The sequence below is a fragment of the Acinetobacter sp. Z1 genome (genome assembly GCF_024296945.1).
Classification (GTDB): Bacteria; Pseudomonadota; Gammaproteobacteria; order Pseudomonadales; family Moraxellaceae; genus Acinetobacter; species Acinetobacter beijerinckii.
This window is the reverse complement of record NZ_CP101115.1, coordinates 2,364,525-2,421,728: the sequence shown is the minus strand read 5'-3', so window position 1 is coordinate 2,421,728 and position 57,204 is coordinate 2,364,525. Positions and strand designations below refer to the sequence as shown.

At 37.8% G+C, this 57,204-nt stretch carries 62 protein-coding genes and 4 tRNA genes (2 of these 66 running past the window's edge); 36 read left to right on the top strand and 30 right to left on the bottom strand.

Annotated features, from left to right (window positions below):
* The 5 genes from purH to NGC85_RS11350 form a co-directional block, all read right to left on the bottom strand.
* Positions 1–438 carry the 5' portion of a bifunctional phosphoribosylaminoimidazolecarboxamide formyltransferase/IMP cyclohydrolase gene (gene purH, locus NGC85_RS11370; protein ID WP_254731236.1) on the bottom strand. It extends 1,137 nt beyond the left edge of the window, so the window shows 438 of its 1,575 coding nt (coding positions 1–438); it begins with the start codon at positions 436–438; its stop codon lies off the left edge, out of view.
* An 80-nt stretch (positions 439–518) separates the two neighbouring features.
* On the bottom strand, positions 519–788 hold the full coding sequence (fis, locus tag NGC85_RS11365) for a DNA-binding transcriptional regulator Fis (RefSeq protein WP_001086304.1): 270 nt from the start codon (positions 786–788) through the stop codon (positions 519–521).
* A gap of 375 nt (positions 789–1,163) precedes the next feature.
* Entirely contained in the window at positions 1,164–2,027 is an 864-nt protein-coding gene (locus tag NGC85_RS11360; protein WP_254731233.1) for a DUF3426 domain-containing protein, read from the bottom strand.
* A gap of 14 nt (positions 2,028–2,041) precedes the next feature.
* Positions 2,042–2,947, bottom strand: coding sequence for a 50S ribosomal protein L11 methyltransferase (prmA, locus tag NGC85_RS11355; RefSeq protein WP_005062543.1), 906 nt, complete (start codon positions 2,945–2,947; stop codon positions 2,042–2,044).
* Between the two features lie 181 nt (positions 2,948–3,128).
* Positions 3,129–3,497 carry a hypothetical protein gene (locus NGC85_RS11350; RefSeq protein ID WP_254731230.1) on the bottom strand — a complete coding sequence of 123 codons (369 nt, stop codon included), beginning with the start codon at positions 3,495–3,497 and terminating at the stop codon, positions 3,129–3,131.
* A 253-nt stretch (positions 3,498–3,750) separates the two neighbouring features.
* On the opposite strand from NGC85_RS11350, the gene mnmG reads away from it, so the two are divergent.
* Positions 3,751–5,631, top strand: a complete 1,881-nt coding sequence (gene mnmG, locus NGC85_RS11345) for a tRNA uridine-5-carboxymethylaminomethyl(34) synthesis enzyme MnmG (RefSeq protein ID WP_254731227.1) — start codon at positions 3,751–3,753, stop codon at positions 5,629–5,631.
* 397 nt (positions 5,632–6,028) lie between these two features.
* Here the strand turns inward: mnmG and NGC85_RS11340 are convergent, their stop codons facing one another.
* The 3 genes from NGC85_RS11340 to NGC85_RS11330 form a co-directional block, all read right to left on the bottom strand.
* Positions 6,029–7,483, bottom strand: coding sequence for a hypothetical protein (locus NGC85_RS11340; RefSeq protein WP_254731224.1), 1,455 nt, complete (start codon positions 7,481–7,483; stop codon positions 6,029–6,031).
* Between the two features lie 135 nt (positions 7,484–7,618).
* Positions 7,619–8,242, bottom strand: coding sequence for a hypothetical protein (locus NGC85_RS11335; protein ID WP_254731221.1), 624 nt, complete (start codon positions 8,240–8,242; stop codon positions 7,619–7,621).
* A 95-nt stretch (positions 8,243–8,337) separates the two neighbouring features.
* Complete coding sequence (locus tag NGC85_RS11330) at positions 8,338–9,339, bottom strand: AraC family transcriptional regulator (RefSeq protein ID WP_254731218.1); 1,002 nt, start codon at positions 9,337–9,339, stop codon at positions 8,338–8,340.
* Positions 9,340–9,651: 312 nt separating this feature from the next.
* Here NGC85_RS11330 and NGC85_RS11325 point away from each other — a divergent pair, with 312 nt between their 5' ends.
* The 6 genes from NGC85_RS11325 (at position 9,652) to NGC85_RS11300 (ending at position 14,345) form a co-directional block, all read left to right on the top strand.
* Positions 9,652–10,305 carry a hypothetical protein gene (locus tag NGC85_RS11325; protein WP_254731215.1) on the top strand — a complete coding sequence of 218 codons (654 nt, stop codon included), beginning with the start codon at positions 9,652–9,654 and terminating at the stop codon, positions 10,303–10,305.
* Positions 10,306–10,321: 16 nt separating this feature from the next.
* Entirely contained in the window at positions 10,322–11,287 is a 966-nt protein-coding gene (locus tag NGC85_RS11320; RefSeq protein WP_254731212.1) for a D-glycerate dehydrogenase, read from the top strand.
* Positions 11,288–11,398: 111 nt separating this feature from the next.
* On the top strand, positions 11,399–11,986 hold the full coding sequence (locus NGC85_RS11315) for a 1-acyl-sn-glycerol-3-phosphate acyltransferase (RefSeq protein WP_254731209.1): 588 nt from the start codon (positions 11,399–11,401) through the stop codon (positions 11,984–11,986).
* Between the two features lie 123 nt (positions 11,987–12,109).
* Positions 12,110–13,552, top strand: a complete 1,443-nt coding sequence (locus NGC85_RS11310; RefSeq protein WP_254731206.1) for a M48 family metalloprotease — start codon at positions 12,110–12,112, stop codon at positions 13,550–13,552.
* 27 nt (positions 13,553–13,579) lie between these two features.
* A complete protein-coding gene (locus tag NGC85_RS11305; RefSeq protein ID WP_254731202.1) occupies positions 13,580–13,945 on the top strand; it encodes a GFA family protein in 366 nt (121 codons plus the stop codon).
* A gap of 40 nt (positions 13,946–13,985) precedes the next feature.
* Positions 13,986–14,345, top strand: a complete 360-nt coding sequence (locus tag NGC85_RS11300) for a hypothetical protein (RefSeq protein ID WP_005054799.1) — start codon at positions 13,986–13,988, stop codon at positions 14,343–14,345.
* 77 nt (positions 14,346–14,422) lie between these two features.
* Here NGC85_RS11300 and NGC85_RS11295 read toward each other — a convergent pair whose 3' ends face one another.
* Positions 14,423–14,869, bottom strand: coding sequence for a GatB/YqeY domain-containing protein (locus tag NGC85_RS11295; RefSeq protein ID WP_004808327.1), 447 nt, complete (start codon positions 14,867–14,869; stop codon positions 14,423–14,425).
* A gap of 29 nt (positions 14,870–14,898) precedes the next feature.
* Positions 14,899–15,114 carry a 30S ribosomal protein S21 gene (rpsU, locus tag NGC85_RS11290; RefSeq protein WP_004652785.1) on the bottom strand — a complete coding sequence of 72 codons (216 nt, stop codon included), beginning with the start codon at positions 15,112–15,114 and terminating at the stop codon, positions 14,899–14,901.
* A gap of 145 nt (positions 15,115–15,259) precedes the next feature.
* Here rpsU and tsaD point away from each other — a divergent pair, with 145 nt between their 5' ends.
* From tsaD to NGC85_RS11270, 4 genes are read left to right on the top strand one after another with little or no spacing between them, the layout of a single operon-like run.
* Positions 15,260–16,267, top strand: a complete 1,008-nt coding sequence (tsaD, locus tag NGC85_RS11285) for a tRNA (adenosine(37)-N6)-threonylcarbamoyltransferase complex transferase subunit TsaD (RefSeq protein ID WP_254731199.1) — start codon at positions 15,260–15,262, stop codon at positions 16,265–16,267.
* Position 16,268: 1 nt separating this feature from the next.
* Positions 16,269–16,724 (top strand): AAA family ATPase, encoded by a 456-nt coding sequence (locus NGC85_RS11280; RefSeq protein WP_254731196.1) that lies wholly within the window; start codon positions 16,269–16,271, stop codon positions 16,722–16,724.
* Positions 16,721–17,476: a tRNA(His) guanylyltransferase Thg1 family protein gene (locus NGC85_RS11275; protein WP_005054792.1), complete on the top strand. Its 756-nt coding sequence runs from the start codon at positions 16,721–16,723 to the stop codon at positions 17,474–17,476. The genes NGC85_RS11280 and NGC85_RS11275 overlap by 4 nt, the downstream gene beginning before the upstream one ends.
* Positions 17,477–17,517: 41 nt before the next feature.
* Complete coding sequence (locus NGC85_RS11270) at positions 17,518–18,021, top strand: hypothetical protein (RefSeq protein ID WP_254731193.1); 504 nt, start codon at positions 17,518–17,520, stop codon at positions 18,019–18,021.
* A gap of 111 nt (positions 18,022–18,132) precedes the next feature.
* On the opposite strand, the gene NGC85_RS11265 is transcribed toward NGC85_RS11270, so the two are convergent.
* The 3 genes from NGC85_RS11265 to NGC85_RS11255 form a co-directional block, all read right to left on the bottom strand.
* On the bottom strand, positions 18,133–19,041 hold the full coding sequence (locus NGC85_RS11265; RefSeq protein WP_254731189.1) for a DMT family transporter: 909 nt from the start codon (positions 19,039–19,041) through the stop codon (positions 18,133–18,135).
* Between the two features lie 2 nt (positions 19,042–19,043).
* Positions 19,044–19,616 (bottom strand): TetR/AcrR family transcriptional regulator, encoded by a 573-nt coding sequence (locus tag NGC85_RS11260; RefSeq protein WP_254731186.1) that lies wholly within the window; start codon positions 19,614–19,616, stop codon positions 19,044–19,046.
* A 186-nt stretch (positions 19,617–19,802) separates the two neighbouring features.
* Complete coding sequence (locus NGC85_RS11255; RefSeq protein WP_254731184.1) at positions 19,803–20,297, bottom strand: HPP family protein; 495 nt, start codon at positions 20,295–20,297, stop codon at positions 19,803–19,805.
* A gap of 91 nt (positions 20,298–20,388) precedes the next feature.
* Here NGC85_RS11255 and NGC85_RS11250 point away from each other — a divergent pair, with 91 nt between their 5' ends.
* Positions 20,389–20,949: a TetR/AcrR family transcriptional regulator gene (locus tag NGC85_RS11250; RefSeq protein ID WP_254731181.1), complete on the top strand. Its 561-nt coding sequence runs from the start codon at positions 20,389–20,391 to the stop codon at positions 20,947–20,949.
* Between the two features lie 67 nt (positions 20,950–21,016).
* Here NGC85_RS11250 and NGC85_RS11245 read toward each other — a convergent pair whose 3' ends face one another.
* Both NGC85_RS11245 and NGC85_RS11240 read right to left on the bottom strand, forming a co-directional pair.
* A complete protein-coding gene (locus NGC85_RS11245) occupies positions 21,017–22,117 on the bottom strand; it encodes a DUF6670 family protein (protein WP_254731178.1) in 1,101 nt (366 codons plus the stop codon).
* A gap of 102 nt (positions 22,118–22,219) precedes the next feature.
* Positions 22,220–23,107, bottom strand: a complete 888-nt coding sequence (locus tag NGC85_RS11240) for an ATP-binding protein (protein ID WP_254731175.1) — start codon at positions 23,105–23,107, stop codon at positions 22,220–22,222.
* Positions 23,108–23,283: 176 nt separating this feature from the next.
* Between NGC85_RS11240 and NGC85_RS11235 the strand changes: the two genes are divergently transcribed.
* From NGC85_RS11235 to NGC85_RS11210, 6 genes are all read left to right on the top strand, one after another.
* The gene (locus NGC85_RS11235) at positions 23,284–24,792 is read left to right on the top strand and encodes a DUF3336 domain-containing protein (RefSeq protein WP_005054780.1); all 1,509 of its coding nucleotides are present in this window, start codon (positions 23,284–23,286) and stop codon (positions 24,790–24,792) included.
* Positions 24,767–25,591 (top strand): protein kinase, encoded by an 825-nt coding sequence (locus NGC85_RS11230; RefSeq protein ID WP_254731172.1) that lies wholly within the window; start codon positions 24,767–24,769, stop codon positions 25,589–25,591. Before NGC85_RS11235 ends, NGC85_RS11230 begins: the two co-directional genes overlap by 26 nt.
* Positions 25,592–25,697: 106 nt before the next feature.
* Positions 25,698–25,782: transfer RNA gene (locus NGC85_RS11225), tRNA-Leu, on the top strand.
* A gap of 68 nt (positions 25,783–25,850) precedes the next feature.
* Positions 25,851–25,924, top strand: a tRNA-Trp gene (locus tag NGC85_RS11220).
* Between the two features lie 152 nt (positions 25,925–26,076).
* Positions 26,077–26,161, top strand: a tRNA-Leu gene (locus tag NGC85_RS11215).
* Between the two features lie 63 nt (positions 26,162–26,224).
* Positions 26,225–26,298: transfer RNA gene (locus tag NGC85_RS11210), tRNA-Trp, on the top strand.
* A gap of 112 nt (positions 26,299–26,410) precedes the next feature.
* Here NGC85_RS11210 and NGC85_RS11205 read toward each other — a convergent pair.
* The 4 genes from NGC85_RS11205 to NGC85_RS11190 form a co-directional block, all read right to left on the bottom strand.
* A complete protein-coding gene (locus NGC85_RS11205) occupies positions 26,411–26,653 on the bottom strand; it encodes a DNA-binding transcriptional regulator (protein ID WP_005054778.1) in 243 nt (80 codons plus the stop codon).
* Positions 26,654–26,787: 134 nt separating this feature from the next.
* Complete coding sequence (gene cydB, locus NGC85_RS11200; RefSeq protein ID WP_254731169.1) at positions 26,788–27,792, bottom strand: cytochrome d ubiquinol oxidase subunit II; 1,005 nt, start codon at positions 27,790–27,792, stop codon at positions 26,788–26,790.
* Entirely contained in the window at positions 27,789–29,222 is a 1,434-nt protein-coding gene (locus NGC85_RS11195) for a cytochrome ubiquinol oxidase subunit I (RefSeq protein ID WP_005054776.1), read from the bottom strand. Before NGC85_RS11195 ends, cydB begins: the two co-directional genes overlap by 4 nt.
* 145 nt (positions 29,223–29,367) lie before the next feature.
* Entirely contained in the window at positions 29,368–29,844 is a 477-nt protein-coding gene (locus tag NGC85_RS11190; RefSeq protein ID WP_254731166.1) for a DUF2946 domain-containing protein, read from the bottom strand.
* Between the two features lie 452 nt (positions 29,845–30,296).
* On the opposite strand from NGC85_RS11190, the gene NGC85_RS11185 reads away from it, so the two are divergent.
* From NGC85_RS11185 to NGC85_RS11175, 3 genes are all read left to right on the top strand, one after another.
* The gene (locus NGC85_RS11185) at positions 30,297–30,674 is read left to right on the top strand and encodes a DUF2946 domain-containing protein (protein WP_254731163.1); all 378 of its coding nucleotides are present in this window, start codon (positions 30,297–30,299) and stop codon (positions 30,672–30,674) included.
* Between the two features lie 65 nt (positions 30,675–30,739).
* Positions 30,740–32,842 carry a TonB-dependent siderophore receptor gene (locus tag NGC85_RS11180; RefSeq protein WP_254731160.1) on the top strand — a complete coding sequence of 701 codons (2,103 nt, stop codon included), beginning with the start codon at positions 30,740–30,742 and terminating at the stop codon, positions 32,840–32,842.
* A 32-nt stretch (positions 32,843–32,874) separates the two neighbouring features.
* Positions 32,875–33,339: a copper resistance protein NlpE N-terminal domain-containing protein gene (locus NGC85_RS11175; protein ID WP_368407616.1), complete on the top strand. Its 465-nt coding sequence runs from the start codon at positions 32,875–32,877 to the stop codon at positions 33,337–33,339.
* 41 nt (positions 33,340–33,380) lie between these two features.
* Here NGC85_RS11175 and NGC85_RS11170 read toward each other — a convergent pair whose 3' ends face one another.
* The 10 genes from NGC85_RS11170 to folE2 form a co-directional block, all read right to left on the bottom strand.
* Positions 33,381–34,724, bottom strand: coding sequence for a PepSY domain-containing protein (locus tag NGC85_RS11170; RefSeq protein ID WP_254731154.1), 1,344 nt, complete (start codon positions 34,722–34,724; stop codon positions 33,381–33,383).
* Positions 34,725–34,857: 133 nt separating this feature from the next.
* Complete coding sequence (locus NGC85_RS11165; protein WP_254731151.1) at positions 34,858–35,706, bottom strand: hypothetical protein; 849 nt, start codon at positions 35,704–35,706, stop codon at positions 34,858–34,860.
* Between the two features lie 30 nt (positions 35,707–35,736).
* On the bottom strand, positions 35,737–37,854 hold the full coding sequence (locus NGC85_RS11160) for a TonB-dependent receptor (RefSeq protein ID WP_254731149.1): 2,118 nt from the start codon (positions 37,852–37,854) through the stop codon (positions 35,737–35,739).
* A gap of 98 nt (positions 37,855–37,952) precedes the next feature.
* Entirely contained in the window at positions 37,953–39,074 is a 1,122-nt protein-coding gene (locus NGC85_RS11155) for a lipopolysaccharide assembly protein LapB (RefSeq protein WP_005062491.1), read from the bottom strand.
* Between the two features lie 55 nt (positions 39,075–39,129).
* Positions 39,130–39,369, bottom strand: coding sequence for a hypothetical protein (locus tag NGC85_RS11150; RefSeq protein ID WP_254731147.1), 240 nt, complete (start codon positions 39,367–39,369; stop codon positions 39,130–39,132).
* A 15-nt stretch (positions 39,370–39,384) separates the two neighbouring features.
* On the bottom strand, positions 39,385–40,878 hold the full coding sequence (locus NGC85_RS11145; protein WP_169111205.1) for a DUF4331 domain-containing protein: 1,494 nt from the start codon (positions 40,876–40,878) through the stop codon (positions 39,385–39,387).
* Between the two features lie 319 nt (positions 40,879–41,197).
* The gene (locus tag NGC85_RS11140; protein ID WP_254731144.1) at positions 41,198–42,553 is read right to left on the bottom strand and encodes a dihydroorotase; all 1,356 of its coding nucleotides are present in this window, start codon (positions 42,551–42,553) and stop codon (positions 41,198–41,200) included.
* Positions 42,543–43,103 (bottom strand): carbonate dehydratase, encoded by a 561-nt coding sequence (locus NGC85_RS11135; protein WP_134251966.1) that lies wholly within the window; start codon positions 43,101–43,103, stop codon positions 42,543–42,545. Before NGC85_RS11135 ends, NGC85_RS11140 begins: the two co-directional genes overlap by 11 nt.
* 21 nt (positions 43,104–43,124) lie before the next feature.
* On the bottom strand, positions 43,125–43,544 hold the full coding sequence (hisI, locus tag NGC85_RS11130) for a phosphoribosyl-AMP cyclohydrolase (protein ID WP_254731141.1): 420 nt from the start codon (positions 43,542–43,544) through the stop codon (positions 43,125–43,127).
* Positions 43,538–44,440: a GTP cyclohydrolase FolE2 gene (gene folE2 / locus NGC85_RS11125; RefSeq protein ID WP_254731138.1), complete on the bottom strand. Its 903-nt coding sequence runs from the start codon at positions 44,438–44,440 to the stop codon at positions 43,538–43,540. The genes hisI and folE2 overlap by 7 nt, the downstream gene beginning before the upstream one ends.
* Before the next feature lie 110 nt (positions 44,441–44,550).
* Between folE2 and NGC85_RS11120 the strand changes: the two genes are divergently transcribed.
* Genes NGC85_RS11120 through zigA form a run of 3 tightly spaced genes read left to right on the top strand, consistent with a single transcriptional unit; the run spans position 44,551 to position 46,908 of the window.
* Positions 44,551–45,264 carry a D-Ala-D-Ala carboxypeptidase family metallohydrolase gene (locus NGC85_RS11120; protein ID WP_254731135.1) on the top strand — a complete coding sequence of 238 codons (714 nt, stop codon included), beginning with the start codon at positions 44,551–44,553 and terminating at the stop codon, positions 45,262–45,264.
* A 6-nt stretch (positions 45,265–45,270) separates the two neighbouring features.
* On the top strand, positions 45,271–45,669 hold the full coding sequence (locus NGC85_RS11115; protein ID WP_254731131.1) for a transcriptional repressor: 399 nt from the start codon (positions 45,271–45,273) through the stop codon (positions 45,667–45,669).
* Between the two features lie 15 nt (positions 45,670–45,684).
* Complete coding sequence (zigA, locus tag NGC85_RS11110) at positions 45,685–46,908, top strand: zinc metallochaperone GTPase ZigA (RefSeq protein ID WP_254731128.1); 1,224 nt, start codon at positions 45,685–45,687, stop codon at positions 46,906–46,908.
* A 68-nt stretch (positions 46,909–46,976) separates the two neighbouring features.
* Here the strand turns inward: zigA and NGC85_RS11105 are convergent, their stop codons facing one another.
* On the bottom strand, positions 46,977–47,789 hold the full coding sequence (locus tag NGC85_RS11105; protein ID WP_254731125.1) for an IclR family transcriptional regulator: 813 nt from the start codon (positions 47,787–47,789) through the stop codon (positions 46,977–46,979).
* Positions 47,790–48,055: 266 nt separating this feature from the next.
* On the opposite strand from NGC85_RS11105, the gene NGC85_RS11100 reads away from it, so the two are divergent.
* The 12 genes in view from NGC85_RS11100 to NGC85_RS11045 are tightly spaced (at most 41 nt apart) and all read left to right on the top strand, a layout consistent with a single transcriptional unit that may run on beyond the window.
* Positions 48,056–48,361, top strand: a complete 306-nt coding sequence (locus NGC85_RS11100) for a non-heme iron oxygenase ferredoxin subunit (RefSeq protein WP_005062468.1) — start codon at positions 48,056–48,058, stop codon at positions 48,359–48,361.
* A 25-nt stretch (positions 48,362–48,386) separates the two neighbouring features.
* Positions 48,387–48,686 (top strand): recombinase-like helix-turn-helix domain-containing protein, encoded by a 300-nt coding sequence (locus tag NGC85_RS11095; RefSeq protein WP_005054741.1) that lies wholly within the window; start codon positions 48,387–48,389, stop codon positions 48,684–48,686.
* Positions 48,687–48,703: 17 nt separating this feature from the next.
* Complete coding sequence (locus NGC85_RS11090) at positions 48,704–49,774, top strand: aromatic ring-hydroxylating dioxygenase subunit alpha (protein ID WP_254731122.1); 1,071 nt, start codon at positions 48,704–48,706, stop codon at positions 49,772–49,774.
* Positions 49,767–50,531, top strand: a complete 765-nt coding sequence (locus NGC85_RS11085) for an SDR family oxidoreductase (protein ID WP_199955223.1) — start codon at positions 49,767–49,769, stop codon at positions 50,529–50,531. Before NGC85_RS11090 ends, NGC85_RS11085 begins: the two co-directional genes overlap by 8 nt.
* A 12-nt stretch (positions 50,532–50,543) precedes the next feature.
* Positions 50,544–51,476, top strand: coding sequence for a VOC family protein (locus NGC85_RS11080; protein WP_099948400.1), 933 nt, complete (start codon positions 50,544–50,546; stop codon positions 51,474–51,476).
* A gap of 26 nt (positions 51,477–51,502) precedes the next feature.
* Positions 51,503–52,714: an NAD(P)/FAD-dependent oxidoreductase gene (locus NGC85_RS11075; RefSeq protein ID WP_254731119.1), complete on the top strand. Its 1,212-nt coding sequence runs from the start codon at positions 51,503–51,505 to the stop codon at positions 52,712–52,714.
* 41 nt (positions 52,715–52,755) lie between these two features.
* Positions 52,756–53,979: an MFS transporter gene (locus NGC85_RS11070; protein WP_005054731.1), complete on the top strand. Its 1,224-nt coding sequence runs from the start codon at positions 52,756–52,758 to the stop codon at positions 53,977–53,979.
* Positions 53,980–54,013: 34 nt separating this feature from the next.
* Positions 54,014–54,535 (top strand): cupin domain-containing protein, encoded by a 522-nt coding sequence (locus NGC85_RS11065; protein ID WP_005054729.1) that lies wholly within the window; start codon positions 54,014–54,016, stop codon positions 54,533–54,535.
* A 31-nt stretch (positions 54,536–54,566) separates the two neighbouring features.
* A complete protein-coding gene (locus NGC85_RS11060; RefSeq protein WP_254731116.1) occupies positions 54,567–55,382 on the top strand; it encodes an alpha/beta fold hydrolase in 816 nt (271 codons plus the stop codon).
* A 16-nt stretch (positions 55,383–55,398) separates the two neighbouring features.
* A complete protein-coding gene (locus NGC85_RS11055) occupies positions 55,399–56,193 on the top strand; it encodes an SDR family oxidoreductase (protein ID WP_254731113.1) in 795 nt (264 codons plus the stop codon).
* Positions 56,194–56,202: 9 nt separating this feature from the next.
* Positions 56,203–56,994: an aspartate dehydrogenase gene (locus NGC85_RS11050; RefSeq protein WP_254731110.1), complete on the top strand. Its 792-nt coding sequence runs from the start codon at positions 56,203–56,205 to the stop codon at positions 56,992–56,994.
* 11 nt (positions 56,995–57,005) lie between these two features.
* Positions 57,006–57,204 carry the beginning of an aldehyde dehydrogenase gene (locus NGC85_RS11045; protein ID WP_254731107.1) on the top strand. 1,268 nt of this gene lie beyond the right edge of the window, so 199 of the gene's 1,467 nt are visible here — the first part of the coding sequence; it begins with the start codon at positions 57,006–57,008; its stop codon lies off the right edge, out of view.

Genomic DNA, 57,204 nt, shown 5'->3' with positions numbered 1-57,204 from the left:
AGCATTTACAATGATACCCACTGAAGCATGGTTTTTTGCTGCTGCACGTACCATTGTTGGACCACCGATATCGATGTTCTCAATCGCATCAGCAAGCGAGCAGTTTGGTTTAGCAACTGTTGCAGCAAATGGGTAAAGGTTAACAACAACAAGATCAATTGGATCAATGTTGTGTTCTTGCATCACAGCTTCGTCCAGACCACGACGAGCTAAGATACCACCGTGAATTTTTGGATGTAGTGTTTTAACACGACCATCCATCATTTCAGGAAAACCAGTGTGTTCAGAAACTTCCACTACAGCGATATTGTTGTCTTTAAGCAACTTATAAGTACCGCCAGTAGATAAGATTTCTACACCTTGGTCTGCAAGGTTTTGAGCAAATTCAACGATTCCAGTTTTGTCGGAAACAGAGATTAAAGCACGTTTGATAGTCATGATTTTAGTCAACAGTTTGAAGTCTACAGATTAAAACAAAGGCAAAAAAAATGCCCACGAGAACGTGAGCATTTTATCAATTATTCACTCATTAAACCGTGAGCTTTTAACTTTTTGCGTAAAGTTCCACGGTTAAGGCCTAAAATCTCAGCAGCACGTGTTTGGTTGCCACGAGTATATTCTAAGACCACAGATAAAAGAGGTTTCTCCATTTCTGCTAAAACCATGTCATAAACTTGAGATGGTTGCTCACCTTGCAATTGTGCAAAATAATGACGAACTGCGCGATCTACATGGATGCGGAGAGCGACATCAGATTGAGCCGTAAAAATAGGAGATTTGCTATTCATGCGTGTTAATCCGAAAAATCAAAATATCACTTGGGTAAAGTGATATATAAATGTGGTCTAAATTACTGAGCCCTGTTTTAGATCCTAAAACAGTGACTCTAAAACAAAAGGACTATTAGCTTGCCACAAATCCTCGAATTGTGTAAAAAATAAGCGTAACAATAATTAAAGATTTGTTACAGCCTACTTTCAAAAACAAAAAAACCAACAATGCGCTTATAAGTTAGAAGCACAGTTCGTTTAACGATTTTATTGTCTGTAAATTACGAGAAGTAAGTGGGTGAAGCATTCGTGGCGCGTATCATACCACTCTCTGCGAAAAAATGAGCAATAAAACTTCACTTTTTTTTATTTTTTTGTCACTTTTTTTAGTTTTTAGGGCTGTACAATTTCTAAACTATAGTTGTCGAAGCTATTTTTACTTTTAGGCACTGTAAATTCAAATCGAAAAGGGCTGTTTGATGGAATTCTTTGTATCGTTTTTAAACTATCTACAAGATAGTCTTGTGGCTGGAGTGTAATCTCGGTTGTGACTTCGCCTTTCTCTTCTAATATAACTTTAATAGAAGGAATTAAAATACTATTTTCATGGTGATTGATTAAAACACCTGAAAAATTGGTTTCGTCTTTATTTGAACGTTTTAATTTTACTTTTTCAAAACTTAGGTATTTATATTGTTGGTCTAGTGTTTTACAGGTCAAAACACCGCAAGCGTAGTTAAAAATTCGATTGAGTGCGGGGCTTTCATGCATCAGTTTTGGATTAAACCATAAGATTTGGAATGCAAAAACTAAAATGAGTGCGATATTCCCCACACCCCAAAGCGTATAATAAAGCCAGCCATGATGTTTGCTGCTTTGTTCTTGGTCTATCAGTAAACTATCTTCTGACAAATTCAAGTTAGGTAAAGCGGTTACAGGTTCAGTATTAAAGTAATTTAGGTTATTCAAATAGGTCAGCAAATCAATATTGGAATTTTCAATTTTTTGATCAAAAATACTTAAAATTTGCATTTGCTTTTCAGCAAAAGAGCTGTCGGGTTGAATCGATGAAAATAAAGAGCGATTCGCAGGTGATGGAATCGAATCATTTTCATCTGTCTTAAGAAGATTGGTCAATGCATTAAAGTTAATTACGCATTTGGGGCAACAAACCATGCCCTGAGCAACACTGAGTTGTGAAAGGGTTACTTTGTACACGGTGGAGCATTTTGGGCAGCGGGTTTGTTTTTCACTCATAAGGAACAAAATTCTCAAATTGTTGTTTTACGTTTTCCTGAAATGCGGCACCAATTCTCTTCACGCTTTTCGATCCCTAATATATCAAAAAACTCAGAGTAAACACTAGAAACATCAGCAACTTGCTCTTCGATTACACCAGCAAGTGCGAACTCACCCTCATTTTTTAATAAACGTGAGAACTCAGGCGCTAGTGCCATTAATGGTGCTGCTAAAATATTTGCAACAAGTACGTCTGCTTGTTGTGGTTTGAATTCTTGATCAAACTCTTCAGGTAATCCTACATAAAGACGATCTAATACGCCATTAAGTTCTGCATTTTGTTTTGTAGCTAGTACAGCTTGCGGATCAATATCAGTTGCATAAACTTTTTTTGCACCTAGTAATAATGCAGCAACCCCTAAAATACCTGAACCACAACCATAATCGATTACGACTTTATCTTTAACATCGGTTTTACCTAACCATTGTAAACACAAAAATGTACTTGCATGATTACCTGTACCAAACGCTAGACCGGGATCGAGTTTGATATTGGTTGCATCGGCTTCAGGTGGTTCTAACCATTCAGGAACAATCCAATATTTTTCACCAATTTGGATAGGTTCGTAATAGTCCATCCACGCGCGTTCCCAAACTTGATTCTCTAAATATTCATGACGCATAGGTACATCAGGGAGTTGTGCTTTTAGGAACGCTTCTAATGTATCGACATCAATTGGGTCATCTTCTTCTTGTTGATAGATTCCAGTAACGATCACTTTATTCCAAAGTGGAGTTTCACCTGGTAAAGGTTCTAATAGTGCCTGATCCTCTGCATCATCTAAAGTAACACTCACTGCACCTAATGAAAGGAGTAATGTCTCGGTGAGTTCAACTTGATTTTGATCAACAGTAATATGAATTTGTAACCAGTTCACAGGAAAACCTAAATAAATGTATTTGCAGTTATTGTAATAGATTCGAGCACGATAAAGGGATTATAAAATAATCAGATTACAATTTTAAGATGAATTAATTTTTATATGAATTTATCTAATACATTATTTTTAATATAAATAAGGTCTAAAAAGACCTTATTTATAATTTCGGTTTTATAAATTATGGTGCAGTTTGTTCCATATCTGTTGTTACAGGTGGAGCAGGGGCTATTGGTGCTGCTTCAATTGGCGCGCTGACAGGTCGAGGTGCTGACTGAGTTTCTGATATTTTACTTTGAGTCTCTGGAGTCACTTGATTAGCTGGCGTGGGTGCTTGAAATGCTAATTTACCAGCTTCATTTTGTTCACAAACACCATTGAAAACTACGCCTTTGTGCGCAAATGAAACCATGTCGCCTTGCTTTTTAGCTTTACATACTTGTACATATTTTTGTGCGAGAGGGTCAGTATTTGCTTTCGTATTTGCATGTGCCGCTGCTGTAAAACATAGACCACAAATAAGCGATGAAAATAAAAGCTTAGTATTCATATCATTTTCCTAAAGTATTTATTTATGCAGTATATAGAATAAGAAATTTTTTAATTAAAACAGTCGTGATCAAGTTAAGAATTATGAGTTGCTATGTTAATAATGCATAAAAAATGCAACATAAGGTTTCTTTTTGTATATTGTTAAATGAGATCAATGAGTTGAGATTCCTAAGAAAACAGAGAGTTTTTGCCAACTCGCTTTAAAACTTCTGTATAATACTCTGTCATTTTTTGAATACACATTTACCACTATGCATTATCCTAAAGTTTATGACGTTATCGTAATTGGTGGCGGTCACGCTGGTACTGAAGCGGCGCTAGCTGCTGCACGTATGGGAAGACAAACATTATTGTTGACGCATAATATTGAGACTTTGGGACAGATGAGCTGTAACCCAGCAATTGGTGGTATTGGTAAATCACATCTTGTTCGTGAGATCGATGCGCTTGGTGGTGCAATGGCACTAGCTGCGGATAAAGGTGGTATTCAATTTCGTATTTTGAATTCACGTAAAGGTGCGGCAGTACGTGCAACGCGTGCTCAAGCAGATCGAGTACGTTATAAAGCAGCAATTCGTGAAACTTTAGAAAATCAAGCCAACTTAGATATTTTCCAACAAGCTGCAGATGATTTAATTGTTGAAGGCGATACCGTTAAGGGTGTTGTAACTCAAATGGGTATCCGTTTTGATACCAAAACTGTGGTATTGACGACAGGTACGTTCTTGGGTGGTGTGATCCACGTTGGTCTACAAAACTCAAGTGGTGGTCGTGCGGGTGATCCGCCATCGATTGCATTAGCTCACCGTTTACGAGAACTTAAACTTCCTGTGGGACGTCTAAAAACAGGTACACCACCACGTATTGATGCACGCTCAGTTGATTTCTCGGTCATGACACCACAACCGGGTGATTTCCCATCTCCTGTCATGTCATTTATGGGTGATGCGTCAATGCACCCTGAGCAAGTGAATTGTTATATCACGCATACCAGTGAAAAAACCCACGAAATCATCCGTGGAGGTTTAGATCGTTCACCAATGTATACTGGTGTGATCGAAGGGGTTGGTCCACGTTACTGCCCATCGATTGAAGATAAAATTCACCGTTTTGCGGATAAAGACTCTCACCAAGTATTCCTTGAGCCTGAAGGCTTAGATACACATGAGCTTTATCCAAATGGTATTTCAACTTCTTTACCATTTGATGTTCAGTTTAATTTAGTTCGATCAATTCGCGGTATGGAAAATGCGCATATCCTGCGTCCGGGCTATGCGATTGAATATGATTATTTTAATCCACAAGCATTAAAGTTCACGCTTGAAACTAAAGCGATTCAAAATCTGTACTTTGCTGGTCAAATCAACGGTACTACAGGTTATGAAGAAGCGGGTGCTCAAGGTTTACTTGCTGGCTTAAACGCTGCACGTCGTGCATGGGAACAAGAAGAATGGACACCAAAACGTGATCAGGCCTATATGGGCGTACTGGTTGATGACCTTATTACTTTGGGAACTAAAGAACCGTACCGTATGTTTACCTCGCGTGCAGAATATCGTTTGATGTTACGTGAAGATAATGCTGATCAACGTTTAACGTCGATTGGCCGTGAACTTGGTTTGGTTGATGATGAACGTTGGGCTTCGTACAGCGAAAAAATGGAAGCAGTTGAACGTGAAACCTCTCGTTTACAACATTTATGGGCAGCACCGAATAATCCAATGGGCAAGAAATTCGTTGAAATGACCGGTGCTGATCTCAGTAAAGAATGTAGTGCAATTGATTTATTGAAACGTCCAAATATCAATTTTAGTCAAATCGCTGAATTAACAGGTTCTGAAGTTTCAGAGCAAGTGGGCGAGCAAATTGAAATTGCTGTGAAGTATGAAGGCTATATTAATCGCCAGCATGAAGATGTTGCGCAATTAAAGCGTCTTGAAGAAACTCGAATTCCTGCTGATTTTGAATATGATGGTATTTCAGGTTTATCACGTGAAATTACCTTGAAGTTAAAAACAGTTCGTCCAGAAACCTTAGCACAAGCAACTCGTATTCCAGGTGTAACACCAGCTGCGGTACAATTATTGATGATCACGATTCGTAAAAATAATATGGCGAAAAAGTCAGCATAATCCTTGTATAAGTTTATGTATTAAAAAATACCCTCTTGTTATAAGAGGGTATTTTTTAATTTCAATAACTTTAGTCATAACCATCTGCCTGTAGAATACTGAATCATAAATTGCCCCATTTTATTCATCACAATTATTGCTGAAGTGATTGCTGCTTCTGCTTTAAAAAGTAGTGAAGGGTATATAAAACTGATTACATCTGTAGTTCTAACCCTTATTATTTATCAAATAAGTTGAAAATAGTTCCTGTTTGTATCGCTTATAGGGTTTAGTTGGGGCTGATAAAGAGTAGTGTGCTCATCTTAACTTTTACCAAAAAGCAGTTCACATGTAGCTTTAAAAAAACAAACCGAGCTGATATTTGCTCGGTTTCTAGCTTAAATCTTATAAATCTAAATTAACGTCCAGCAAAATCAAATACGCCATTGATGTGAATATCTTTATTTAATTCTGGATGTTCACCCTTATAGAATAAAGATGTATTATTGAATTTGACTTGGTTGTCTTTTGAATTGTAACTTATACCTTGGCAAGATTGGACAGAATCACAACTAAAGTTGTATTCAGAGCGTTTCAATAAGCCTGTATTTAAGTCAACACCCATCAAATAGTCTTTAAAATTTACCTTTTCGATCTTATTATTTTTAACTTCTATCTGAATCGTATCATTTCCAAATTTTTGTTGATTATGATTGATTACATCAAAATATAACGCAGGTTGGATAAAGGTTCTATTGTCTCCATTTTTAAATGATGCTGTAATTTGGAGTTGGGTCAGTGGCTTGTTGACTTTAACTACACCATCCAATTCTATAAATGTAGTTGCACACGGTTGCTGAATTGGAATATTTGGAAGTAAAGGAGGAATGGTATTATCTTGATAAATAGACTGATTGAATTTTAGACTAATATCATTGGCATTTTCACTGGTTTGAATTGACGCAACATCTTTAATCGGAATGCTCACGACAAAAGACATACAAGCACCTGAAAAACCATGTAAGGTCTCAGCTTCAACTAAAGCATATTTCGTAATTGTATTTTCAATTGAAGTCGTAAACTTGGTTAGTTTTAAACCTGAATCAATCCAATTATCTGCATAGGAACTGAATAAAATCTCTTTTGCTTCTGGATCATAAATAGCATCTATAGGAGAAATTGGTTTTTGGTTTGCAGACATATTAATTTGGCTTGTTTTTCTAATATTTTCAAATGTCTGAGCTGGAATAGATAATGAACCCGATATTTTACCTGCTAAATAAGTATAATTTTTAGTTATTGGTGGTAATTGAATGCCATCCCGAGTCTCCACTGGAGGTAGAGTCATTGTTATAGTTGGTGTATTTGATAGTTTTAGATTTTCAAAATTAATTTCACTATTACCAGTCTTTTCATCAAATTTCACATTGATATTATTGCACACTTCAAAAAGAATAGAATCTGAACAAGCGAGAGGGTTGTCGTTTGATGAATTAATATTAAGTTTGGTTAGGTAAGTTTTTCCAATAGAAACACTCAATACTTTCTTTAAAATAGGGTCATAATTAATGTGCAAAGTTTTACTTATATCACTTTTATCAAAATTATAACTTAAAATGATGGATGAGCTGCCACGATTAAAGTGATGTGTAACCGAATAAGCACTTACATCATCATTTTGATTACTCGTTCTTCCTGCAATCTGAATGGCTGGTTCTGAATCTTTTTGTAAAGTTAAATTACTTTTGAACTCTGTTGTGAATGATGTGGAGCTAGTCAAATTATTTTCTTTAGATTGATGATTATCACTACCGCAAGCAGATAGTATTAATGATGTAGTTAAGACAGCGACACTCGATTTAATATTTAACATTGTTAGTTTTCTACTGGAATTATTTTGTAGCAGAATAATATCTATTAATGATGTTCTTTCAAAGTGTTTTAAATAGTTTTTGTGATTAAAGCCCAATCAAAATGATTGGGCTCAGTAGGAGGCACAAGAGGATGTTTATAACGCTACCTCAATCCCTTGTCTTAAATTCTGCTGATCAAATTGCGTATTGATATCAATTTGAGCATAGGCTTTCGGTAATAACCGACGTGCTGCTTGATTTACTCTTTTTTCCAACCACTTCGGCATGTTGATCGCCAATGGATTAGTTTCCGTTATTGATGCATCAGTCATGACTCGCGTTCCCATAATGTAATCAAACCATGGCTTAGTCACACACCAATTGGCATTTTGATTGCTAGTCATGTGGTGATCATAGTGCCAAGGAATCCGCTTTTTGGCGAATTCTGGATTGAGGTGTGATTTGGCATGTACTTTCCAATAATTCCAAATGCCATAGTACAGACCCGCAGTAAAGAAGGGTGCAACGGGCAGAAAAATCGTGGATGCAGCAGCTAAGCCGATGAGTGCTGATTTCTCATTGTACATTTCAGCGTTTTTAAACATTGACTCTGCATAACCTTCATCATGAAACCCATTTAAACGAGCACGTTTATGATGAGCAATATGGGTGAAGAATGGACTATTTCTATTTTTGCTTGGAAATTCATGTAGCCAGACTTTATGAAAATACCATTCCATCCCATTTACGACAAAAACACCGACTGGAAAACCGATCATATTCGTTAACCTCATAAAATATGATCAGATTGTAGAAACTTAATGGTGAGAATTTTTGACTGAACTGGCAGCTTTGATTTGCCGATCAAATCAAATTATTGTTGTTTTCGTTGTCGATAGGCTGTTGGTGTTTCACCTGTCCAACGTTTGAATGCTCTAGAAAAAGCGGAGGGTTCGGAAAAACCTGTGAGATATACAATTTGATCAATACTTTCTTGTGTATGGGACAGTAATCGCCTTGCTAAGCGTTCTCGATAATGAGCGATCACTTTTTCATAAGTGGTATTAAGTAGCTGTAAGTCGGCTCTTAAGCTTCTTGAGCTACAATTTAAATGCCCTGCGACAATCTCTTGATCAAATTCTCTAGATTCTAATAAGCCACTTGCTAAAATCTTTTCAATAGCTCCAATAAGTTGATGTTTATTGAGTAGTTCAAGTTGTGATTCGGCATGATGCTCATGTATTTTTAATAGTTCAGGTTCATGGGCAGCTGAGGGGAGATCTAATAATTTGCTATCAAAATGTATATAGCCGTGTTGCTGTCCAAGACGAACAGAGCATCCCCAAATTTTAAAATATTCTTCTGCTTCAGCACCATGCTCAAAGGGTAAACCGATTTCAATTGGAGTGAATGCATCATCACTAATATATTTAAAAAAGGTTAGTAAAATTCCAATTGCACACTCTAGATAATGTCTAACAGGATGTTCTAAACCTGAAATCATCGCGATATTTTGATTCGGAAATGCTAGCTTGAACGACATTGCATCAGTGAGTAATGCTTGATAGCGAATCGTTCTTTTTATTCCCTCACCAAAGTTTGGACTGCTAAGAAAAAGATATTCAATCACCTGCCCTCGAAAAGGTGGAATATTGGCACCGACATGGAGACCAATATTTTGATCTTGGCTAATTTCAACTGCTGCATCCCAAAAACGTTGCTGTGTTGAGTTATCACGACGAACAAATTTATTAGGTGGTTGATCTGGGAGATGAACTCGAGCAAAGATTGAAGCAGCATCTAAGTCCATCTTTTGCATGGTTTGATAAACCATCCATAAAAAGATGCCAGCATCACTGGTTTTTTTTGAAGTCATAAAACAAGGTAAATTCGAGTTTTAAAACAATATACTCGGTTATTTTTATGATTCAAACAAATTGTATTTTTGAGATGAATAAAAATGCGATATGTCCATAACAGTAAATTTCCTATTAAATTATTTCGTTATTTCTATTCGAATAGGGTAATAGGTTTGAATTTCTGTAATAGATTTTATTCAAATAATTAAAAATGCCGATTGCATCTTTGATTGAGCAAAAGCTCACCATTCATGCTGGTTTGGTTTATGTTAAACTTTGAAGTATCACAATAGTCAATCAGGCTGTGAGTTGGGAAACGAGTGAATTAAATGATTGGGCAGCAGCGAAATATATTGGCAACATTGGGAGTTGATGTTTGGATTCCTAGAGATATTGTTTGTCAAAAAAATACTGTTTCTGCTTTGTGGCGAGATCAAAATATTGAGCAAAATACTCAACCCTCGTCGATCCAATTTGATTCTAAGGTTTCTCAGAACATTACAGAAATAAAAGTTGAACAGCAGTCTGTTGTAATAAAAGAAGTCGAACCTTTACAGCAACAACAGACTGCTGTAGTACAGCCAATTACAAAGCAAAGCTTAATTGAAAAAGAGCAGATTGTAATTACAGCTCAAATTCAATCATTTGAGTTACAAATGTATGTTTTAGATAATTGCGCAATTTTATTGGAAAGTAGTCAGTTAAATGATGCTCAGCGGATGTTGTGGCAAAATATTCAAAAAGCAAAATTAGGGCAATATGCAGAGCTGAAATGGCCATTTCCATTGGCGGCTTTTCAGGAAAGTCGTGGATTGTCTTCATATATTCAAGGTTTTTTGGATGCAACTGCAACAAGTAAAAAGATATTGTGCTTAGGTCAACTCGACTTTATTCAACATTCTAATATATTACATTTGGCTAGTTTAGAAGAAATGCTTGCCCAGCCTGTATTAAAAAAGCGGCTGTGGCAATTGATGCAATAAAAATCGGAACATCTTAATGAAAAAAGTCGTTGTATTTAGTCAGATTGATCAAGAAGTTTTAGCGAAATTACAGCAGGCTTATCGTGTTGTGGTACTCAATCCAAAGCTCGGCGATATTAATCAACAAATACGAACAGAAGTCGTTGATGCTGATGCCATGATTGGTGCTGGTCGTTTACTCAATAAGAGTAATTTATCGACTGCACAACAACTCAAAATTATTTCAACTGTTTCCGTGGGTTATGATAACTATGATGTTGATTATCTTAATCGAAAAAAAATATGGTTAGCCAATACACCGCATGTTTTAACAGAAACAACTGCTGATCTCGCATTTACTTTATTACTGAGTGCCGCTCGTAAAATTCCTTATTTGGATGCATGGACGAAACAAGGGCAGTGGAAACGTACTGTTGCGACTGAACAATTTGGGGTGGATGTTTTTGGTAAAACTTTGGGTATTATTGGTTTAGGGAATATTGGAGCTGCAATCGCTCGTCGTGGATTTTATGGTTTTAATATGAATGTTTTATACCATAATCGCCGTGAAAAACTCGAAGTAGCACAAGCATTTAATGCTCAATACCGTTCGCTAGATGAATTATTGCAACAGTCTGATTTTATTGTAGTTGCTGTCGATTTAAATAGTGAGTCGAAAGCGCTGATAGGTGCAGAGCAATTTGCTTTGATGAAGAATAATGCAGTATTTGTGAATATTGCACGTGGTTCTGTGGTTGATGAAAATGCACTTATCCAAGCTCTTCAGCAAAATAAAATTTTTGCTGCTGGGTTAGATGTTTATGCCAAAGAACCGTTGCAAGAATCTACGTTATTTCAATTGCCAAATGTTGTTACTGCACCTCATATTGGTTCAGCAACAATGGAAACGCGTAAAAAGATGGTTGAACTTGCTTGTCAGAATCTAATTGATGCTTTAGAAGATCGTACACCTCGTTATCTCGTCAATCCAAAGTTTGAATAATTGCTTACAATGCTGATTAGTTGATTGCCGCATTATTGTGCGTTTTGATCTTTTTAAGTTGATTAATATTGGTACACTTGCGCCTTTTGTGATTTCGTCTTGGGGTGTGTAGTGTTTGAGAAATTGGCTGGGAAAAGTTTAAACTTAATGGGGTGGGAGCTGGATAATCATTGGGATTTGAATGTTGACCAATGTGTCATGATTGCAGCTCCACATACGAGTAATTGGGATGCATTGTATGCACGCTTGGCTCTTAAAGCTTTAGGTGTAAATGTTCGTTTAACGATTAAAGACAGTTATATGAAATTCCCTTTTGGCCCATTTGTTCGAGCAATGGGTGGTATTGGGATTGATCGTCGTGCCAAAAAAGAGGGACAAGAGCGACCAAGTATGGTTCAGCTCATGAGTGATCTTTTTAAAACACATCCTAAACTTGTAATGCTGGTTACGCCAGAAGGTACTCGCGCAAAACAAGAACAATGGAAGACGGGTTTTTATCATGTTGCCACCACGGCTGGAGTGCCGATAGCATTGGCTTATATGGACTATGCCAAGAAAAAAACAGGTGTAGGGAAAATTATTTATCCTACAGGTGATTATGAAAAGGATATGGCGGAAATAATGGATTTTTATGCACAGATTCATGCGAAATTTCCAGAAAAATTTAGCGTAGATCAGCGTTATATTGATCATAAATAGTTTTTGATTTCAAAATATATAAACTTAGGCAGGAAAATCCTGCCTTTTATAACACTTCGTTGCAAATTTCTTCATTTTCTAATGCTATATTAAAATTCTTCATTAGAATCATAGAGAAAACACTTGAGATCTTTGCTGCTTGCATGTGGCTTACTTGCCACTACTCAACTTAGTCATACTCAGGTTTTTTTACCTAATTTACCAACAGGACAAACAGATGTTCCTGAGATTGGTAGTGGCATAGGTTTGCTCGATCAACAAAAAGAAAAACTAATTGGTGAGAAAGTCTATCGCCAAGTGCATAAACAGTTGCCAACTGTACAAGATGCATGGTTAGAAGGGCAATTTTTACAAGTTTTCTCAGGAATTTTAAGTCAAACACAACTGGGTCAACCGATTGGTCTAGTCGTGGTAAAAGATCCTCAAATTAATGCTTTTGCAGTTCCAGGTGGCTTATTTGCAATAAATACTGGATTGATTACATCTGCTAAAAATTTAGATGAAATTGTTGGGGTTATGGCACATGAAATTGCGCATGTCACTCAGAGACATTATAGCCGTTCACAAGAAGCATTTAAGGGGCAAGGTTTACTCGCATTAGCAGGAATTCTTGTGGGGGCAGCAATTGCTTCACAAGCGGATGGTGATGTAGGTTCTGCTGTCATGTTGGGTACTCAGGCTGCACTCATGGATAAACAGCTTAGTTATAGTCGTAACCAAGAGCGTGAAGCGGATCGTATTGGTATGCAGTTTATGTACGCTGCTGGCTATAATCCTCAGAGTATGGCTGACTATTTTGAAACCATGCATCGAGCGACCAGTAGAGTAAGTTTTTTACCAGATTTTTGGTTTACGCATCCATTAACCACTGAACGTATGAGTGAAGCTCGATTGCGTGCTAATCAGCTTCCAAAAGTAAAATCAAAAATTTATGACCAAGACTTTGAGATTTTAAAACTTTATACATTGGTTGTTTCAAACCAAACGACCGAAGTTCAGCTGCAATCTTTTGCCAATCAGAAAAATCCAGCGGGTCAACTAGCATTAAGCAAGTTTTACTTAGAACAAGGAGATTTCGCTAAAGCACAAGAAAATTTAGATTTGGCGAAAATGAAGTTGAAAAATCATATTTTAGTGCCTTTGATTCAAACTGATATTTATTTGGGGCAAAATAAGTTAGAGCAAGCCGATAATACGATTAGCCCATTACAAAGAACCATGCCTGAAAATAGGGCTTTGTCATATAAACTGGCTGAGGTGTTTATTAGACAAGGTCAAGTGGCACAAGCTCAATCATTGGTTCAACGATTTATTCACAAAAATCAAAGAGACATTGAAGGCTGGCAATTGTTGCAGCAAGCCACCAATTTGGATAAAAGCTCACCGCTACAAGCAGTCAATGTGCTTTGCTATCGTGCTGAAGCTGAATATTGGTCGGGTTATGAAGAAAATGCAATTAAGTCAATGTTACATGCACAGCGTTTAGCGAAAGGCAATCTGATGATGTCAGCAAAAATTGACTCCCGCTTGAAACAAATGCAAGATGATCGCCGTATGAAAATTTAATCTTTGTCACAAGTAAGAGAAATAAAAATGATTAAAGGACAGTGTTTGTGTGGGGTAGTGCAATATGAATATTTGGGGACGATAGAAAATAGTATTTTATGTTATTGCCAGCACTGTCAGCAGGCACAAGGCTCAATCGCTGGTTGGAATAGTCCACTCGATCAAACACAATTTAAAATTTTATCAGGACGAGATCAGCTTAAAGAGTATTTTCATACACCAAACAAGGCGCGTGTTTTTTGTCAAAACTGTGCGAGTCCGCTGTATTCTTATCGTAAAGACTTACCTGATATTATTCGTTTACGTTTAGGTACAGTCATAGAAGGAAATCTTCCGCCACCAAAAGAAGAGTTTTTTCTTGAGCATAAGCCAAATTTTATTGAATTAAGATAAGATGATGTGCGTAAGGAATCGCTGAGAAGTTAGAGAATTTATGAAGAAAATTTTAGTTTTTATTTTTGCGATAAGCAGTGTGGGGATCAGCTCAGCGGCATCAATTGAGCAGTATGCAAATTCAGTTGATAAAATCCGTAGTGTTTATGCGCAGGATATCCGTAGCTTTTTACGAAGTTTGAATCCACAAATTTCACAATTTACGCCTGAGCAGCAAGCAAAATATTGTCAAATTAATCAACGTTATATTCAGGATATGTCTGATGCGATTGAGCAAAATCGGTCATCATTACCACAGCAATATGCAAGTATGACCAAGCAGGATTTAATCAAGCAAGTGATAGAATCAAAAGAGATGCAAATGCTAGAGAAATACAATATTCAATGTGATTTTAAATAATAGAAAATAGTTGGGTTCATTGTAGAAATGAATCCAATTTTAATCGAATAAATAATATAAAGAAGGAATTAAGCAGATCAGCTTAATTTTGCTTTAATTTTAGCAGATACTTGTGCAGGATCGGCACGCCCGGCTATGATCGGACGTAGAGAATTCATCACCTTACCCATATCTTTCATGCTAGTAGCTTCTTGAGCAGCAATCGTTTGCTCAATGATGGAATCAAGTTCTTCCTCAGTCATAGCGGCTGGTAGAAATTGAGAAATAACCTCAACTTCGGCTTGTTCCTTACTAGCTAAATCATCTCGACCAGCACCTGAAAAGGCCTTGATCGATTCTTTACGTTGTTTAATTTGCTTTTCAATGACCGCAAGAACCTGAGCATCGTCAAGCTCAATGCGCTCATCGACTTCGATTTGCTTAATTGCTGCCTGTACACCACGAATAACCGTTACTGTTGCCATATCTTTGGCACGCATTGAATTTTTTAATACGTCAGTAATCTGGTTTTTTAAAGTATTCATAGTCTCTTCAGCAGTCAATCACAAATTAATTAGTAAAGGCGAGTAGTACGTACAGATTCGCGAGTCAATTTCTTTTGATAACGCTTAACTGCAGCAGCTTTTTTACGCTTACGCTCTTGAGTTGGTTTCTCATAGAATTCGCGCTTACGAACGTCAGCTAAAACACCCGCTTTTTCGCATGAACGCTTGAAACGACGGATAGCTACGTCTACTGGTTCGCCTTCTTTCAACTTAACTTGTGGCATGTAAAATCCTCTAAGATTATGGATAAGATCTATTGCACGATTGCACTAGATCGCAAGTGAAGGTCAGTATTTTACTCATTTACAACTCAGATCACAAGTCTATAATAGCTCTGATATTATTTTTGATCGTTGTAAAGGCAGTTTAATGATTGTTTTGGGCTTAGAAACTTCGTGTGATGAAACTGGGTTAGCACTCTATGATAGCGAGCTCGGCTTACGTGGACAGGTTTTATATAGTCAAATCAAACTGCATGCCGAATATGGTGGTGTTGTGCCTGAATTGGCTTCGCGTGATCATGTTCGTAAAATGATTCCTTTAATTAATCAGTTGCTTGAACAAAGTGGTGTAAAAAAACAAGAGATTGATGCTGTCGCTTATACCCGTGGTCCTGGACTCATGGGTGCATTGATGACAGGTGCATTATTTGGTCGAACATTAGCTTTTGCATTTAATAAACCTGCGATTGGGGTACATCATATGGAAGGTCATATGCTTGCCCCATTGCTTTCGGAAACACCACCGGAATTTCCGTTTGTCGCATTATTGGTTTCAGGTGGACATACGCAACTCATGGCGGCGTATGGTATTGGTCAATATGAATTGCTTGGTGAGTCGATTGACGATGCAGCAGGTGAGGCCTTTGATAAAGTCGCTAAAATGATGAAACTGCCTTATCCGGGTGGACCAAATATTGCAAAGTTAGCTTTGCAAGGTGATGCCAAGGCATTTGAGTTTCCTCGTCCAATTTTGCATCAAGGCTTAGATTTTTCTTTTAGTGGTCTAAAAACAGCTGTTTCAGTACAGTTGAAAAAGTTAGGTGAAGAAAATCGAGATGCGGATGTTGCTGCTTCTTTCCAAGAAGCTGTAGTTGATACTTTAGTGAAGAAATCACTTAAAGCATTAAAGCAAACTGGGTTAAAGCGTTTGGTGATCGCGGGCGGTGTGAGCGCTAATCTTCGTTTGCGTGAACAATTAGAAACTTCACTAGCAAAGATCAAAGCACAAGTCTATTATGCCGAGCCTGCATTATGTACGGACAATGGTGCCATGATTGCTTTTGCTGGATATCAGCGTTTAAAAGCAGGCCAACATGATGGTTTAGCAGTAACCACGACACCAAGATGGCCGATGACTGAGTTAGAACCAACCTAACATGGAGTTGATCATTTTTATTGGATGTCAGGCTTCAGGTAAATCAACTTTTTTTAAGCGATATTTTTCCGATACACATATTCGTTTAAATATGGATATGTTGAAAACACGTCATCGGGAGAGAATACTGTTTAAGGCTTGTTTAGACGCTAAACAAAAGTGTGTAGTTGATAATACCAATCCAAGTAAATTAGATCGAGCAATGTATATTCAAGATGCAAAATATGCTCACTTTAAAGTGGTAGCATACTATTTTGATAGTTGTTTGGATGATGCACTTCTAAGAAATGAACAGAGAGAAGGGAAAGCCAAAATTCCTCGAGTTGGTGTGATTTCAACTTTTAAAAAGTTGGAAATACCTGAGCTTGAAGAGGGCTTTGATGAAATTTATCAAGTTTCACTTTATCAAGAAAATGATTTTAATGTGAATTTACTACATCAAAGAGAACTAGAATGAGATTTGATGAACTAGATACGAAATTAAGAAAGTATGAAACGGCCTATGATTTTTGTATACCTCCTGAAAATTATATTGTCGTAAGACTGGACGGTCGTGGTTTTACTCGCCTAACCAAAGAGATTTGGCAGTTTGATGCACCATTTGATGTACGATTTAGAGATCTAATGGTAGAAACCACAACGCATCTAATGCAATGTGGTTTTAATACTATCTATGGATATACGCAAAGTGATGAAATTTCACTGTTATTGCATTTACAGGATGACGGTTTTAATCGTAAAGAACGTAAAATTCTTTCAATATTAGCAGGCGAAGCTAGTGCAAAGTTCTCTCTAATGCATGGTCAAATTGCTACTTTTGATGCTCGGGTTTGTATTCTGCCTAATCAGCAATTAGTCGATGATTATTTTCGTTGGAGACAAGAGGATGCTCATCGAAATGCATTAAATGCACACTGCTATTGGATGTTAAGAAAATCGGGTCATGCAGTTGGTGAAGCAACGGAACAAGTGAAAGGATTAAATCGTCAAGAAAAGCATGATTTACTCTTTTCGCAGCGGATTAATTTTAACGAACTTCCTGCATGGCAAAAACGTGGTACTGGTATTTATTGGAAAGACGTCGAAAAAATAGGTTTAAATCCTAAGACTGGTGAAACCACCCAAACGACAAGAAGGCAATTATTTACTGATTTTGATTTGCCTTTAAATGAATTCTATAGTGAATTTATCCATCAAAATTTCTTTTGAAAATATATTTTATGAGCAATAGTTCATAATGGAGTTATAAGTTGAAAATTTCTTATGTTTTTACATGTGGTCGATTAGAATCTTTATTTAAGATTCTACGTCTTATCCAAAAGGGTGAGGAGCATGACACATCTGAAGATAAAAAAATTATTGAACAATTTAGAAAAGATATTACTTTAGGTCGAACGTTTGAGGAAACTGAGCTTTATCAACTGATTAAAGCAAGTGAAGATAAAATTGTTGTGAACCGATTAAGTAATATTCTTCGAGATAAACCTGCTCATCAAAATAAGTTTGATTTGGATGAATATAAAACAGGTGCTTGGTCTGAGTTTAGCGATTATAGACTAGCAGTTCGATTCTCAAATGCCAAAACTGAGTTAAGTCAAAAACACTTTGAAAAAACAGGTGAATATATGACGAGTCGTGGTATCGCAAAGTTAACTGGTTTTAATCCAGCGAATATCAAGAATATGTTGCAGCATAAAAGAAGTGTAGTGAAAAAAATGCTGTCGACCTTAGAGAAATTAGCAAGAGAGTATTGATATTTAAGCTCTATTGTTGGTGCAGAGAAAATTTATTTCTCTGCATTATTTAGATTAATTTTTAAATGATGATTCATTGAAGCTTAATATTGATATTCAATATTACTCAGATTATTTGTTATTAGACAGCATCGCCAAGCAAACAAAAATTAGAATCATACCAATCCAGCCAATGAGTGCGAGTTGCTCACCAACCAATAAGATTGCAAACAAAGCAGCAACCAGCGGTTCAAATAATGTCAGCGTCGTTGCAGTACTTGCAGAAATGCTATTTAAAGCATAACCAAATAACAAGTAACCTAGAAACATCGGAATTAGCATCATATAAATCACAACATAAAGATTTATTGGTTCATTAAATAGATTAGAACCTGTAAAAAATAACGTTGGTAATAAAATCAAAGCACCAAAACCAAAAATTAATCCCATAGAAGCCTTTGAATCGACCCCACGATCAATCATCTTTTTTGCAGCCCAAGAATATAAAGAATAGGTGAGCGCGGCGATTAGCCCAAGAGCAATACCAAAGGTTTTCTGATCGGTCGCAATCGTTTGTGTTGAACTTTGAGAATGTGATTCACCAATCGAGAGTAATAAAACACCAACAATTCCAAATACGAAGCTAATAAACCATTTTTTAGATAGTGCTTTCTTATCAAAAAACTTTTCCAGTAGTGCTGTAAACAATGGTGCTGAACCGATCGAAATAACAGTACCGATGGTAATGCCAGCCATACGCATTGAGCTATAAAAAGCCAATGGGTAAATGGCAACGGAAATTATTCCAATCAACAGGACAGGCAAATAAGAACGAATTTGTGGCAAATGGAAGAGAATTTTCTTATAAGCCAATAATGCTTGTAATAATCCACCGCCACCCATTGCAATTGCACCAATCGCTAACGGACTTAAATTAGGAGCATATGAGGCGGCAGTACCTGTTGTGCCCCACAAAATAGAGGCAATTAATACAGCAATGAACCCATAGCGAGCATTGAGGTTTAAACTGGAATTATTCAATTTTAGATTTCTCGTTCTAATAGGTTTTTAACCATTTGTTTTGCTGCAAAAACCTTAGCGCTTGAACTTTCTAAGCCAGCGCGAGCAATACAACCCTCTAAAATAAAAGAGATTAACAGCGCGAGTTCTTCAACTTTTTTTGGATCATCAAATAATTGTCTTAAATGACTCGCAACAATATTTTCGATCTCATCTTTATGGTTTTTGACAGCTAATCTTTCAGGACTATGCGCTGGAAACTCCGCGGCTGCATTCAATAATCCGCAACCACGAAAACCTTTTTCATATGCGAATTCAGCATGATCTTGATAGGCATCAAAAATCGTCAAGACCCCATCTAATGGTGTTTTAATTTGATTTTTTCTTTTCTCATAAAGGTCTAACCATTCTTGATGACGAGCTTCGATATAACAGGTGATTAAATCTGATTTGGTTGGAAAATTATTGTACAGAGACATTTTTGCAACTTTGGCTTTATCCGTAATGCTATTGATCCCTGTATTGGCAATTCCATCGTTATAAAACAAAGTTGATGCTGCATCCAAAATTTTTTGTTTGGCTGATTTAGTGTTCATATGAATAATATTAGGTATACCGATCTACCTAATATTATTGAAAAGGAAAATAATTTGCAAGATGATATTAAATCGATGAAAAAGAGGCATATTAAAATTGATTAAAAAAATAAATATATTCTCAATCTATTTAGTGACTTATTTGTGATTTTCTTTGCTCTGAATGATTGCTAATCCATAAATTGGCTATTTCTTTTCAGCTTTAAAGTTATTGACTAGCCATGCAACCAACACTAAAGCAATTGAGCCTAAAAGTACTGGAAATAATAGGAAACTCCATTCGTATTGAATGGTATGTGCTGTCAGCAGTATCACCAATGGATTTGCACCTGCAGGTGGGTGTACACAACGCAGAATTTGCATGGCTGCAATTGCACAACCGACAGAAAGAGCAATGCTCAAAGTAGATGCACCAAAAACTTTAAGAAACAGTAAGCCAATAAATGCGGAGATAAAGTGCCCTAAAATGACATTGCGTGGTTGGGCTAAAGGAGAGTGAGAAACGGCATATAAAATGACACAAGTCGCGCCAAAGGGTGCCATGATAAATAAGTTATTTGTTAATTTACTCAGTAATATTAAGATCAAAATACTGAATGTACCGCCAATTAAACTTCTTATAATATCAATAGATTGGGGTGGTGGGGCGAGATGTTCTCGACCATTGAATAAAGATAACATGGTGATCTCACTATAGGGTTGCTTTATAGCGATAATATAACTAAAATTACAAATAGTACAGATCTGTACTATTTTGGGTGAGTAAATTTTTATGTCAAAGTCGGCCAATAAAATTTTGCATACAGCTGAAAAATTATTTTATGAAAATAGTTTTGTGGGAGTTGGTGTTGATCTCATTCGGGATGAATCTGGCTGTTCAAAAACTACGATGTACACGTACTTTAAAAACAAAAATCAATTGGTGAAGTCTGTTTTGGAAGCGAGGGACGAAAAGTTTAGGAACAGCTTGTTGGATTATGTGGCGGATGAAATAGGAAGGACTGCACTTAATCGGCTGATCGATTGGCATTTATTATGGTTTCAAGAGGATAATTTTAAAGGATGTTTATTTGTCAGAGCAGTAGCAGAGTCACATTTGCGTGATCAAGAGATCATCACGGTATCAAAAGAGCATAAAGTGTGGATTAGAAATTTGATCGCAGAGTATCTGCAATCTTATCTTAACGCAGAGATGTTGGTCGAAGTGACGTATACGCTGATAGAAGGGCTGATCAGCCGCTTTTTGGTCGAAGGTTATGAAACAAAAGTGGCAATTGAGATTAAGGATTCAATTAATCAATTCATTGATAATTTAAGTCCTCCTAAGATTTAAAGCGTGTGAGTATGTTTTAGATCGTTTAGCCTTTGATGTTTCAGCAAAGGCTAATCAAGGTATCTATTTAATCTTCAAACGCTTTCTGATCTTCTACATCAATATATTCGATGTATCCGCGACCTTGCACAGTATCATTTAAATATACAGCTGAAAATGAATAAGACCCAGCATAACCAATGCCGTGCCCATAACGATAAGGGCTGTCTATTTCAGCGATAAGTTCTAACACTTTTTTACCTCTATCATCTTTGACTGACCAAGAAAATAGTTGTGGTAAACGCATTTTTTTACCGCTAGGTGAAACATAATCATCAATTTGATGAGAAATTACTTTAAATTCAACATTGGTATACACTTCAGCAGCTTGATCAGTGTGGCGAACATGTAAGGTATAAGCGACGGGTTGACCCAATATATCTGCTTTGGTTAATAACAGCTGAGTTGTTTCATTCAGATTAATAATTTGATAGGTGAAGAAGTCGAGTGGTAATTTATAAGGTTCAGGTAGCAGTTTTTTAACTACGCCATGTGCGCCAGTCGCTCTAGCATATTCATAAGTACATAAGCCTTCAGCATCAGTTATTTGCCCTTGGTATTCAAGTTGACCTTTAAATCTCGATAAAAGACTAAAATGATCGTAAACAGGTGTTTTGATAAACCAAGAGGCTTGATTAGTCACATCTAGATCGAATTCAAAACTTAAACCATGATATTCACCTTGAAGATGAATCGTGGGATAACTGCCTGTAATAGAAACTTCATTGCATAATTCAATTTGTGTACCATCAACATGAATATTGGTTTGCTCTGGGATGATATACGCTTTTAATAAGTGCTGATCTATCGCAGCAGTGCTTGAATAGAAAGTGGCTGTTTTACGTGGATCATCCCTGGTAATGTCGTCATGGTCAAACGCCAGTGCACCCGGCGTTCCTAGTAAAATCATGATATTTAGATATCGATGTGGTTCAGGTAATAGCGGGAAAAAAATTCCGTAGTGTGTCCATGTATAAAATTTTTCATCGGTTCTTGGAAGAATGATTTCTGCTGTATCAAATGGGATCGTTGAATATTTGATGGCTTGATCTAAAGCACCTTGAGCGAATATGAGACTCTTTCCCAAAATTTTGCTTGTAAGTGCAGTAGGGGGCAATTGTTTCTTCATTTTATTTCCTAAACTCAAGCTATGCTGAAGCTAAGGTTATGTGAAACAACTGCCTAACCTAAATGGAAATAAGGACAAAGCTAAAGCTTTTAAGGACAATTATTAGGCGATTTTGTTCGACAATTTTTCAAGATTTTGTGAGCCAATCCAATGCTTTGAAAATTGGTAAGCGGCACGCCCTGAGCGCTGACCACGCGCTTGACACCATTTTAAGCTCTCGCCGCGAACAATATCATTATATTCCAAACCTGCTTTAAGAATGTAATGTTCCACAATAGTTAAATACAACTGCTGATCCATCGGGTAGAACGATAGCCACAGACCAAAACGGTCGGAAAGCGAAATTTTTTCTTCAATCGCTTCCTGTGGATGTAGCTCTGTGTATTGCGGAACATCAACTTTACGCACAGGGGTATTTTCATGCATAAATTCAGGAAGTAAATGACGACGATTACTAGTCGCATAAATAATAAAATTGCTTGAACCTGATTGTAGTGAGCCATCTAAGACGCTTTTTAAACTACGATAATTTTCATCTTCAGCGTTAAAAGCGAGGTCATCACAATAAACGATAAATTTCTCAGGTCGGTCTTGAATCATTTTTTGGATTTTAGGTAAATCGGATAAGTCATCGCGTTCAATTTCGATTAAACGTAAACCTTGTGTCGCATATTCAGTCAGTAGTGCACGTACAATCGATGATTTTCCAGTTCCGCGAGAACCTGTCAATAAAACATCATTGGCTGGCAAACCATTCAAAAACTGTAAAGTATTTTGGATGATTTTATCTTTTTGTCTTTCGATTCCTTTTAAGTCTTCCAAATACATTTTTTTAGGTTGTTGTATGGCGACCAGTTCTTGATTTTCCCATCGAAAAGCAACTGCTGAAAAATCTGTAGGTTGTCTTGGTGCAGGAAGGATTTGCTGTAATTGGGTCAAGACATTAGATAATGATTGGATAATAGATTCGGGTAAATCAAGGAGAGCCATAATACAAACCAAACTTATTGATCGATAGTTAGGGATACTATCACCGCCATATTCAAAATAAAGGAAATATCATCAAAAGAATGCAATAAATAGATTTTATACTTGATTGTTGGTGCCGCTTTTTGCATTGTATAGGTGCAAGATTATAAAAAATATGATGAGATTTAGGACTGCGAATGTTAAAAAGAGTTCAAGAAAAAAGAAATACATATCAAACATATAGAGTTGGTATGCTACAAGAACACTTACAACATGCAAATTCTTACGCTGAATGGAAAGAAATCGCCTTAAAACTGGATGAAGAATCTGGTCAGGAGGCATGGAAATATGACAATCAGTCGCCTTATTTTGATGCTGAAATTCTGTCTAAACGTCATAACTTATTAAAAAAATATCGCACACAGCGCAGGACTCTCGATTTAATTTATGTGCTTAGAGAGGGGTTGTCGTATGACTTTGCCAATATTGGGCATCCGATGCTATATGCTGAAACGTATATCGGTACTAAAAAAATAATAGAAAACTATGTCGAGGAAATGAGTGAGTGCTTCCAATATTTAGCTTCGAGCGAGTGCATCACATTTCAATTGAAAGAAAAAATTCATTTTTTTGAAGAATGCCAAAAAGCTTATGGACAACCAGCACTTATGTTCTCAGGTGGTGCAACTTTGGGCCTGTTTCATACAGGTGTTTGTAAAGCTTTGCTTGAACAAGATTTGATGCCAAGTGTTTTATCAGGTTCAAGTGCGGGCGCAATCATGACAGGTATGCTCGGTGTTTCTGCTCCCAATAAGATTCCTGAATTACTAAAAGGAGAGCACTTTTTCAGTGATGCTTTCAAATTTAGAAAAGTCAGTGAGCTTATTCGCGGAAATGGTGGAATTGCTGATGTCATGTATTTGAAAAAGTTTCTGATGCAAAATCTTGGAGATGTGACTTTTGCAGAAGCTTATCAACAATCAAAACGGCATATCAATATTGTCATTGCACCTTATAACACAGCTCAAAACCCGCGTATCATGAATGCATTAACAGCACCAAATGTTTTGGTTTGGAGTGCGGTATTGGCTTCTTGTGCTGTACCTGTATTATTTCCACCTGTGCATTTGACTAGTAAGCGTTATGATGGGTTGCACACGCCGTATTTAGCCAACACCAAATGGGTTGATGGCAGTATGCGCAGTGATTTTCCTCAAGAGAAAATGGCGCGGCTTTACAATATTAATTATACAATCGCCAGTCAGGTCAATCCGCATATTGTACCTTTTATGCAAAGCGATAGTGAAAGATTTCGCCGAGATGTGTTGAGTTGGCCTGAACGAATTATTCGACATCAAGGCAAGGCAATTGCCATGGAGTTAATGGATCTAACACGAAATTATATGGGGAGTTTTTTTCCAATTCGCCGAGTTTTAGATCATGGCTATGGAATTTTGGGGCAACGCTATTATGGAGATGTCAATATTATTGCCAAGTATGGTTTAAGACACTATAACTACATGTTGAAAAACCCTCGACCCAAACTTTTTAAAATCCTTCAGCAAGAAGGTGAGAGGGCAACATGGCCTAAACTAAGCTCAATTGAAACACACGCACGAATTGGTAAAACCATTGAGCATTGTTTAACGGCATTACGAAAGCAGGAAGAAAAGCAGCAGAATGAGTTTTACTACGTGGATTTATGATCCAAATATTCAAATAAATAATTTGGTCTTAACCACTAAAAATCAAAGTTATCAATTTGGTCGGCGCCTATATTCTTTTTATGTAGATGAGACAAAATATTGGCTCAAATATCACGAGGCTAAACATCATCAAATTTTAGAGCACGCTTTTTTAGATGAGTTAGATTTTTATCGTCATAGTGATTTGATCAATCAGAATATTTTATTGCCGCACCAAATTATTCAGCTTAACCAGTTTGTTTGTTTTAATGAGCTAATAAATGGGGGCTATGGGTTAATCTTGATTGATAGTCATGATTTTTTTACAGATATCAGATTAATTAAAGATATCGAAATGATTAAGCATAAGATCAATTTAGTATTAGATGTATTAAGTGATTTACATGAATCAGGTTGGATTCATGGTGATTTGAAGCCTGAGCATTTTCGTTGCTATGATAATCTTTGCAAGCTCATTGATTTTGAGCAAGCCCATAAACAGGGTGTGACTGCTCCAAACTTAAATGCAACGCCACACTATATGGCACCTGAACTTTTTCATGGTCAACAAAAAACAGTTCAAACTGATTTATATGCATTAGGTCTTATTTTATATGAATGGCTTATCCATTCGAAGCTCACAGCAAAAACCTATCGCGATTGGGCATTGCTACATTGTCAACAATTACATATACAACTGCCATCTCACTTTTTGTGTTTCTTACCTTTAATTAAGGGCTTATTAATGAAGAATTCTGAACAACGTTTTAGTTCAGTTATAGAAGCAAGAAAGTGTATAAATGCGATCAAATTGTTGTAAAAATAAACATAAATCTTTGATTTGAATATTATATGTTCATTTGAATGCATTTTTTGTTAGAAAGTCTTGTCATGAAGATGCTTTCTCACTAATATGCATACCCATCGGGGGCGTGGCGAAATTGGTAGACGCACTGGATTTAGGTTCCAGCGCCGCAAGGTGTAAGAGTTCGAGTCTCTTCGCCCCCACCAAATTTAAAAAGCAAGAATATCTTGCTTTTTTTATGGTTAAATCAGAAATGACTTAACCATACGGTTATAGAGGATTGGTGTAATGGTAGCATGACGGTCTCCAAAACCGTTCGTCAAGGTTCGAGTCCTTGATCCTCTGCCAAATATAAAAAAGAGACTTTATTTAAAGTCTCTTTTTTTATTTCTGTATTTTTTGATTTGTATATGAAAAAAGCATTAGCTTTCAGATGGATGGTTTTTTTATAAAAAAGGCTTGTCAGCAAGAAAGTTTATCACTAATATACACATCCATCGGGGGGCGTGGCGAAATTGGTAGACGCACTGGATTTAGGTTCCAGCGCCGCAAGGTGTAAGAGTTCGAGTCTCTTCGCCCCCACCAAATTTTAAAAAGTAATCTTTACTTTTTATGATTAAATCAGAAATGATTTAATTACAGTGTTTTAGAGGATTGGTGTAATGGTAGCATGACGGTCTCCAAAACCGTTCGTCAAGGTTCGAGTCCTTGATCCTCTGCCAAATATAAAAAAGAGACTTTATTTAAAGTCTCTTTTTTTATTTCCTTATTTTAGATTTCTTTCAATATCTTAAAAAGAAAAGACCGTACAATGATCAAGTACGGTCTTTAAAATTACCCTAGATTATTTAAAACAAATTCGGGAGATTTGATAAATAATCGGATTAATGCTTGTGAAGGTCTAGAAGGGTGCCTTTTACCTCGTTCCCAACTTTCTAAAGTTCGGGTTGAAATACCGAGTTTTGTTGCAAGTTGAGCCTGAGAAATTTTCATAAGCTGACGTGCTTTAATAATTTCTTGAGCAAACTCTGGTTCTTGCATCTGTAGTATCGAAGGTGTATCAAATACTTGATTCATTTTAAACCTCGTAAATTAATATGCAAGTTTGAGTAAAAGCCTAAACAGCATTGCGATCAGTAGTAGCCCGAAGAAACCACCTAACCACAGCAAGATAAACCATTGTGTTTGTGATAATTTCATATCCGTTACTCCTAGTGATAGCCTTCATCACCGATCCGAACTTTATCTCTGAACACCCAATACGCCATGATGGTGTAAATGATAATAATCGGAATCAAAATAAGTGCACCAATCAGCGCGAATAATTGACTATTGGCTGGTGCGGCTGCATCCCAAATGGTGACAGAAGGTGGAATAATATAAGGAAAAATACTGATTAAAAAACCTGTATATGCCAAGAACACCAATGCTAAGGTGTATAAAAATGGCATTGACTCTTGTCGCTTTTGACATGCTTTAATCGTTAAATAAGTAAAGACTAAAACTAAAATCGGTACAGGGCTGAAATATAAAATTTGAGGTTGCGTAAACCAACGTTCAGCTATCATTGGATGTGCTAATGGGGTGTAAATACTGACCGATGCAAAGATAAGCAATAGCCCGATAATCAATTTTGGCATCAAGTTGTACATGCTGATTTGTAGTCGATCATCTGTTTTCATAATCAACCATCCACAACCAAGTGCAGCGTACACAATGACAACACCGACCCCAGTGAAAAGAGAGAATGGCGTTAGCCAATCTAAGCCACCGCCTGCATATCGTCCATCAACAATATGAATCCCTTGAATATAAGCACCTAAGATGACACCTTGCAAAAAGCTAGAAAGTACAGATCCACCAATAAAAGCAGCATCCCACAAATGCTTCGTACGATTTGCTTTAAAACGAAACTCAAAAGCGACACCACGGAAGATCAGCGCAATCACCATCAAAATGATTGGCATATAAAAAGCAGATAGAACTGCTGCATAAACCATTGGAAAAGCTGCAAATAAACCCGCACCACCCAAAACCATCCATGTTTCGTTGCCATCCCAAACAGGAGCAACAGTATTCATCATGACATCGCGTTCTTGCTGATCTTTGATAAACGGAAAAAGAATCCCGATACCTAAGTCAAAACCATCAAGTACAACATAGATAAAAACACCAATCGCAATGATTACAATCCAAATCAGAGATAAATCAATCATGATGAAGCTCCTTGATCACGATCATCAATTTTTTCATCAGCTGCACTTAACGGACGCATTGGTGTTTTAAAATGACCGACACCACCCACTTGTTCAGCTTGGCTATCAATAAACTCTGGACCTTTATGCATCAGTTTCAGCATGTAATAAATGCCCACACCAAATACAATGCAGTACACCACCACAAAAATAATCAGCGTTAAACCGACTTGTTCAGCCGAAACCGGTGATAGGGCATCTTTAGTTCGCATGACACCGTAAACCACCCACGGCTGACGACCTACTTCTGTGGTAAACCAACCTGCAAGTAATGCAATAAATCCTGATGGCCCCATAATCAAAGCGAAACGATGAAACCATTTGTTTTCATAAAACTTACCCGTTTTTCTGAGCCATAAACCCATCGCTGCAAGCAAAAGCATCAGCATGCCTAAGCCGACCATAATGCGGAAACTCCAAAAAACGATTGTAGAGTTAGGACGATCTTCAGGAGCGAAATCTTTTAATCCTTTAACCGTACCATCCATAGAATGGGTTAGGATTAAACTGCCCAAGTTGGGAATTGCAATTGCATATTTGGTACGTTCTTCCTGCATATCTGGTATGCCAAATAGATAGAGTGGCATACCTTCATCGTAGTTAGTTTCCCAATGACCTTCCATTGCTGCAAGCTTGGCTGGTTGATGTTTTAGCGTATTAAGACCATGCGCATCACCCACGAAAACCTGTAGTGGCGCTAAAATCAGAATCAACCACAGAGCCATTGAAAATGATTTCTTGACCAATTCATCACGTCGGCCTTTAAGCAAATGCCAAGCGGCAGTTGATGCAACAAGGAGTGCGGCAACCATAAAGGCTGCAATTGCCATGTGTGCTAAGCGATAAGGGAATGATGGATTAAAGACGATCGCAAACCAATCTTGTGGAACAACAATACCATTTTCGATTGTGAAACCTTGAGGTGTTTGCATCCAACTATTTGATGACAGAATCCAGAACATAGAAATACATGTTCCGACTGCGACCATCAGGGTGGCAAAGAAATGTGCTTTTTTACCAACACGTCCCCAACCAAATAACATGATGCCAAGAAAGCCTGCCTCTAAGAAGAAAGCACTGAGTACTTCATATGCTAATAAGGGGCCAGTTACACCACCAGCGAATCTAGAAAACTCACTCCAGTTGGTGCCAAACTGGTAACTCATGACTACACCAGAGACCACGCCCATTCCAAAAGCGACGGCAAAGATTTTGACCCAGTATTTAAATAAATCTTTATAAATAGGATCATTGGTTTTTAGCCATCGCCATTCTAAGACAGCTAAGAAACTGGCTAAGCCAATCGATATGGCTGGAAAAATGATATGAAAAGATACAGTGAAGGCGAATTGGATTCGAGCCAGTTCAAGTGCCGTTAAACCTAAGGTCATGATTGCACCTCCAATATTCTGAAACTAGCTAAAAATATAGCTATATAGGGTTCTACCCGTATGCGGGCATCAGATATCATTGAAAACATTACTACGATCTCATGAAAATATTCATTATCAAAACAATGACGTTTTGAGCTTGTAATTACAGAGAGGGTAGTAGCGGAGGGGCTCGACCTTGAGGGATCAGAAATAACTGTTGAAGATCAAAGAAAACATGAAAATAGTTTTCAATAAATGCAAGAAATCGAACCTGAATCCGAACTAAAACTTGAGTTAAATCTATATCGGGTAAAGGTAAAACATGACTATAAACTACACAATATTGACATTGGTGTCCTGGATCATGATGGTGGTGATTTGATGGCTTGATTTGATCGATTAAATTATTTGGTTGTTCGATATGATGAAAATGACTTGAATGCTTTTCATCATGTTGATGACTTTGAACATCAGTTGCATGATGATTTGCGTGTACAGAGTGATCAAATTTAAATGCTTGAGCAACAGTTTCACATACCGGAGAAATTTGATATTGCTCAGGTAGGAGAGGCTGAAGAAAAACAGCGATTTGTAACAAGATTGCGTAACAACCGAGCAATCTTCCTAAAATCATAAGCATTTAGATAATAACTCTAATACTCGAATATCTAAAGATTCTATAATAATAATGTGATTTTACAAAGTGATATTAATCAAAAAACATGTTTTAAAGCGATTAGGAAATAAAAGCTATATTTCTTAATGAATTGAATTTAATAAATATTTTGTTTTATTGGAAATATAACAATATGTTGGTCAGCTTATTTTTAGTCATTCAACTCAACGAATAATCCTAAATTGAAAATATAATAAAAATATTTTCCATACACTGTAGGATGTTTAAATAAGCAAATAAAATATGGTGCAAATACAAGAAAGCTATTTTTTTATTTTAATTATGTAAATCAATAATATAAATAAATTTGAATCAATTTTATAAATTTAATAAAAAATATGAGGAATGTTAATATAATCGTTCTAAAAATCTTGATGTAGACCTTGCGAATATCAATCGTTTTAGCATTCTCTGCGATGCTATTTCAAATTGCTGTTTTTTTACAGCCTTTACTACCTGAGCAATATCAAATAGCTAGGGTGTGTCAAAGTGTTGCCGAAATACAGCACAAGACGGATCAGCATCATAATCATTTGATCAAGCATAATGTGATTGCTGAGATAAAGCAGACAGTTAAATCAAATATGGAGCATCAACATGATGTTCATCATCAATGTGTTTTCTGTACAGTATATAGTCATTTAATTTCTAATCTTGATTCAGATTTCCCTGAAATCTTTGCTCGAATACAAGTAAGATTAATAGCCTTTCAGAAAGCGTTTAGACATATCCTTTTTGAGCTGCAACGTCTTTTCTTAAGTCCTCAAGGCAGAGCACCACCTTTATTGGCTTAATTTTCAAAACTCAAATCAGAGCTATTCAATGGCTCTAATGAAAATTTATGCTTTAAAGGTCAACAATGAAATACTTTCACTTTCATCCATTAGCACTTGCTATTTTAGCGGTTCAATTCTCTTCAACCGCAACTTTAGCAGCTGAATCTTCAACTGAAATGGATGCCACTCGATTAGCGACGATTATTGTTACTGCTGAAAAACAAGATGAGCGTCATTCATCATCACAAGCAATGACGCAATTTAATCATGACCTGTTAGATGTTCCATTTACTAAATCACATGTATCTTCAACAGATATTCAAAATCATAATGTTCAACGTATCAGCGATGCACTATCACTCGCAAATGGTGTGGTATATCAAGATAGTTATGGTGGTGGATTTTGGGACAATTATTCGTTCCGTGGCTTTAGTACCGATCCCAATATGGGAACGATCTATATGCGGAATGGATTAAGTTCTGTCAGTGGAATTCATACCACGCGAGATATGGTGAATATTCAGGCGATTGATTTCTTGAAAGGACCGATGGCTGCGATGTATGGGCAGGGTGCGATTGGGGGAATTATGAATATCACCACTAGACAACCTGAATGGCAGCCTAAAAGCGTAGTTAGTTTGAGTGGAAGTACTTTAGAAGAATATCGAATTGCAATGGACACCACCAATGCGATCAATGACGATTTTGCCTATCGTTTAGGCGCATCTTATGAAAACAATCAAAGTTTCCGTGATCATGTTGATAATCAGCATTATTACATTGCGCCTCAATTGGCTTGGAAAATTTCTGAGCAAACCCAGTTAAATCTTGATACTGAGTTTTCAGCGTCTAAAGGCGTATTTGATCGAGGAGTACCGATGGTCAATGGAAAATTCCCAGTCAATAAGAAAACCTTCCTAGGCGAGCCTAGTGATGGCGATATTGAAATCAAAGACCAAATGTATCAACTGCGCTTGAATCACGCCTTCAATGATGATTGGAATAATACAACGGCAATTACCTATAATCATGGTGAACGTGCAGGAACTTCGACTGAAATTGGTTCGATTACCGCAGATGGCAGAACCGCAAATCGTTTCCGCCGTGCTCGACAATTTGAAACAGATACCACCAATTTCCAGTCGATCTTACGAGGAAAGTTTAAAACAGGTTCTCTGAAACATGAATTCGTGACCAATGTTGAGGCGGGACACTACACCATTGATCAAACGCAAAGAAGAAATGCAGCAGGAACGAATAGTCCGATAGATATTTATAATCCTATTTATGGTCAAAACCTTCTTCCATTAACTCGAATAAGTAAAGATATGAAAGAAACCCAAAATATGATGGGCTTCAATCTACAGGATCAGATTTTTTTAAATGAGCAATGGAGTATTTTGCTTGGTGGACGCTTCAATCACTTAGAACAGCAGATTGAAAATCATCTAACGGCAAAATCAGCTCAACAGACATTTACACCATTTACACCCCGGGCAGGGATCAATTTCAAAGTAACTGAACAGCTTTCCTTTTATAGTAATTGGGGTAAAGGATTTGAGCTAAATACAGGTTTAAATAAGAATAATGAGTTATACCAACCTGAAAAAACCACGACTTGGGAATTCGGAGCTAAGTATCAGTTTCTTCCGAAAAGCTGGTTAGGATTAACTTATTTTGACTTAGATAAACGCCATTTGCTTACTGAAGGCATCACCGATAGTTATGTTGATAACGGTCATGTACAAAGTCGAGGAGTTGAATTGGAGTTACAGCATCAAATCAGTGATCAACTTCGAGTCAATGCAAATTATAGCTATACGGATGCTTCAGTTTTAGAAAGTGAAGTCGATAAAATAGGTTCACGTCTGAAAAATATTCCTAAACATACCGCGAATATTAGTGCGGATTATCAATTGAACCTGTTTGGGCGAGAAGCAGGTCTTGTTGGAAATATTAATTATTATGGTCAGCGAAGTGCAAACTATATTGATAATGGAACGACTCTACCTGAGTTTAGCGTTGTCAATGTCGGTGGCTATATTCAAATTCGACCAGACCTACGTGCACAGTTAAATTTGGAAAATCTATTTGATAAAGATTATTACGTAGCAAGTTATACCAACTATTGGGTACAACCAGGTGAACCTTTAAAAGCGACTTTACGTTTTGATTGGTCTTTTTGAGCTTGATGGTAGGAATGAAACAGAGCAATAGCATGTCGATGATGAAGAAAAGAGCATTAAGCACTTTCATTTTGGCGAGTGTCATCATGGGGTGTAGTCAGAGTGATCCCAATCCTGAACAGGATAAAGTAGGTGCTGAAGTTAAACCAAGCATTGATCCCTTATTGCAAAAATGGATAGGGCATTATCAAGGAATATTGCCTTGTGCTGGATGCATAACTTTTTGTGAAAACTGTGATGGAATGACTGTCGATCTAAAGATTCATGCCGATCAAACTTTTCGTTTAGAGCGAACAAGTAATAGTGACCACAATAAACATGAGTTGTATGTTGGAAATTTTAGTTTCATGGATCATGGAAAAATTAAAATTCAATTACAACATGTGAAAGAGCGTAATCAATTGATCTTAGGTGATGATTATGTGGAAATTCTAGAAAGCAAAACTGGTGTTCCATATCAGGCTTTTGAAGATTTTCAACTCGATAAACTTGCCTAAGATAATGACTAGGCACTATTTTTAGTGCCTAGCATCATGAATTATGACAATCTAGATTTATGCTGTTTAAACATGATGAAGGCAATCGCGACGATTAAACTTATCGCTAAGGTTGGCAAACAAATCAGAAGAATAAACAAAGATATCAGAAGCGAAATTTTCTGTTTTAAGTTGCCATTTTTCCAAAGCTGTAAGCTCTGTTTGACTAGGTTGATTGTGGTTTGTTTTAGATTAAACGTGCGACTCCAAAGCCAAAATGCAATTACAATGAGTGCGCATAAAGCGATTGCATATATCATTAATAAAAGTTGATTGACCCAACCAAACAACATACCAATATGCGCATCCACACCCCATCGGGTGAGTTTTGCTGTCGCTGGGAAATCGTCAAATTTTAAATGATCAATCACTTTATTGCTTTGCAGATCAATCGAAATACTGTCTGCTTCTGTAGGCCAACGACGACGTATTTCTGAAACTGTCCATGCAGTATCTATAGTTGTCGGAGGTTTGATTTGCAGTTGAGAACTGTGAATCCCATGTTGTCTGGCAATTTGTAGCGCTTGATCAAAATCCTCAGCCTTTATGAGTGGCCGATGGTTCATTTGTTGCTTATCAGTATGATGATGTGCATGTATATCAACTGATTGCTTATTATTAGAAATAGAGGTAACGAGAGCTGGTGTTTGCCAACTCAAAGCTTGGCGAAGTATGCGGATATTTTCTCCAGTCCATTTAGACCATGTTAAACCTGTAATCGCGACAATCAGTAGCAGCGGAAATAAAATAATTCCCAGTGAGCTATGCCATTTTAAAAGTGTATTTCTTGGCGTAGCGATCTGTTTTAAATGTTTTCGGCGTTTATACCAATGATAGAGACCTGAGAGACTTAGAATTGCTAACCAGCTTGCAGCCAGTTCACTATATAGTCTTCCATAGTCGCCAAGCAGTAAATTACTGTGAAATTGATCAATTAGAGTTCTAAACGGAAGAACGCCGCTCGTTCCATAAACAGGAAGTTGCCCCTTAAGTTCTAAAGTATATGGATCAACGAAGATAGCTTGATTACTTATATTTTCAACAGGGTCACTATAAATGACACGTGTCGTTTGATTGGAAGTAGGCGCTGGGCGCACTTCAGTAATCTTGGCAGATTCAGGAATGAGAGCTTGAGCGGCTTTTATTTGCAAACTTAGCTGTTGAGCTGGAATATTTTCACTTTGAACAAAGAGTTGCTCTTTATAGATATATTGTTCGATTTGTGGACTGCTTACATATAAAAATCCAGTAAATGCCGCAATAAAAATAAATGGGGCGATCAATATTCCTGCATAAATATGTATTAAGCGGAATAGATCTCGCCAAAAATTAGCAGATTGGGGCATAAGAGTGAATATAGCTTGTTCCTAAGAATTTTAAATTATATACCTTAGACCTTAATAATGAATTAAGTTAATTTGCAAGTATTTTTGATGAATATATATCTAAATGAATTTTTGGGAAATTTGAAGGATAGGTTTAGATTTGAATGCTAAATGAATAAGATTTTTCGTTTAGATTACTGCTGATAAAAACTGAATCGAATGAGATATTTTGTAATAAAGCTTTAATTTTTTGAGTATTTTGTGATGGGTCGTAAGGCAGTTTAATTAAAATAATAAGATTAACTGGATCAACCATAAATTCGATGCTTGTAAGTTTGATCTGGGTGGTAGTTAAATTATTTTCATTTAAAAGTGTTGTGACTTGATGAGCCAATTGATTAATTCTTATTTCCTCGTCTGTTGTTTGTGTTGCTGAAACTGCTTTCATAAGTGTGGAGTAATGTTCTAAATCTTGCTTATTATCAATAATTTCAACTTTATAGAGCCCAAATGAGTCACTCTTGGATTCAGGCAGCGACATTTGATTATTTTCTAAAAAATCTGTTTGCATCGGTTTGATATTTGCCTGATAGAGATTGGATACGTCCTTTGCTTCTTTGATGGCTTTTTTTGCTCTATTTTGTGCATCCAAGAGTGGATCGTAAAGATTATTACTATTTAGAAGCTGAGTATCTTGAGTTAAATCAAAAAAATTAGGCACTTGATTGTCTAATGGATTATTGGAACTCATAGCATTTTCGGTATTTACTTTATTTTCATTTGGCTTTGTATCATTTTTTGAGGGTATGTTGCGAGAAGAGGAGGATGAAAAAGTCTGAGCTTTAAGCGTTGATGCTGAAATGAAAGTAACGTTCATTGTTGAAACAATATCATTATTTTTTTCAGCTTCAAATTTTAAAAGCACGGTAACGATGATAATGTGCACTATAATGCTAAAGAGAAATGCGCTCTGTGAAACATTCAGTTTTTTTGGAGTCCACATAATTTTCCTCCTTAGCATTTATCTGGTCAATCAGAATAAATATCGTAAGGTCATTCTGAGGTTTCTACCCTCAGTTGGGTGAACATGTTTGTCAAAAATACCCTCACGTTCAGTAGAGTTTGGAGAACATGCGGAATCGCCAAAATCTTGACGACTGCATGATGCATAGTAATATTCAATATCATTCACCTTTTGATCAAATACATTGAATAGTTCTAATTGTGCTTGGAAATTTTTATTAAATTTATAACTGCCTTGCAAGTTTACTAATGTCGATGAGTCTGAACGAACGGAATTATCTTCAATCAAAGGACGTGAACCAAAGTAACGTAAACGACCGCCAAAGTTTAATTGATCATTAAAATGATAGGTGAATCCTGCTGCTAGTGTTTTTTCAATCGCACCCGGAATATGATTTCCTTCAGCACTGTTATTTTTAAATCTTGCTTTTGACCAAGCAGCATCTAAATCAATAATCCAAGCATCAGTTGGTTGATAGTATTGTGAAATTTCAAGTCCTTGGCGTTTACTTGGACGACTGGCTTCAGTGGTGCCAGCGTCACCGATAAACAAAAGTTCTGAATCAGAGTCGAGTTGCCATACAGCAAGTGTGCTGGTAAGTTCTGGAATAAAGTTGGCTCTCAGTCCAATTTCAGAATTGATGGTTCTCACTAAAGGTGATACAGAGTCAATTTTGCTTAAATAGTTACTGTCTCTTGGGTCAACATTCAATCTTGTCGTGGTACCTCTAGCATCATTACTATGAAATCCATACGCATAATTCAGATAATATTCAATATTTTTCCAAGGCCCTAAAACGATGCTCAGTTTAGGGCTGAGAATTTGATCAGTTTCATTACCTGAATTTTCTTTACGATCTGAATTGACATCAAATGAATAAAAATCGCCACGAACTCCAAATATAGTCTTTAACCAAGGTTGCCAACTGGTTTGGTTTTGCCCCCATATGCCCACAGAAAACTCTTGAATATCATCTTGTCGGATTGTGCTAAAACGTTGACGATTTTGGGTTTGGTATAGTCCTAGATCCGTGATGTAGTCATATCGAAATGAAGCGCCTACAGTATTTAAAACATCTTTTTCTTGCCAATTTGTAATCCAACCTTTTTGGTATTTTGTACCAATAGTCGCTCTTTCTTCAGCTTGCTCAAATTGATCGCCACGGATTGGATCATTTAAAAAATAACTAAAATCTGAAAATAAATTGAGTTTGTTATAAACAGCATATGAAGAAAGTTCACTAAATTGCTGGTCATCATGACTTTGAGCATTATACCAAAGTGCTGTACGAGAAGATTTACCGCCGTCACTACTGTTAAGTGTGTCAAATCGATCGAGTTCACCATTATCAATCAGGCGTTGGGGAATCTGATCAGTTGCATCCCATTTTGATTGATAATGTTGAAAGGTGATAGATTGATTTTTATCATGGTCACCCGTGTAATATTTTAGAAATAGATTTTGTTTGGATAGGTTTTCAGGATTTTTCCAAGGTCCATCGTTATTTAAATTTTCAATAGCAGCAATAATTTCCCCGCTCTGCAATTTCAAATTGCCAACACCTAAAACTCTGAGTAAATCATTTTTTCCTAGCGTCATTTGGACATATGGACGATCTAATGATTGAATACTAGAAATTTTTGCTGTGCCTGCTGAAGCAAAATCACCATCATCAATTGATGTTGAACCTTTATGATATTGAATTGTTTCAATCAGTTCAGGGATTAAGAAATTTAAATCGGTATAACCTTGACCGTGTGCATGAGTGACCATATTGATTGGTATTTCATCAAATGAAGTGGCAAAGTCAGTACCATGATCTAAATTGAATCCGCGTAAGAAAAATTGATTCGCTTTACCTGTACCACTATGTTGAGTCACGATTACACCTGGTATTGTCTCCAATACTTCTGCAGGGCGTGATAAAGGTCGCGTTTCAATTTGTTCCTTGATAATTGTGCCCTGTGAAGCAGTAAATGCGATTCCAAATGTGTCACTTGAATTTGCGTTAGCACTTAGTTTTATGGTTGGTAAACTATGAATTAGTTCACCTCCGGCTTGGGTTGTTTGATTAATACACAAGTTACTGCTACTAATCAAAATGATTGAAATAATTCTAGTTTTCATTTTTTTCACTAATTTAATTTTTATAATTCATATTAGATTTAGGCTTGTGAAATCACTGTGAAAATACAGTGATTTCTTCGATTTTTACTCATTAAAAATCAAAGCTTAGTTACTAATTTTTCTAATTCAGGAACTAACACCGGATTTTGATAACCTGTTTTTTTACTCCAGTTTAAGAGCTTTTCTGCACTATTTTGATTTTTACTTTCAATCGCTAAAGCGGCATAGACCTCAAAATCTTCATTTTCTCTTTGCATATCCCAGTTTTTCGCAGCGATCTTGAGACCTTCTTGGTATTGCTTTGATATCCAAAGGTATTGTGCTTGCTCTCTTAAATGAATGTGATCTTGCTGTTTCAATAAAGTTTGAACGCGCAAGCTTAATTCACTTAAGTCTTGATTTGATGAGCCATCAGCTAGTTTTTGTTTTGCTAAAATAATTCGATAAAGTGCACCATCATGATAACGATAGGGTTCTAAGATCGTTATTGCAGTTTGATACTGTTGTTGAGCAATATACCAATTTGCTTTGGCGAGAGTATTCGGCAGGTTATCTGTTGCAAGTAATGGAATAGCTTGCGTCGCAAGTTGTTGATCATTAAATCGTGTGGCAACTTCAAGCAAAATATTTCCAAACCACTGTTTATCATTTTTACTAAGTCGTGAAGTCTCTTTTAAAAGCTCATCTGCTTTGGGTTTTAAATCTGAATAACTTTTGGTCATTGCTTCAACTTGGAGGATACAACCAGCTTGATACCATTTGACTTCGGAATCACTTAGTTGATTACATAAGCTGAGCGCTTGATCAAATTGACCTTGCAGTCTGTAAATATTTGCGAGCTGTAAAATAGCATCATATTGGTTTGGCTGAGACTTCAGTATTTCTTTTAAGGTCTTTTCTGCTGTACTAAAATCATGATTAGCTTGCGCTAATCGAGTTGCCAGTAATTTATTTTCCACATCAGAAGGGTTTTTACTGGTTTTCATTAAGTTTTCAGCTTGTTCCAATAAATCACCATCACCACGAGCATATGCTTTTTCGAGCAATACCGTAACGATTTGATTTCTTACTGTATCGTTATAATGATTATTTAAATTAGTTTGATTATTTAAACTTTCGGGATTTGAAACAGCATGCTTATGTTGATGCTTAGGATGTGCATATACAGTACCAAGATAGCTAAGAACCAAAACAGAAAGTGTTAGTTGCCGAATAAACATTAAAAAAACTCCTAAAAAGGTGCTTAGTTAGATAATGCAACTAAGCACCTTTGTTTTAAAATTTAACTGCTACGGGTTCAGCTTTATTATCTATCGTTGATTCTGCTATTGCAGTCAGCGTTTTCGGTTCAGCTTGTTCAAAGTTGCTTAGCGATTGGTTGGTCAATATCAACGTTTCTTTCAGTACAGCATCACCTTGAGATTGGTTGTTATTGTTGGGTTTTGATTTATTATCATCGCCACCACATCCGCTTAATCCAATTGCAACCATGAATAACAACATATATTTTTTCATGGTAGTTACTCCTGATTATTTGCTAGCTGTATTAAACGGTGAGCCCGACACTGGAGTATTTAAATAAGGGAAGGTCGTACCAAACTGTTGCGGTGATTGTAATGCACCATCAGTAAAACTGATTCCGCCCGCTTTAGCATCCGTTGATTTACAGCCTACAGCAGTATTTACGCCATCAATCGTGCATAACAAGCCCATTGCAACACGAAGCTCAATATCTACGACATCATCACCTGGGCGACGACCATTTGGGAATCCAGCAGTATCACCACCAATGACACCTAAACGACTTTGCTTATCTTTTGTCATCGGTGCGATTGCTGTATTTAAACGGAGCATCTCAGATGCTTTCACATTTTTTGGCTGATTTAAACCAGGAATACCCAATAAGAATGCATTCACTAAGTCAGTACGTGGGAAATTGGTTGGAGCAACAACTGCGCCGCCTGTTGCATCTTTAAACAGAACTTCGATTAAAGTTGGTAGAGCAGGATTAGTGACATAATCAGCAAATTGACCATCATTCGCTGGTTTACTGGCATTAAATTTATCTTTGTCTTTTAAGCCGATCACGACTTCGTTGACTAATGGCATACCTAGACGCGAAACTTGAGTCCATGCACCACCAACTTTTGCTGCACTATTCAGATTACTTTCTGGATTTGGATTTAATAAAGTCGCTTGAGGTAAGCTTGCAGTTGTCCAACCACCAATCACAGTATCGTTTGTAGACACTAAGCATGATTGTGGTACTTCAAGTGCAATCGTCGTGACGTTTTTATCTGCAATTGTATTTAAGCCTTGGTCTTCAGCATTGACACCAGAAGGTGCAAGTTGAGTTGCTGGAATTTTGATATTGACCAAGTCAAATACTTCACCCAAGTTTACTGCAAATGAATCTTGACGTTGTCCTACGAAAACTTTACCTGAACCACAGCTTCCGAAATTCACATTTTGTACAAAAGTGTCTGCATAGGCTTGGTAATTAGGAATAGATTTTGTACCCACATTATCAAATGGCTTTTTGAAAGTGCCGAGGACATTACGATCACCTTTGCGACGATCTCCTTTAATCATCGTTACTGTGAAAGTTTCAGCAGTATTTTGAGCCGAGCTACTATCATTGGTAATTTTGCCGATATTGGATAATGGAACAGAAATATTTTTGCCGCCCACTGGAACTTGAAGGTCTTTTAGTTCTTGATTAAATTTGAACTGAAAAGTGATGTCTTCTTGTGCATCTCCGTTATTGTCTACATGAATTTCATATAGTGCTTTAGAATCTAGTGAAAAGTAATTTGGACCACCATAGGCATCTTGCAAGGGCTGGTAGTTAGCCAAAAGTGTTACGTAGTTACTACGCCCAGATTCATAGCTTTTAAACATATAAAAATCTGTAGCGTCTACTTTGGGTAGTTTAGTGATTGATGGTGCTTCTCGGTGACTTGAAGCAAATGATGTTGCACTAAAGCTACTTAGCAAAATTGCAATAAGTAGGCGAGAGTCCATAGAGCTTCTCCTTGATCATTTCTGTGATCTCAGGTTTTAATTTTTGATAGATTTGTTATTGGTCTTATGCTTTTCCCTATAGTAAAAATTAGTTATTTGCATTAGACATTATAGATTTACTGGTGTAGCTGTGAATTTTGTGTGATGCATTTGGTGAATTTATTGTAACCACATGATTTTTTTAATTTAATAAATATATTTTTGATGCAATCGAATTCTAGGGTTAGGTCTAGATTTACCTGTTTTCTTAAAAAAGAAAAGCCTGAAACTCAGGCTCAAAATTCAAGATAAATTGTATTATTGATTAAAAATAGAAATCTTAACGATTGATTTCTAATTCATGCCCCCGACAATTTAAAAATAACTGATTTTGATGCCATGCTAGTTGCCCTGAAACAATGGTGGTATCCACTTCATAACGAAAGCTTTTATCTTGGAATGGACTCCAACCACATTGCATATAATTTTTTTGATCTTTGACAGCAATTCTATGGGTATTTTCTTTGAGTAGAACGAGATCAGCCCAATAGCCCTCACGAATATAACCACGGTCTTTAATCTTAAATAAGTCGGCAACTTGATGAGATGTCTTACGCACCATCGTTTCGATATTGAGCTTTCCATCTGCAACCAGTTCCATCAATGCGGGCAGAGCATGTTGCACCATTGGCAGACCTGAAGGAGCATTCATATAGGATTGTTGTTTTTCATCCCAAGTATGTGGTGCATGGTCGGTTCCAATAATATCCAAACGATTACTGTTTGAAATCGCATGGATCAAAGCCTCTTTATCTTGTTGGGTTTTGATTGCCGGATTACATTTTATTAAATGTCCCAGAGTGGCATAGTCAGCATCATCAAAACTCAGATGATGAATACAGACTTCGGCAGAAATATGTTTTCGATTTAAAGGCAGATCTTTAAATAAACATAACTCTTTGGCTGTGGTCAGATGTAAAACATGCAGTTGAGTGCCGTATTTCTCGGCTAAGGAAACAGCAAGTCGAGAACTTTCAAAGCAGGCCTGTTTATCTCGAATTTTAGGGTGCATTGCTGCTGGAATATTTTCGCCATATTTTTCCAAATATAGTTTTTCATGTTCTTTAATTCGAGGCGTATATTCACAATGCGTCAATAAGATGGTTGGTACATTGGCAAATAAACGCTCCAGAATTTTAGGATCATCGACCAACATATTGCCTGTTGATGCACCCATAAACACTTTGACACCACTGACTAATTTAGGATCAAGTTGTTCAATAATCTCTAAATTGTCAGAACTCACGCCAAAATGAAACGCATAATTTGCCATACTATGTTGCGCTGCAATTTGCTTTTTTTGTGCCAAAGTCTCTAAGTTCAATGTCGCAGGATTAGTATTGGGCATATCCATGTAACTGGTAATCCCACCAATGGTTGCAGCCATAGATTCAGAGGCGATACTACCTTTGTGTGGTGAACCTGGATCTCTAAAATGAACTTGATCATCAATCATGCCTGGGATCAGCCAAGCACCATTAGCATCAATGATTTTTGCATTGAAAATACCAGTGATATTGCTAGCAATTTTCTCGATTCGTCCATCTTGAATCAGTACATCGGCAATAAACTGTTTATCTTCATTGACTAGATTGGCATTGCGAATAATGATCTTGGGAAATTGTCTAAAATTCATTGTGCAATGCCTTATATCCTTTGACTAATTCGATATTGGTGCTCACCACACTTTCAGAAAACTCACTGATTGAAACATCAACAGGCGGATATAGGCTCAAATCTGTTTTGGGATTGATATAGCTCATGGCAGGAACATAAAAGTGACTCGGTAAATCACGCCCGTCGACCACTGCATTGTGTCGGATCGCGCTATGATCACCGACTTTGCAGTTGAATAAAACGCTATTAAAACCAACAAAAACATGGCGACCAATCTCACAAGGACCATGAATAATCGAACGATGTGCAATCGATGAATTTTCTCCAATTGTCACTGCTGCACCTGCTTTGGAGTGAATCACCACACCATCTTGGATATTGGAGTTAGCACCGATAATAATCGGTTCCATTTCGCCATGTTCATCGGTTTCATCAGCACGAATTACGGCATAAGGACCAATGAACACATTGGCATGAACGATGACTTTGCCGCAGATAATAGCCGTTTGATCGACATATGCAGATTGATCGATAACAGGCAAATGACCAGATGGATTTTTACGTAGCATAGAATTACCGCTTAAAATAAGTTAAATCACAGGTTGAGTTAAAATCGTCACTTGATCTGTATTGAGACCAAGATAAAAACAAGTCGGGCGTAGGGTGTGGCAGGCTGGACCAGTTTGATTAACAAGGAATAATAGGCAGTCTCCATCACAATCGAGTCTGGCATCTGTCAAATATTGACGATGTCCTGAATTCTCACCTTTACGCCATAAGCATTTTCGTGAGCGCGACCAATAGCACACTTGTTTGGTCTGCAAGGTTTCGATTAAAGCTTCTCGGTTGACCCAAGCCATCATCAATACTTCTTTGCTGGTTTGATCTTGAGTGATCGCTGGAACTAGACCATCTTGGTTCCATTTGATCTGTTCAAATACATTCTCAAAATCAAATTTCTGACCCAAAAACCCATGTTCCATTTGTTCAAAAATAGAATGCTTTACCATTGCCACGAACCTTGAGCCACAGCGTCATGCGCATGCAGGCTTTCTGCATGAATGACTTTGAAATTAAAGCCATTAATACTTTTATGATTTAAAAATGTGCCATACAGTCGTCTTAAGGCATCTTCACAAAACATCAGGTTTTGACCGTTGGCAATTGCGAAAGCCTGTTCATCGATACGTTTAACGGCTGTTTGAACAGGTGTCATGAGGGCTTGTTCAGCCTGATTGATAAATAAAATCAGTGGAATATGTTGGATATTTTGATCAAGTCTAAAATTAAGAATTGCAAAGCTTCTTTGACTATGCGGTGTCGCAGCAATGGCATCAGTACTGCTTAGCCAATCTAAAATTTCTTGCTGGTCGAGACGAATGTCTTGATTGTTGAGTGCTGATTCAAAACGTTGTTGAATAATGTTTCTTGAAAGCGCAGCCGAGCATGGACAGGTTGATGAATAGGGAATCTCAACTTTTAATTCTGCTAAAAACTGCTCATCTAAAAGTTGGCATGACAAAACAAAAGGATAACTTTTCCAACCTGAAAGCTTGCTGATCAATGCAGGTCGTTCGATATACAGTTCACTATGAATTTCAATTTTTGCATGTTTGGATAGATCGCGATGACTTTCTAAAAAGTCTTGTAATAAAGACTTTAAATTCATCAAGTTTAAATTTCCAATCAAGCTCAGTTCTAACAGTCGCGTATACAAGCGTGACATATGAATTCCCTTAGCTAAGGGATCGTCTAAACTGACATAAGCATTAACTTGACTTTGACATAGCGTATTTTCGATACGAACGGGTAATGCAATTTTTTCCATGCCCACCCAATCAAGGCAATGGCTATACGCTTTGGGTAAAGTGGAGTCGGCTGAAATATCAGGAAGAGCAAGATTCATTTGTTGATAGCTTACGTTGTAATATCAAATGTAATGTTATAACATAACAGTAAGCATCGACAAGCTCGCTGCGAAGTTAATTTGAATTAGCAGACCTTAGCGAATCAAAAATGAAAAAAATCTACATGCTCGGATTTATATGCGGTCTTTCTGCTTGCCAGTCTCCAAACCAAGCGATTTCGTTTTATCAGCATGCCCCGCGTGAAATAAAAACTACGATTCCAAAAATTATTCTTAAACCGAAGTCTATTCCTGCTTCTTATCAGATGTGGACAATGCAAGTTGATCATCAGCAACAAATACAAGCTTATAAAAACTTTTTAAAAGCACAGGGAATTGATGCATTTATTCCTGATTTTGAGTTTTTTCAAACTGCCAGAGATTGGCAAAAATGTAACTACGTCGAATATGAAGTTCCCCCCAGAGAGCTATGGAACAACATTGTTCCCACATTAAATATTTTGCATAAGTTGCTACAACAAGGGCGAATTGATCAGATTACGGTGACATCTGTGTATCGCAGCTTTGCACTAAATCAGTGTGCAGGTGGTGCGGGTGCTTCAAAACATGTCTTTAACGCCGCACTCGATTTTCGTATAGGCAGTGAAACACCTGACTCCATTGAACAAATTCATATCGAAAATACAAAAAAGAAGCTTTGTGAATTCTGGATAGCGCAAGGTGAAGCGTTAAATATGGGTTTAGGTGTATATGCATCAGGACAAATCCATATCGATACAGCAGGCTATCGTACATGGGGTGTTGATCATCGTTATACCTCATCGCCGTGTATCAGTAATTCTTTTAATAATAACAATGAGTAAATTGCAATGAAGCTCACTATCGCCCAACAAAATATTTTAGATATTTTAAAAACAGAAAATAAAGCCATGAGTGCTTATGAGTTATTGGAAAAAGCCAAACCTTATGGCTTTCAAGCGCCTATTCAGATTTATCGAATCCTTAAAAAACTGTCAGAACATTGCCTGATCATAAAACTAAATACCTTGAATATGTATGTGTTAAATCAAGCCGAACTCTCAGCAAGTTATCGGCTTTTTACTGTGTGTACCGAATGCCAAAGCGTGCAAAGTATCCTCATTCCACAACTTAAAACCTGTGTAGAAAGCACCATCCAAGCCAAACAATTCAATCCGAGTTACCCATATTTAGAAGTATTAGGTCAATGTTTTTCATGTCTTTCTAAACATAAAACTCAACATCTTTAATTAGTGAGAACGCCAATGAATCATTCTTTAGCCACTCCAAGCAAACTTCCTGTGACCGTCCTATCTGGTTTTTTAGGTGCAGGAAAAACCACGTTGCTCAATCATATTTTGAACAATCGTGAAGGGCGAAAAATAGCCGTAATCGTCAATGATATGTCTGAGGTGAATATTGATGCGGCTTTAGTTCGTGAGGGCGGTGCTGAATTATCACGTACAGATGAAAAACTGGTTGAAATGAGCAATGGTTGTATTTGTTGCACCTTACGAGAGGATTTATTGATTGAGGTACGGCGTTTAGCTGAAGATAATCGCTTTGATCAATTGGTGATTGAATCAACAGGGATTTCTGAACCTTTGCCCGTTGCAGAAACATTTACCTTCGAAGATGAAAGTGGTGTTTCACTGAGTGAATTTGCGCGTTTGGATACCATGGTGACTGTGGTCGATGCCTATAATTTTTTAAAAGATTATAGTTCGCTTGATAGCTTAACTTCACGAGGTGAATCGTTGGGTGAGGACGATGAACGTAATGTGGTTGATCTCTTAATCGACCAAATTGAATTCTGTGATGTGATTATTTTAAATAAAGTTGATTTAATTAATCGTGAAGAAAAAGAAAAATTATTTGGCATCCTACATTCACTTAACCCAAGAGCGAAAATTGAAATTTCTGAATTTGGGCAAGTGAAGCTAGATAAAATTCTAAATACTAACTTATTCGATTTTAATGAAGCAGCTCAAGCACCTGGTTGGTTAAAAGAATTAAGAGGTGAGCATACACCTGAAACCGAAGAATATGGGATAGGTAGTTTTGTTTATCGAGCAAGAAAGCCTTTCCATCCACAACGTTTTTTTGATTTTGTAAATTCTGAATGGCAAGGTGTGATTCGTTCAAAAGGTTTCTTTTGGTTGGCTTGTAATCCAGAGTTTGCAGGGTCTTGGTCGCAAGCAGGTGCGATGGCTCGTCATGGTGTAGCAGGATATTGGTGGGCAGCAGTACCAGATGAGCATTGGCCAGAAGATCAAAGCAGTCGTGATGCGATCGAAAAAAGTTGGGATGATTTAACAGGTGATGCGCGTCAGGAAATTGTTCTGATCGGTATGGATATGGATCAAGCTGCTTTGACTGCTCAGTTTGATGCTTGCTTATTAACAGATGATGAAATGGCACTTGGCGCAAAAGAATGGGAGCTGTTTGATAATCCATTCACGGGTTGGACAGATATGATTTTAAGATAGAACATTTGTGAGCTTCTAGCGTTTAGAAGCTCACTTTTACCTATTTCAAATTGAGATGATATCAATCATCAATAGATAAATTTAGAAATCTTATCAGCAGTCTGAATCACTGTGTCTGCAATTTCATTTTTAAAATAATGTTCATCATAGGTGCCTAAAGGACAACTTACAGATAAAACAGCAGTTATTTTACCAGTGGATTGTTTGAAAATTGGAGCACCACAAGCAGCCATGTCATGATTGTAATGCCCCCAACTGACCATTGATCGCTGTGTTTTAACAAAGCTAAGCCGTTGAAGTAATTCTTTGAGATTTTTGGGAGTTAACTCGGAAAAAGTTTCCCACTCATTGAAGTTTTTATAGCGATTTCGAATTTCATTTTCAGATAGGTCAGCCAATAACATTTGTCCAATCACAGTCGCATGAGCAGGCCAGCGAGTACCCAAACCAATGTTACTGCTAAAAGTACCATTCGACTGCACATTATTGATAAAGACAATATGTGTGCCTTCCAAAATCGATAAATGTATTGCAAGTTTAGTTTGATCACGCAGTTCTTTCATCAATGGTGTAGCCAAATCTAACAGCGATTGCTTTGATAAACTGTTAAAACCAAGTTCCATCACCTTTGAATCAAGTGCATAGGTTTTTTGAGACGCTTTTCTAAGGAAGCCACATGATTCTAAGGTGTAGATTAGACGAAAAGCACTAGATCGGTTTACATCCAAAATCTCTGCAATCTCGGTGATGGTCATTTCTTGGGTTTGCTGATTAAAGGCTTGCAAAATTGCCAAGCCACGTACCAAACCGGGTACTAAATAGCGATCGTCATTTTTTGTGAGCTCAGATTCTTGAGAGTCTGTTTCTATGGTTGAGTTCATCAGCTTAATTTTCCTACAAAAAACGCAAATAATAAAAATTTAATTTTCTTAGGATTCTATTCTAACTGTAAAGTAGAACGAAAAGATAGTTTTATATATAAAACAAAATTTCTCAAGTAAAACGTAAAAGAATGTGTAATAAAAATCAAGTTTTTGATTTTAAATAATATATATAGTTTGACATAAAAATCATCATAGGAGTATTCTTTATTAAAGTTTGTTATATCAAATAATGTTTTATATATAAAACAAATGAGGATGCAAGGATGAGTTGGATCTCAGTTTGTCAGCAAGACGACATCACCGAAGACGAGCCAAAAGCCATTGAAGTTGACGGTAAGAAAATTGGCGTATTTTTCATCGATGAAAAATATTTTGCTATCGAGAATGTTTGCCCACATGCCTATGCCTTATTAACTGAAGGTTTTATTGAAGATCAGACCGTTGAATGTCCGTTGCATGAAGCGATTTTTGATATTCAAACGGGTGAGCTAAAGAGTGGACCGGGATGTCGTGATCTATGCACTTATCCTGTACGTGTTGAAGGGCAGGAAGTACAAATTCAACTCTAGGTCTTAATTAAAAGGAAGGAATCGCATGAAAACATTTAATGAAAAGCTAGCGAACTGGATACATGCCACGCCAGCAACCGAAGCAGGAATTAACAATATTCAGGTTCCGGGGCAGCCAGAACTTTTAATTTGGCAAACTCGCTATAAAGAACCAACCGTATATGAACAAGACTTTGTTCAGCATCTAATTAAAGCCTTTACAGCAGGTGTGACTGAGCTTGCAGATTTAGTTCAGACTTTAAACCAGCAAGGTTTTCGTTGTGAGTCTGGTGAGCTTTGGACTTCTGATAGTTTTTCAGAAGAAATGCAACGTTTAGGTTATTGATTCAAGGAAGAACGATTATGAACGCAGCAGTATCGTCAGTAACACCAAGTGTTGAAGAATATTTAGATTTAGGTTTACGTGACCAGTGGCATCCAGTGCTTGCCAGTTGGGAAGTCGCCGCAAATCCAGTGGGTATCACTCGTTTGGGTGAGAATATTGTGGTTTGGCGTGATGACCAAGGTCAAGTTCATGCTTTAGAAGATCGTTGTCCACATCGTGGCGCACGTCTTTCATTAGGTTGGAATCTTGGAAATCGTGTGGCTTGTTGGTATCACGGTGTTGAGGTTCGCCATGATGGTGTGGTCGAAGATGTACCAGCAGTACATGATTGCCCAATGAAAGGCACAAAATGTATTAAAAGCTATCCAGTGATCGAAGCACATGGTGCAATTTTCCTTTGGTTTGGGATCGACCCAAATGAAGAACCGAAAGCACTCGATTTTCCTGAACAACTTGCGAGTGAAGACTGGAGTGCATTTCTGTGCCAAGCAGATTGGAAAGTGAATCATCAGTATGCGATTGATAATGTGATGGACCCAATGCATGGCAGTTATTTGCATTGTACTTCGCACTCAATGGCAGAAGGTGATCGCACCGCGGAAATGAAACATCGTTCAACTGAGCATGGTTTTGTTTTTGAGAAAGAAGGTCAAATTGGTGTCAATTTCGACTGGGTTGAATATGCCAATACAGGTGCAAGCTGGTTACGTCTCTCGATTCCTTATCGCAAAGATTTTGGTCCAGGTGGTGAGTTCTGGATTGTTGGTTACGCAACACCGATTGATGCCAATAATACTCGCGTATTCTTTTGGCGTTGCCGCAAAGTCAGTGGTTGGCAACGTAATGTCTGGCGCTTCCTTTACCGTAATCATTTAGAAAAATTGCATTGGGATGTATTGGAACAAGATCGAATCATCTTGGAAAATCTTGCGCCAAATGCACGCCAACAAGAATTCCTCTATCAACATGATGTCGGTTTATCTCGTTTACGCCGTTTAATGAAAAAAGAAGCAGAAAAGCAGTTAAAGAAAATTGCAGCTTTGAATAATTCAAACCGTATTGAAATGAAGGAAGAAGCGCATGGCTAATGTTGCATTGTTACAAGGCAAAAAAGTCCTTGTCACAGGCGCGGCAAGAGGCTTGGGGCGTGACTTTGCACAAGCAATTGCTGAGGCAGGTGCTCAAGTCGTCATGGCAGATATTTTAGATGACCTTGTTCAGGAAGAAGCGATTGAACTTCAGCAAAGAGGTTTAAAAGTTAAGGCTGTAAAAATTGATTTGGCTGATGCTGTTTCAATTCAGCAGGCTGTCGAACAGGCTGTTAAATATTTAGGTGGATTAGACGGTTTAGTCAATTGTGCTGCTCTAGCAACCAATGTTGGCGGTAAAAGTTTAATGGATTATGACGCTGATCTCTGGGATCGGGTCATGAACATCAACGTCAAAGGCACATGGTTAGTCACAAAGGCATGTGTGCCATTCCTCAAACAGGCAGATGCTGGAAAAGTGATTAATGTCGCTTCTGATACGGCTTTGTGGGGCGCACCGAATCTAATGGCTTATGTAGCCAGCAAAGGTGCATTGGTTGCAATGACACGTTCGATGGCGAGAGAGCTTGGGCAATTCAACATATGTATCAATACGCTTTCACCGGGTTTAACACTTGTAGAAGCGACTGAATATGTACCGCAAGAACGTCATGATTTATATGTGAATGGTCGAGCGATTCAGCGTCAGCAACTACCACAGGATTTAAATGGCACAGCACTGTATTTACTCTCGGACTTGTCTTCATTCGTGACAGGTCAAAATATTCCAGTAAATGGCGGTTTTGTCTTTAATTAAGGAGTTTGTCTCATGATTACAGGGATTGAGATTTTAAAGTTTGGTGTTGAGGACAGGGCTGCTTCCAATAAGTTTTTGGCAGACTTTGGATTGACTCAAGGCAGTTCAGATATTGAAGGTGCTGATCTTTATCAAACCCAGAATGGTAGCAAGATTTATTTGTTTGATTGTGATGATAATCGTCTACCGCAAGCGATTGAATCAGGTTCAACACTGCGCGAAGTGACATGGGGACTTGATCAACCTGAACAAGATTTAGCAGATTTAGCGGTTCGCTTGGCTGATGTTGAGGGCTTTCAAGCAACGACTGATATGGTGCAATGTGTAGACCCGAATGGTATGACGATTCGTTTCCAAAAGAGTTTCACTCATGAGCTACCAACATTAAGAACAGAAGGGATTAATCAGTACGGAACTGTTAATCGTATTAATGCGGCGAGTCCAGTGTATGAAAAAGGTCAGCCTGTTGCGATTGGACATGTGGTGTTTTTCACACCTGATTTGGAAAAAACCGAAAAATTCTATATTGAAAAGTTAGGTTTCTATCTTTCAGACGCTTACCGCAATCGTGGTGCATTCTTGCGTTGTCGAGGTAAGGGCTATCACCATGACTTGTTTTTATTGTCTATTCCAAACAAACCTGCTGGTTTAAACCATGTTGCTTTTGTGGTTCGTGATATTCATGAAGTGATTGGCGGTGGTTTGAATATGAATCGTTCTGAATGGTCAACGTTTATTGGACCAGGGCGTCATCCAATTTCCTCAGCATATTTTTGGTACGTCAATTCACCATTGGGTGGTGCATTTGAGTATTACACCAATGATGATTATTTGACTGAAGAATGGCAACCACGTGTCGAGGAACATCGTTTAGAGCTTTTCACTGAATGGGCGATTGAAGGTGGTTTAGATGACCATACTCGCCGTCAAGTGAAACCTGCATAAAGTCTGATGAAGCAGGGAGAAATGCTATGGAAAGAATCGTAATTGTTGGGGCAGGACAAGCCGCGGGTTGGGCAGTCAGTACACTACGTCAAAATGGTTTTTCAGGTGAAATCCATGTGGTTTCAAATGAAGATCAGGTGTTTTATGAGCGTCCACCACTTTCAAAACAGGTGCTTTCTAAAGAAGCAAGTTATGAAAGCCTAAATTTATTTTCAGCAGAGCAGGTTCAAGAGTTCAATATCCAATGGCATAAGCCTGCTGTGGCAACTGAAGTGGATCGCCAACACAAACAGGTCATCTTGGACAGTGGTCAGTTATTGCCTTATGACAAGTTGTTGATTGCCACTGGAAGTCGTGCTCGTGTACCTGTGAATACGTGGCAGTTTATTCCAAATGTCGTCACGCTGCGTAATGTTCAAGATTGCGAACGCCTCGCAGAAATTTTGCAGCATGCTCAAAAATTGGCTGTAGTCGGTGGTGGTTGGATTGGTTTAGAAATTGCGGCGACTGCTCGTAAACAGGGCAAAGAGGTTCATATTTTTGAATATGGTGATCGTCTTTGCGCTCGAAGTGTTAGCCCAGATGTATCTGATTTTTTGAAAATGATGCATGAGCAACAAGGTACGCAAATTCATTTGAATAGTAAAAACTTGCACTTAATCGAAGCAGGGCAAGGCAAAGTTGAAGTGGTTAATCATCCCAATGTAAGCGAGTTGTTTGACTGCGTTGTGGTTGGGGCTGGTGCGGACATCGCTAAAGAGCTTGGTGTCAATGCGGGATTAGATGTCAAAGATGGCATTGTGGTGAATTGTTTTGGTCAAACTTCTGATCAAGATATTTATGCCGCAGGTGATGTGGCTATCCATCCTAGTTTAGGTTATTGCATTCAGTCATGGGCAAATGCGCAGAACCAAGCAATTGCAGCTGCAAAATCGATGCTGGGTATCGAAACAGAATATACCGATATTCCTTGGTTATGGTCAGATCAGTACCACTTCAATATTCAAATATTAGGGATTTATCAACCTGAAAAAACTGCACAAATTGTTGTTCGAAAAAGTACGGATGATCAATGCAGTTATTTATATCTAGATGATCAAAACCATTTACTTAATATGATCGCCATCAATGATTCAAAACTGGTCAAACTGGCTAAACGTTGGATGCAGTCCAATACTCTATTAGATGCAAAACTATTAGCAGACCCTGAATTTAATGTCATGAAATTAAAACCATAAACATTTAATTCCGGTTCATAACTCAATCGAAGGAATGAAGTATGAGTAATGAAGAGAAAAGTGGATTTAAGCATTGGGTGCCTGCTTTTGTCCTGATGATATGCGTAGTGCTCGCATTTTTTGACAAGATCAGTATCGCGGTTCTTTTTGCAGATCCACATTTTCAAGGTGCAATGGGAATTGCACAAGATAAAGCAAAACTGGGTTGGTTAATGACCAGTTTTCTATTGGCTTACGGTTTTTCATCAGTATTCCTTAGTTTTCTTGGAGATATTTTTGATCCAAAGAAAATGCTGTTTTGGAGTGTTGCCTCTTGGGGCGTGCTGATGTTCTGTATGGGCTTTACAACAAGCTATTCAGGAATGTTAGTACTGCGCGTTTTACTGGGATTGGCAGAAGGTCCATTGTTCGCACTGGCTTATACCATTGTTAAACAAACCTATACCGATCGACAGCAAGCACGTGCATCAACCATGTTTTTATTGGGAACACCTATAGGTGCTTTTTTAGGCTTTCCAATCACCGCAGCGGTATTGGCTAAACATGATTGGCATACCACATTCTTTGTCATGGCAGCATTAACGATCGTCGCTTTAATTGCGATTGTATTTGGATTACGTAATTTAAAACTCAAGAAAACCATTGAGTTGGAAGCGACAAGTAAGCGTGTCAATTTTAAAGGTCATATTCAGAACACCAAGATTTTATTGCAAAACCGTGCATTTTGGTTGGTGTGTATCTTCAATATTGCATTGATGACTTACTTGTGGGGATTAAACAGTTGGGTGCCATCGTATTTAATCCAAGACAAAGGCTTCAACCTTAAAGAGTTTGGTATTTATTCAAGTTTACCATTCATAGCAATGCTTATTGGTGAAGTGATCGGTGCATTCCTTTCTGACAAGTTAGGTCGCCGCGCTGTGCAAGTCTTTGGTGGTTTATTGGTTGCAGGCATCTTTATGTATGTAATGGTCATTATGACCGACCCGATTCTTGTCATTGCTGCTATGTCTTTTAGTGCAATGTCTTGGGGTTTTGGTGTCGCAGCCATCTTTGCCTTACTTGCCCGTGTAACAACTGCTGATGTCGGTGCAACAGCTGGCGGAATTTTCAATGGTTTAGGTAACTTTGCCAGTGCGATTGCACCGGTTCTGATCGGTTACATCGTGATGCAAACCAATAGTTTTAATTTGGGAATTACTTTCTTAGCGGCAGTCGCCGTGATTGGATCGTTCTTCTTATTACCTTTACTGAAACGTTATTAATTAAATTATTTATCAAAACCCTAGGAGTTAAAACATGACTACTCAACAATTTGAATCATGGACACAACCTGAAGGTACAAATTTACAAGATTGGTTAAATACGCGTATCGCACGTTTTGAAACACGTAAATATGATTTCGACGCCTTGAAATTCCAAGCAGATTACGACCCGAAATATCGTCGTGCGCAAATGCGCTATATGGGTACTGGCGCAACAGGTGTGGTCAATGATGGCAATACGGTTCCAGCTGAAAACTTTACTTTTTCAACCATGGTTTTACCTGCGCAATGTGAAGGACCTTTGCATATCCATCACGATGTTGAAGAAGTGTTCTTCATGTTACGTGGCGAGATTGATCTGTTCATTGAGCACAACGGTGAGAAATTCCAGACCAAATTGAAAGAGCGTGATTTGATTTCAATTCCACCGGGTATTTACCGTGGTTTGTTTAATCCTGGTCAAGAAGATGCCTTGATGTGTGTGATGTTAGGTGCTGGAAAACCAACCATTCCGAACTATCCACCTGAGCATCCATTGTCTCAAATCAAACGTTAATTAAAGCGTTTAACTGCAACAAAGGAATGAAATGATGACTTTGATTGACACATTAGTCCAATACCCAGTGAAAACCATTGAGATTGATGGTCAGGTACAAGCCTATCGCGAAGCTGGGCAAGGACAAGCACTGATTCTTTTACATGGTATCAGCTCAGGTTCTGCTTCATGGGTCAATCAGCTTGCTGTACTTAGTCATCATTTTCATGTCATTGCTTGGGATGCGCCGGGTTATGGCTTATCTGAGAACTTAGATACGGAGCAGCCAAATGCAACCGATTATGCTCAGCGAGTACTAGCGATTATGGATGCATTGGTGATTTCTAAAGCCATCATTGTCGGTCATTCATTAGGCGCATTACAGGCAAGTGCTTTTGCCCATCTTTATCCTGAACGAGTTGAAATCCTAATCATTGCCAATGCAGCACAGGGTTATCAACGCTCGGATGAGGATACCAAAGCACAGGTGTATCAGAAACGCCCAAATATGTTGAAAAGCTTGGGCAATGCGGGGATGACGGCAAGCCGTGGTCCACATTTAATTTATAAACAAGACCCTCAAGCACTGGCATTGGTCAGTGAGGTGATGGGACAACTCACTTTAGACGGTTTTACGCGAGCATCGTATTTGTTGGCGTATGACGAGATTAGAAATTATTTAGCAGATATCAAAGTCCCATGTGTGGTGATTGCAGGTGATAAAGATGAAATCACACCTGCTCAAGTCATCATGGAGCTGGCGATGGAAATGCAATTGAGCCGATGTCATCTCATTACAGATGCAGGTCATCTGAGTTATGTCGATCAACCTGATCAGTTTAACGACATTGTTTTATCGGCAAATTAATTAGAGAGATATGGATATGAGCTTCCAAGTTGAAGGAAAAGTAGCAGTTGTAACAGGTGGCTCGTCAGGCATTGGTTTGGCTGCTGTGGAAATTTTAGTTGCAGAAGGTGCAAGGGTGGCGTGGTGTGGTCGAAATGAAGCACGGTTAGCATCATCGAAGCTTTATATTTTAGAAAAATATCCACATGCCAATATTTACACCAGCATCTGCAACGTTTTGGACAAAGAAGATGTAAAACGATTTGCACAAGATGTAAAGCAAAACTTAGGCAATGTCGATATGTTGATCAATAACGCAGGTCAGGGGCGTGTGTCGAATTTTGAAAATACCCAAGATGAAGATTGGATGAAAGAAATTGAACTCAAATATTTCAGTGTATTACATCCAGTTCGTGCATTTTTAAATGATTTAAAAGATTCAGCATGTGGCTCAATCACTAATGTCAACTCATTGTTAGCATTGCAACCTGAACCGCACATGATTGCAACCTCATCTGCGCGTGCTGCGCTACTAAATTTAACGCATTCACTGGCGCATGAATTTACCCAGTACGGTGTCCGTGTCAATTCAATTCTTTTGGGCATGGTGGAATCGGCACAGTGGAAACGTCGTTTTGAAACCCGTTCTGATCCAAATGCAACATGGGAACAGTGGACAGGCAACATTGCCAAAAACCGTGGCATTCCAATGCAACGTTTAGGCAAGCCGGAAGAGCCAGCACGTGCCTTGGTGTTCTTGGCATCACCTTTAGCATCGTATACCACAGGTTCGACACTCGATGTCTCTGGTGGATTTAACAAACATTTATAAGGTGTTCACATGAAACAGTTGATGATGATTGGTTTTGGAGCGATGGCGGCAGAAGTATATGCCCACATGCCACAAGACTTACAACTTAAATGGATTGTGGTACCAGCACGGAGTGTTGAAAAAGTTCAGGCGCAAGTTGCTCCTGACGTGCAAGTGATTAGTTCAATTGATGAATGTCTGGGGACACCTGATTACGTGATTGAAGTGGCAGGACAGGCGGCGGTGAAAGAACACGCGCAAAAGGTATTGGAAAAGGGTTGGACCATCGGCTTGATCTCAGTTGGAACTTTGGCGGATAACGAGTTTTTGATTCAGTTAAAAAATACCGCTGAACAACATGATGCCCATTTACATCTTTTGGCAGGTGCGATTGCTGGAATTGATGGAATCTCAGCGGCGAAAGAAGGTGGTTTGGAAAAGGTCACTTATAAGGGCTGCAAAAGTCCAAAAAGTTGGCGTGGTAGCTATGCAGAGCAATTAGTTGATTTAGATCAGGTGAGCGAAGCAACTGTTTTTTTTCGTGGTACAGCGCGTGAAGCTGCATTGAAGTTTCCAGCCAATGCCAATGTTGCAGCGACGATTGCGCTTGCAGGTTTGGGTATGGATGAAACCATGGTGGAACTCACAGTTGATCCAAATATCAATAAAAACAAGCACACTATTGTGGCAGAAGGTGTGTTCGGTGAAATGACAATTGAGTTAGTCGGTGTGCCTTTGGCGAGTAACCCGAAAACTTCGACATTGGCTGCACTCAGTGTGATTCGTGCCTGTCGCAATAGTGTTCAAGCAATTCAGATTTAAAGGATTTGATCATGGCAAAGGAAATTTATATCGCTGGTGAATGGCGATTAGGTCGAGGTGACACGATTCAAAGTCTGTTTCCAGCAGATCAATCTGTGAATGCTGAGATTTCAACGGCGAGTTTGGATGATGTCAATGAAGCGATTGAAAAAGCTGATTTGGCATGGCGTCAGACGGCGTGGCGCAACAGCATGCCACACGAGCGTGCTC

Excerpts from the sequence above, each read along its gene's own strand:
- NGC85_RS11230 (WP_254731172.1), top strand. The coding sequence starts at position 24,767 with ATGAGTTTTACTACGTGGATTTATGATCCAAATATTCAAATAAATAAT.
- NGC85_RS11305 (WP_254731202.1), top strand. The coding sequence starts at position 13,580 with ATGATTAAAGGACAGTGTTTGTGTGGGGTAGTGCAATATGAATATTTG.
- NGC85_RS11085 (WP_199955223.1), top strand. The coding sequence starts at position 49,767 with ATGGCTAATGTTGCATTGTTACAAGGCAAAAAAGTCCTTGTCACAGGC.
- hisI (WP_254731141.1), bottom strand. The coding sequence starts at position 43,544 with ATGGTAAAGCATTCTATTTTTGAACAAATGGAACATGGGTTTTTGGGT.
- NGC85_RS11320 (WP_254731212.1), top strand. The coding sequence starts at position 10,322 with ATGAAAAAAGTCGTTGTATTTAGTCAGATTGATCAAGAAGTTTTAGCG.
- NGC85_RS11155 (WP_005062491.1), bottom strand. The coding sequence starts at position 39,074 with ATGTTTATTCGGCAACTAACACTTTCTGTTTTGGTTCTTAGCTATCTT.
- NGC85_RS11050 (WP_254731110.1), top strand. The coding sequence starts at position 56,203 with ATGAAACAGTTGATGATGATTGGTTTTGGAGCGATGGCGGCAGAAGTA.
- NGC85_RS11175 (WP_368407616.1), top strand. The coding sequence starts at position 32,875 with ATGTCGATGATGAAGAAAAGAGCATTAAGCACTTTCATTTTGGCGAGT.
- cydB (WP_254731169.1), bottom strand. The coding sequence starts at position 27,792 with ATGATTGATTTATCTCTGATTTGGATTGTAATCATTGCGATTGGTGTT.
- NGC85_RS11115 (WP_254731131.1), top strand. The coding sequence starts at position 45,271 with ATGAAGCTCACTATCGCCCAACAAAATATTTTAGATATTTTAAAAACA.
- NGC85_RS11070 (WP_005054731.1), top strand. The coding sequence starts at position 52,756 with ATGAGTAATGAAGAGAAAAGTGGATTTAAGCATTGGGTGCCTGCTTTT.
- NGC85_RS11330 (WP_254731218.1), bottom strand. The coding sequence starts at position 9,339 with ATGACTTCAAAAAAAACCAGTGATGCTGGCATCTTTTTATGGATGGTT.
- NGC85_RS11160 (WP_254731149.1), bottom strand. The coding sequence starts at position 37,854 with ATGAAAACTAGAATTATTTCAATCATTTTGATTAGTAGCAGTAACTTG.
- NGC85_RS11195 (WP_005054776.1), bottom strand. The coding sequence starts at position 29,222 with ATGACCTTAGGTTTAACGGCACTTGAACTGGCTCGAATCCAATTCGCC.
- NGC85_RS11090 (WP_254731122.1), top strand. The coding sequence starts at position 48,704 with ATGAACGCAGCAGTATCGTCAGTAACACCAAGTGTTGAAGAATATTTA.
- NGC85_RS11140 (WP_254731144.1), bottom strand. The coding sequence starts at position 42,553 with ATGAATTTTAGACAATTTCCCAAGATCATTATTCGCAATGCCAATCTA.
- NGC85_RS11075 (WP_254731119.1), top strand. The coding sequence starts at position 51,503 with ATGGAAAGAATCGTAATTGTTGGGGCAGGACAAGCCGCGGGTTGGGCA.
- NGC85_RS11335 (WP_254731221.1), bottom strand. The coding sequence starts at position 8,242 with ATGATCGGTTTTCCAGTCGGTGTTTTTGTCGTAAATGGGATGGAATGG.
- NGC85_RS11150 (WP_254731147.1), bottom strand. The coding sequence starts at position 39,369 with ATGAAAAAATATATGTTGTTATTCATGGTTGCAATTGGATTAAGCGGA.
- NGC85_RS11205 (WP_005054778.1), bottom strand. The coding sequence starts at position 26,653 with ATGAATCAAGTATTTGATACACCTTCGATACTACAGATGCAAGAACCA.
- NGC85_RS11080 (WP_099948400.1), top strand. The coding sequence starts at position 50,544 with ATGATTACAGGGATTGAGATTTTAAAGTTTGGTGTTGAGGACAGGGCT.
- NGC85_RS11295 (WP_004808327.1), bottom strand. The coding sequence starts at position 14,869 with ATGAATACTTTAAAAAACCAGATTACTGACGTATTAAAAAATTCAATG.
- NGC85_RS11255 (WP_254731184.1), bottom strand. The coding sequence starts at position 20,297 with ATGTTATCTTTATTCAATGGTCGAGAACATCTCGCCCCACCACCCCAA.
- NGC85_RS11105 (WP_254731125.1), bottom strand. The coding sequence starts at position 47,789 with ATGAACTCAACCATAGAAACAGACTCTCAAGAATCTGAGCTCACAAAA.
- NGC85_RS11120 (WP_254731135.1), top strand. The coding sequence starts at position 44,551 with ATGAAAAAAATCTACATGCTCGGATTTATATGCGGTCTTTCTGCTTGC.
- NGC85_RS11060 (WP_254731116.1), top strand. The coding sequence starts at position 54,567 with ATGATGACTTTGATTGACACATTAGTCCAATACCCAGTGAAAACCATT.
- folE2 (WP_254731138.1), bottom strand. The coding sequence starts at position 44,440 with ATGAATCTTGCTCTTCCTGATATTTCAGCCGACTCCACTTTACCCAAA.
- NGC85_RS11340 (WP_254731224.1), bottom strand. The coding sequence starts at position 7,483 with ATGTTAAATATTAAATCGAGTGTCGCTGTCTTAACTACATCATTAATA.
- fis (WP_001086304.1), bottom strand. The coding sequence starts at position 788 with ATGAATAGCAAATCTCCTATTTTTACGGCTCAATCTGATGTCGCTCTC.
- NGC85_RS11240 (WP_254731175.1), bottom strand. The coding sequence starts at position 23,107 with ATGGCTCTCCTTGATTTACCCGAATCTATTATCCAATCATTATCTAAT.
- zigA (WP_254731128.1), top strand. The coding sequence starts at position 45,685 with ATGAATCATTCTTTAGCCACTCCAAGCAAACTTCCTGTGACCGTCCTA.
- NGC85_RS11250 (WP_254731181.1), top strand. The coding sequence starts at position 20,389 with ATGTCAAAGTCGGCCAATAAAATTTTGCATACAGCTGAAAAATTATTT.
- NGC85_RS11180 (WP_254731160.1), top strand. The coding sequence starts at position 30,740 with ATGAAATACTTTCACTTTCATCCATTAGCACTTGCTATTTTAGCGGTT.
- NGC85_RS11095 (WP_005054741.1), top strand. The coding sequence starts at position 48,387 with ATGAAAACATTTAATGAAAAGCTAGCGAACTGGATACATGCCACGCCA.
- NGC85_RS11325 (WP_254731215.1), top strand. The coding sequence starts at position 9,652 with ATGATTGGGCAGCAGCGAAATATATTGGCAACATTGGGAGTTGATGTT.
- NGC85_RS11260 (WP_254731186.1), bottom strand. The coding sequence starts at position 19,616 with ATGAACACTAAATCAGCCAAACAAAAAATTTTGGATGCAGCATCAACT.
- NGC85_RS11185 (WP_254731163.1), top strand. The coding sequence starts at position 30,297 with ATGCTATTTCAAATTGCTGTTTTTTTACAGCCTTTACTACCTGAGCAA.
- NGC85_RS11055 (WP_254731113.1), top strand. The coding sequence starts at position 55,399 with ATGAGCTTCCAAGTTGAAGGAAAAGTAGCAGTTGTAACAGGTGGCTCG.
- NGC85_RS11235 (WP_005054780.1), top strand. The coding sequence starts at position 23,284 with ATGTTAAAAAGAGTTCAAGAAAAAAGAAATACATATCAAACATATAGA.
- NGC85_RS11360 (WP_254731233.1), bottom strand. The coding sequence starts at position 2,027 with ATGAGTGAAAAACAAACCCGCTGCCCAAAATGCTCCACCGTGTACAAA.
- NGC85_RS11275 (WP_005054792.1), top strand. The coding sequence starts at position 16,721 with ATGAGATTTGATGAACTAGATACGAAATTAAGAAAGTATGAAACGGCC.
- NGC85_RS11100 (WP_005062468.1), top strand. The coding sequence starts at position 48,056 with ATGAGTTGGATCTCAGTTTGTCAGCAAGACGACATCACCGAAGACGAG.
- NGC85_RS11350 (WP_254731230.1), bottom strand. The coding sequence starts at position 3,497 with ATGAATACTAAGCTTTTATTTTCATCGCTTATTTGTGGTCTATGTTTT.
- NGC85_RS11280 (WP_254731196.1), top strand. The coding sequence starts at position 16,269 with ATGGAGTTGATCATTTTTATTGGATGTCAGGCTTCAGGTAAATCAACT.
- NGC85_RS11245 (WP_254731178.1), bottom strand. The coding sequence starts at position 22,117 with ATGAAGAAACAATTGCCCCCTACTGCACTTACAAGCAAAATTTTGGGA.
- tsaD (WP_254731199.1), top strand. The coding sequence starts at position 15,260 with ATGATTGTTTTGGGCTTAGAAACTTCGTGTGATGAAACTGGGTTAGCA.
- NGC85_RS11165 (WP_254731151.1), bottom strand. The coding sequence starts at position 35,706 with ATGTGGACTCCAAAAAAACTGAATGTTTCACAGAGCGCATTTCTCTTT.
- rpsU (WP_004652785.1), bottom strand. The coding sequence starts at position 15,114 with ATGCCACAAGTTAAGTTGAAAGAAGGCGAACCAGTAGACGTAGCTATC.
- NGC85_RS11190 (WP_254731166.1), bottom strand. The coding sequence starts at position 29,844 with ATGCTTATGATTTTAGGAAGATTGCTCGGTTGTTACGCAATCTTGTTA.
- NGC85_RS11170 (WP_254731154.1), bottom strand. The coding sequence starts at position 34,724 with ATGCCCCAATCTGCTAATTTTTGGCGAGATCTATTCCGCTTAATACAT.
- NGC85_RS11300 (WP_005054799.1), top strand. The coding sequence starts at position 13,986 with ATGAAGAAAATTTTAGTTTTTATTTTTGCGATAAGCAGTGTGGGGATC.
- mnmG (WP_254731227.1), top strand. The coding sequence starts at position 3,751 with ATGCATTATCCTAAAGTTTATGACGTTATCGTAATTGGTGGCGGTCAC.
- NGC85_RS11145 (WP_169111205.1), bottom strand. The coding sequence starts at position 40,878 with ATGGACTCTCGCCTACTTATTGCAATTTTGCTAAGTAGCTTTAGTGCA.
- NGC85_RS11065 (WP_005054729.1), top strand. The coding sequence starts at position 54,014 with ATGACTACTCAACAATTTGAATCATGGACACAACCTGAAGGTACAAAT.
- NGC85_RS11135 (WP_134251966.1), bottom strand. The coding sequence starts at position 43,103 with ATGCTACGTAAAAATCCATCTGGTCATTTGCCTGTTATCGATCAATCT.